Annotated in this window: 34 protein-coding genes, 4 tRNA genes and 3 pseudogenes (2 of these 41 running past the window's edge); 21 read left to right on the forward strand and 20 right to left on the reverse strand. The window is 42.5% G+C overall.

Annotated elements, in window-relative coordinates; translation table 11 throughout:
* From K8B83_RS21200 to K8B83_RS21230, 7 genes are all read left to right on the forward strand, one after another.
* Nucleotides 1-10,850: the 3' portion of a VCBS domain-containing protein gene (locus K8B83_RS21200; protein WP_223418803.1), read on the forward strand. The gene continues 7,318 nt to the left of window position 1, outside the view; 10,850 of the gene's 18,168 nt are visible here — the last part of the coding sequence; its start codon lies off the left edge, out of view; its stop codon occupies nt 10,848-10,850.
* 85 nt (nt 10,851-10,935) lie between these two features.
* Nucleotides 10,936-13,116 carry a type I secretion system permease/ATPase gene (locus K8B83_RS21205; RefSeq protein WP_188735602.1) on the forward strand — a complete coding sequence of 727 codons (2,181 nt, stop codon included), beginning with the start codon at nt 10,936-10,938 and terminating at the stop codon, nt 13,114-13,116.
* On the forward strand, nt 13,109-14,491 hold the full coding sequence (locus K8B83_RS21210) for an HlyD family type I secretion periplasmic adaptor subunit (RefSeq protein ID WP_188735605.1): 1,383 nt from the start codon (nt 13,109-13,111) through the stop codon (nt 14,489-14,491). Before K8B83_RS21205 ends, K8B83_RS21210 begins: the two co-directional genes overlap by 8 nt.
* 21 nt (nt 14,492-14,512) lie before the next feature.
* Nucleotides 14,513-15,922, forward strand: a complete 1,410-nt coding sequence (locus K8B83_RS21215) for a TolC family outer membrane protein (RefSeq protein ID WP_188735607.1) — start codon at nt 14,513-14,515, stop codon at nt 15,920-15,922.
* Nucleotides 15,922-16,527: an OmpA family protein gene (locus K8B83_RS21220; RefSeq protein WP_188735609.1), complete on the forward strand. Its 606-nt coding sequence runs from the start codon at nt 15,922-15,924 to the stop codon at nt 16,525-16,527. Before K8B83_RS21215 ends, K8B83_RS21220 begins: the two co-directional genes overlap by 1 nt.
* 85 nt (nt 16,528-16,612) lie before the next feature.
* Complete coding sequence (locus tag K8B83_RS21225) at nt 16,613-17,263, forward strand: transglutaminase-like cysteine peptidase (protein ID WP_188735610.1); 651 nt, start codon at nt 16,613-16,615, stop codon at nt 17,261-17,263.
* 7 nt (nt 17,264-17,270) lie between these two features.
* Nucleotides 17,271-19,193, forward strand: a complete 1,923-nt coding sequence (locus K8B83_RS21230) for a bifunctional diguanylate cyclase/phosphodiesterase (RefSeq protein WP_188735612.1) — start codon at nt 17,271-17,273, stop codon at nt 19,191-19,193.
* Between the two features lie 202 nt (nt 19,194-19,395).
* On the opposite strand, the gene K8B83_RS21235 is transcribed toward K8B83_RS21230, so the two are convergent.
* From K8B83_RS21235 to K8B83_RS21250, 4 genes are all read right to left on the reverse strand, one after another.
* Nucleotides 19,396-19,472: transfer RNA gene (locus K8B83_RS21235), tRNA-Pro, on the reverse strand.
* 59 nt (nt 19,473-19,531) lie between these two features.
* A tRNA-Pro gene (locus K8B83_RS21240) sits at nt 19,532-19,608 on the reverse strand.
* 21 nt (nt 19,609-19,629) lie between these two features.
* Nucleotides 19,630-19,705, reverse strand: a tRNA-His gene (locus K8B83_RS21245).
* 50 nt (nt 19,706-19,755) lie between these two features.
* Nucleotides 19,756-19,832: transfer RNA gene (locus K8B83_RS21250), tRNA-Arg, on the reverse strand.
* A 242-nt stretch (nt 19,833-20,074) separates the two neighbouring features.
* Here K8B83_RS21250 and K8B83_RS21255 point away from each other — a divergent pair.
* Nucleotides 20,075-22,699: a sensor domain-containing diguanylate cyclase gene (locus K8B83_RS21255; RefSeq protein WP_188735622.1), complete on the forward strand. Its 2,625-nt coding sequence runs from the start codon at nt 20,075-20,077 to the stop codon at nt 22,697-22,699.
* A gap of 15 nt (nt 22,700-22,714) precedes the next feature.
* On the opposite strand, the gene rep is transcribed toward K8B83_RS21255, so the two are convergent.
* Nucleotides 22,715-24,727 (reverse strand): DNA helicase Rep, encoded by a 2,013-nt coding sequence (rep, locus tag K8B83_RS21260; protein ID WP_188735624.1) that lies wholly within the window; start codon nt 24,725-24,727, stop codon nt 22,715-22,717.
* A 140-nt stretch (nt 24,728-24,867) separates the two neighbouring features.
* Between rep and ubiK the strand changes: the two genes are divergently transcribed.
* Nucleotides 24,868-25,116 carry a ubiquinone biosynthesis accessory factor UbiK gene (ubiK, locus tag K8B83_RS21265; RefSeq protein ID WP_188735625.1) on the forward strand — a complete coding sequence of 83 codons (249 nt, stop codon included), beginning with the start codon at nt 24,868-24,870 and terminating at the stop codon, nt 25,114-25,116.
* Nucleotides 25,117-25,197: 81 nt separating this feature from the next.
* On the opposite strand, the gene K8B83_RS21270 is transcribed toward ubiK, so the two are convergent.
* The 6 genes from K8B83_RS21270 to ilvC all read right to left on the reverse strand — a co-directional run bounded on the left by K8B83_RS21270 (nt 25,198) and on the right by ilvC (nt 34,156).
* Entirely contained in the window at nt 25,198-26,334 is a 1,137-nt protein-coding gene (locus K8B83_RS21270) for a pyridoxal-phosphate-dependent aminotransferase family protein (RefSeq protein WP_188735628.1), read from the reverse strand.
* 338 nt (nt 26,335-26,672) lie between these two features.
* Nucleotides 26,673-28,238, reverse strand: coding sequence for a threonine ammonia-lyase, biosynthetic (gene ilvA, locus K8B83_RS21275; RefSeq protein ID WP_188735629.1), 1,566 nt, complete (start codon nt 28,236-28,238; stop codon nt 26,673-26,675).
* Nucleotide 28,239: 1 nt separating this feature from the next.
* Nucleotides 28,240-30,099, reverse strand: a complete 1,860-nt coding sequence (ilvD, locus tag K8B83_RS21280; RefSeq protein ID WP_188735631.1) for a dihydroxy-acid dehydratase — start codon at nt 30,097-30,099, stop codon at nt 28,240-28,242.
* 79 nt (nt 30,100-30,178) lie between these two features.
* Entirely contained in the window at nt 30,179-30,436 is a 258-nt protein-coding gene (gene ilvM / locus K8B83_RS21285) for an acetolactate synthase 2 small subunit (protein ID WP_188735633.1), read from the reverse strand.
* A complete protein-coding gene (gene ilvG / locus K8B83_RS21290) occupies nt 30,433-32,118 on the reverse strand; it encodes an acetolactate synthase 2 catalytic subunit (RefSeq protein WP_223418804.1) in 1,686 nt (561 codons plus the stop codon). Before ilvG ends, ilvM begins: the two co-directional genes overlap by 4 nt.
* 556 nt (nt 32,119-32,674) lie before the next feature.
* Nucleotides 32,675-34,156, reverse strand: coding sequence for a ketol-acid reductoisomerase (ilvC, locus tag K8B83_RS21295; RefSeq protein ID WP_188735637.1), 1,482 nt, complete (start codon nt 34,154-34,156; stop codon nt 32,675-32,677).
* Nucleotides 34,157-34,345: 189 nt separating this feature from the next.
* Here ilvC and ilvY point away from each other — a divergent pair, with 189 nt between their 5' ends.
* Nucleotides 34,346-35,218: an HTH-type transcriptional activator IlvY gene (ilvY, locus tag K8B83_RS21300; RefSeq protein WP_188735638.1), complete on the forward strand. Its 873-nt coding sequence runs from the start codon at nt 34,346-34,348 to the stop codon at nt 35,216-35,218.
* Between the two features lie 21 nt (nt 35,219-35,239).
* Here ilvY and K8B83_RS21305 read toward each other — a convergent pair whose 3' ends face one another.
* Both K8B83_RS21305 and K8B83_RS21310 read right to left on the reverse strand, forming a co-directional pair.
* A complete protein-coding gene (locus tag K8B83_RS21305; protein WP_188735640.1) occupies nt 35,240-36,547 on the reverse strand; it encodes a hemolysin family protein in 1,308 nt (435 codons plus the stop codon).
* Nucleotides 36,548-36,614: 67 nt separating this feature from the next.
* A complete protein-coding gene (locus tag K8B83_RS21310; RefSeq protein ID WP_188736061.1) occupies nt 36,615-37,013 on the reverse strand; it encodes a YkgJ family cysteine cluster protein in 399 nt (132 codons plus the stop codon).
* A gap of 197 nt (nt 37,014-37,210) precedes the next feature.
* Between K8B83_RS21310 and K8B83_RS21315 the strand changes: the two are divergent.
* From K8B83_RS21315 to K8B83_RS21335, 5 genes and pseudogenes are all read left to right on the forward strand, one after another.
* Nucleotides 37,211-38,041 (forward strand): annotated as a pseudogene (locus K8B83_RS21315) (YifB family Mg chelatase-like AAA ATPase); the annotation flags it as partial.
* A 171-nt stretch (nt 38,042-38,212) separates the two neighbouring features.
* Nucleotides 38,213-39,733 carry a site-specific integrase gene (locus tag K8B83_RS21320; protein ID WP_223418806.1) on the forward strand — a complete coding sequence of 507 codons (1,521 nt, stop codon included), beginning with the start codon at nt 38,213-38,215 and terminating at the stop codon, nt 39,731-39,733.
* On the forward strand, nt 39,730-41,649 hold the full coding sequence (locus tag K8B83_RS21325; RefSeq protein ID WP_223418808.1) for a hypothetical protein: 1,920 nt from the start codon (nt 39,730-39,732) through the stop codon (nt 41,647-41,649). Before K8B83_RS21320 ends, K8B83_RS21325 begins: the two co-directional genes overlap by 4 nt.
* On the forward strand, nt 41,646-43,658 hold the full coding sequence (locus tag K8B83_RS21330; RefSeq protein ID WP_223418810.1) for a hypothetical protein: 2,013 nt from the start codon (nt 41,646-41,648) through the stop codon (nt 43,656-43,658). The genes K8B83_RS21325 and K8B83_RS21330 overlap by 4 nt, the downstream gene beginning before the upstream one ends.
* Nucleotides 43,655-44,041: a hypothetical protein gene (locus K8B83_RS21335; protein WP_223418812.1), complete on the forward strand. Its 387-nt coding sequence runs from the start codon at nt 43,655-43,657 to the stop codon at nt 44,039-44,041. The genes K8B83_RS21330 and K8B83_RS21335 overlap by 4 nt, the downstream gene beginning before the upstream one ends.
* A 644-nt stretch (nt 44,042-44,685) precedes the next feature.
* Here the strand turns inward: K8B83_RS21335 and K8B83_RS21340 are convergent.
* From K8B83_RS21340 to K8B83_RS21355, 4 genes and pseudogenes are all read right to left on the reverse strand, one after another.
* Nucleotides 44,686-45,213, reverse strand: a pseudogene (locus K8B83_RS21340) (IS66 family transposase); the annotation flags it as partial.
* A complete protein-coding gene (locus K8B83_RS21345) occupies nt 45,203-45,490 on the reverse strand; it encodes an IS66 family insertion sequence element accessory protein TnpB (protein WP_223418814.1) in 288 nt (95 codons plus the stop codon). The pseudogene K8B83_RS21340 and the gene K8B83_RS21345, both read right to left, overlap by 11 nt.
* Before the next feature lie 490 nt (nt 45,491-45,980).
* On the reverse strand, nt 45,981-47,414 hold the full coding sequence (locus tag K8B83_RS21350) for a DEAD/DEAH box helicase (RefSeq protein WP_223418816.1): 1,434 nt from the start codon (nt 47,412-47,414) through the stop codon (nt 45,981-45,983).
* A complete protein-coding gene (locus K8B83_RS21355) occupies nt 47,411-47,935 on the reverse strand; it encodes a hypothetical protein (RefSeq protein ID WP_223418818.1) in 525 nt (174 codons plus the stop codon). Before K8B83_RS21355 ends, K8B83_RS21350 begins: the two co-directional genes overlap by 4 nt.
* Before the next feature lie 100 nt (nt 47,936-48,035).
* Here K8B83_RS21355 and K8B83_RS21360 point away from each other — a divergent pair, with 100 nt between their 5' ends.
* Nucleotides 48,036-48,272 carry a helix-turn-helix domain-containing protein gene (locus K8B83_RS21360; protein ID WP_223418820.1) on the forward strand — a complete coding sequence of 79 codons (237 nt, stop codon included), beginning with the start codon at nt 48,036-48,038 and terminating at the stop codon, nt 48,270-48,272.
* A gap of 755 nt (nt 48,273-49,027) precedes the next feature.
* On the forward strand, nt 49,028-49,978 hold the full coding sequence (locus tag K8B83_RS21365; protein ID WP_223418822.1) for a hypothetical protein: 951 nt from the start codon (nt 49,028-49,030) through the stop codon (nt 49,976-49,978).
* Here the strand turns inward: K8B83_RS21365 and tnpC are convergent.
* The 3 genes and pseudogenes from tnpC to tnpA form a co-directional block, all read right to left on the reverse strand.
* A pseudogene (gene tnpC / locus K8B83_RS21370) lies at nt 49,893-51,065 on the reverse strand (IS66 family transposase); the annotation flags it as partial. The gene K8B83_RS21365 and the pseudogene tnpC sit on opposite strands and share 86 nt — an antisense overlap.
* 62 nt (nt 51,066-51,127) lie before the next feature.
* Nucleotides 51,128-51,478, reverse strand: a complete 351-nt coding sequence (gene tnpB / locus K8B83_RS21375) for an IS66 family insertion sequence element accessory protein TnpB (protein WP_223418823.1) — start codon at nt 51,476-51,478, stop codon at nt 51,128-51,130.
* Nucleotides 51,475-51,786, reverse strand: a complete 312-nt coding sequence (tnpA, locus tag K8B83_RS21380) for an IS66 family insertion sequence element accessory protein TnpA (protein WP_223418825.1) — start codon at nt 51,784-51,786, stop codon at nt 51,475-51,477. Before tnpA ends, tnpB begins: the two co-directional genes overlap by 4 nt.
* A 595-nt stretch (nt 51,787-52,381) precedes the next feature.
* Between tnpA and istA the strand changes: the two genes are divergently transcribed.
* The 4 genes from istA to K8B83_RS21400 form a co-directional block, all read left to right on the forward strand.
* A complete protein-coding gene (gene istA, locus K8B83_RS21385; protein WP_223418788.1) occupies nt 52,382-53,926 on the forward strand; it encodes an IS21-like element ISShfr5 family transposase in 1,545 nt (514 codons plus the stop codon).
* 28 nt (nt 53,927-53,954) lie between these two features.
* Nucleotides 53,955-54,713 carry an IS21-like element ISShfr5 family helper ATPase IstB gene (istB, locus tag K8B83_RS21390; protein WP_011637026.1) on the forward strand — a complete coding sequence of 253 codons (759 nt, stop codon included), beginning with the start codon at nt 53,955-53,957 and terminating at the stop codon, nt 54,711-54,713.
* Between the two features lie 222 nt (nt 54,714-54,935).
* Complete coding sequence (locus K8B83_RS21395) at nt 54,936-55,928, forward strand: helix-turn-helix domain-containing protein (RefSeq protein ID WP_223418827.1); 993 nt, start codon at nt 54,936-54,938, stop codon at nt 55,926-55,928.
* Nucleotides 55,929-56,061: 133 nt separating this feature from the next.
* Nucleotides 56,062-57,671: the 5' portion of a GMC family oxidoreductase gene (locus K8B83_RS21400; RefSeq protein WP_223418829.1), read on the forward strand. 1 nt of this gene lie beyond the right edge of the window; 1,610 of the gene's 1,611 nt are visible here — the first part of the coding sequence; its start codon is at nt 56,062-56,064; only part of the stop codon is in view: it crosses the right edge, with 2 bases visible at nt 57,670-57,671.

Consider the following 57,671-nt stretch of genomic DNA (forward strand, 5'->3'; position numbering starts at 1 on the left):
GCACTATCACGGTGACATCGCTTGATGGCTCGGCCTCGCACGATGTGGTGATTACCATTGTCGGCGCCAACGATCCGGCTGACATCAGCGTGACCCCAGGTAACCCTGATTCAGACAAAGGCACAGTCACCGAAGACGGCAGCTCAGACACTGATGCCGCAACCGTTGAAACGGTCACGGGCAAGTTAGATGTCACTGATGTCGACAACGGCGAAGCCCTGTTCCAGGTACAAACCAATGTCGCCGATGGCAACTACGGCACCTTCTCGATTGATGAGAGCGGTAACTGGAGCTACACGCTAAACAACAGCCACATCGACGTGCAGTCACTCAAAGAAGGCGAAACCTTAACTCGCACTATCACGGTGACATCGCTTGATGGCTCGGCCTCGCACGATGTGGTGATTACCATCGTCGGCGCCAACGATCCGGCTGACATCAGCGTGACCCCAGGTAACCCTGATTCAGACAAAGGCACAGTCACCGAAGACGGCAGCTCAGACACTGATGCCGCAACCGTTGAAACGGTCACGGGCAAGTTAGATGTCACTGATGTCGACAACGGCGAAGCCCTGTTCCAGGTACAAACCAATGTTGCCGATGGCAACTACGGCACCTTCTCGATTGATGAGAGCGGTAACTGGAACTACACGCTAAACAACAGCCACATCGACGTGCAGTCACTCAAAGAAGGCGAAACCTTAACTCGCACTATCACGGTGACATCGCTTGATGGCTCGGCCTCGCACGATGTGGTGATTACCATTGTCGGCGCCAACGATCCGGCTGACATCAGCGTGACCCCAGGTAACCCTGATTCAGACAAAGGCACAGTCACCGAAGACGGCAGCTCAGACACTGATGCCGCAACCGTTGAAACGGTCACGGGCAAGTTAGATGTCACTGATGTCGACAACGGCGAAGCCCTGTTACAGGTACAAACCAATGTTGCCGATGGCAACTACGGCACCTTCTCGATTGATGAGAGCGGTAACTGGAACTACACGCTAAACAACAGCCACATCGACGTGCAGTCACTCAAAGAAGGCGAAACCTTAACTCGCACTATCACGGTGACATCGCTTGATGGCTCGGCCTCGCACGATGTGGTGATTACCATCGTCGGCGCCAACGATCCGGCTGACATCAGCGTGACCCCAGGTAACCCTGATTCAGACAAAGGCACAGTCACCGAAGACGGCAGCTCAGACACTGATGCCGCAACCGTTGAAACGGTCACGGGCAAGTTAGATGTCACTGATGTCGACAACGGCGAAGCCCTGTTCCAGGTACAAACCAATGTCGCCGATGGCAACTACGGCACCTTCTCGATTGATGAGAGCGGTAACTGGAACTACACGCTAAACAACAGCCACATCGACGTGCAGTCACTCAAAGAAGGCGAAACCTTAACTCGCACTATCACGGTGACATCGCTTGATGGCTCGGCCTCGCACGATGTGGTGATTACCATCGTCGGCGCCAACGATCCGGCTGACATCAGCGTGACCCCAGGTAACCCTGATTCAGACAAAGGCACAGTCACCGAAGACGGCAGCTCAGACACTGATGCCGCAACCGTTGAAACGGTCACGGGCAAGTTAGATGTCACTGATGTCGACAACGGCGAAGCCCTGTTACAGGTACAAACCAATGTTGCCGATGGCAACTACGGCACCTTCTCGATTGATGAGAGCGGTAACTGGAGCTACACGCTAAACAACAGCCACATCGACGTGCAGTCACTCAAAGAAGGCGAAACCTTAACTCGCACTATCACGGTGACATCGCTTGATGGCTCGGCCTCGCACGATGTGGTGATTACCATTGTCGGCGCCAACGATCCGGCTGACATCAGCGTGACCCCAGGTAACCCTGATTCAGACAAAGGCACAGTCACCGAAGACGGCAGCTCAGACACTGATGCCGCAACCGTTGAAACGGTCACGGGCAAGTTAGATGTCACTGATGTCGACAACGGCGAAGCCCTGTTACAGGTACAAACCAATGTTGCCGATGGCAACTACGGCACCTTCTCGATTGATGAGAGCGGTAACTGGAGCTACACGCTAAACAACAGCCACATCGACGTGCAGTCACTCAAAGAAGGCGAAACCTTAACTCGCACTATCACGGTGACATCGCTTGATGGCTCGGCCTCGCACGATGTGGTGATTACCATTGTCGGCGCCAACGATCCGGCTGACATCAGCGTGACCCCAGGTAACCCTGATTCAGACAAAGGCACAGTCACCGAAGACGGCAGCTCAGACACTGATGCCGCAACCGTTGAAACGGTCACGGGCAAGTTAGATGTCACTGATGTCGACAACGGCGAAGCCCTGTTACAGGTACAAACCAATGTTGCCGATGGCAACTACGGCACCTTCTCGATTGATGAGAGCGGTAACTGGAGCTACACGCTAAACAACAGCCACATCGACGTGCAGTCACTCAAAGAAGGCGAAACCTTAACTCGCACTATCACGGTGACATCGCTTGATGGCTCGGCCTCGCACGATGTGGTGATTACCATTGTCGGCGCCAACGATCCGGCTGACATCAGCGTGACCCCAGGTAACCCTGATTCAGACAAAGGCACAGTCACCGAAGACGGCAGCTCAGACACTGATGCCGCAACCGTTGAAACGGTCACGGGCAAGTTAGATGTCACTGATGTCGACAACGGCGAAGCCCTGTTCCAGGTACAAACCAATGTCGCCGATGGCAACTACGGCACCTTCTCGATTGATGAGAGCGGTAACTGGAGCTACACGCTAAACAACAGCCACATCGACGTGCAGTCACTCAAAGAAGGCGAAACCTTAACTCGCACTATCACGGTGACATCGCTTGATGGCTCGGCCTCGCACGATGTGGTGATTACCATTGTCGGCGCCAACGATCCGGCTGACATCAGCGTGACCCCAGGTAACCCTGATTCAGACAAAGGCACAGTCACCGAAGACGGCAGCTCAGACACTGATGCCGCAACCGTTGAAACGGTCACGGGCAAGTTAGATGTCACTGATGTCGACAACGGCGAAGCCCTGTTCCAGGTACAAACCAATGTTGCCGATGGCAACTACGGCACCTTCTCGATTGATGAGAGCGGTAACTGGAGCTACACGCTAAACAACAGCCACATCGACGTGCAGTCACTCAAAGAAGGCGAAACCTTAACTCGCACTATCACGGTGACATCGCTTGATGGCTCGGCCTCGCACGATGTGGTGATTACCATTGTCGGCGCCAACGATGGCCCTGAATTCCGTTCAGGTACAGATACAGTTAATGGCCCAGCTAATAATGATGTTTATGACTTTAACAATGTTACTGAAGGTAGTCCCGCAGGGACTGTTGTAGGACAGGTTGTTGCTGACGATATCGATGGAGATCAATTAACTTATAGTTTTGCAAATGGTACACAAACCTTTGGTGTATTCACAATTAATGCACTTACAGGTGTCATTACCCTGAACCAGACCATAGATGATGTGGATTTAGGAACTTACGCATTAGAAATTTTAGTTTCTGATCCAAATGGCGCTTCAGATTCTGCGTTAGTAAACGTCAAGTTAACAAACGTCGACGATCCCACCAACGCGGTTAATGACACAAAAACTGTGGCAGAAGACACTGTCGCTACCGGTAACGTATTGGCGAACGACACTGACATTGATTCAACCTTGTCGGTATCAACCTTCACGATTGCAGGGTCAAACACCGTGTACACCGCGGGCAGCACCGTTGTGACGCTCACTAACGGCACCTTACAGTTATTGGCGAACGGTAATTACACCTTCACGCCAAATGCCAACTGGAACGGCGATGTACCGGTCATTACCTACACCACCAACACAGGTGCAACGGCGACCTTGACCATTAAGGTCACCCCTGTCGACGATGCGACCAACGCGGTTAATGACACAAAAACAGTGGCAGAAGACACCGTTGCTACCGGTAACGTATTGGCGAACGACACTGACATTGATTCAACCTTGTCGGTATCAACCTTCACGATTGCAGGGTCAAACACCGTGTACACCGCGGGCAGCACCGTTGTGACACTCACTAACGGCACCTTACAGTTATTGGCGAACGGTAATTACACCTTCACGCCAAATGCCAACTGGAACGGCGATGTACCGGTCATTACCTACACCACCAACACAGGTGCAACGGCGACCTTGACCATTAAGGTCACCCCTGTCGACGATGCGACCAACGCGGTTAATGACACAAAAACAGTGGCAGAAGACACCGTTGCTACCGGTAACGTATTGGCGAACGACACTGACATTGATTCAACCTTGTCGGTATCAACCTTCACGATTGCAGGGTCAAACACCGTTTACACCGCGGGCAGCACCGTTGTGACACTCACTAACGGCACCTTACAGTTATTGGCGAACGGTAATTACACCTTCACGCCAAATGCCAACTGGAACGGCGATGTACCGGTCATTACCTACACCACCAACACAGGTGCAACGGCGGCCTTGACCATTAAGGTCACCCCTGTCGACGATGCGACCAACGCGGTTAATGACACAAAAACAGTGGCAGAAGACACCGTCGCTACCGGTAACGTATTGGCGAACGACACTGACATTGATTCAACCTTGTCGGTATCAACCTTCACGATTGCAGGGTCAAACACCGTGTACACCGCGGGCAGCACCGTTGTGACACTCACTAACGGCACCTTACAGTTATTGGCGAACGGTAATTACACCTTCACGCCAAATGCCAACTGGAACGGCGATGTACCGGTCATTACCTACACCACCAACACAGGTGCAACGGCGACCTTGACCATTAAGGTCACCCCTGTCGACGATGCGACCAACGCGGTTAATGACACAAAAACAGTGGCAGAAGACACCGTTGCTACCGGTAACGTATTGGCGAACGACACTGACATTGATTCAACCTTGTCGGTATCAACCTTCACGATTGCAGGGTCAAACACCGTGTACACCGCGGGCAGCACCGTTGTGACACTCACTAACGGCACCTTACAGTTATTGGCGAACGGTAATTACACCTTCACGCCAAATGCCAACTGGAACGGCGATGTACCGGTCATTACCTACACCACCAACACAGGTGCAACGGCGACCTTGACCATTAAGGTCACCCCTGTCGACGATGCGACCAACGCGGTTAATGACACAAAAACAGTGGCAGAAGACACCGTCGCTACCGGTAACGTATTGGCGAACGACACTGACATTGATTCAACCTTGTCGGTATCAACCTTCACGATTGCAGGGTCAAACACCGTTTACACCGCGGGCAGCACCGTTGTGACACTCACTAACGGCACCTTACAGTTATTGGCGAACGGTAATTACACCTTCACGCCAAATGCCAACTGGAACGGCGATGTACCGGTCATTACCTACACCACCAACACAGGTGCAACGGCGACCTTGACCATTAAGGTCACCCCTGTCGACGATGCGACCAACGCGGTTAATGACACAAAAACAGTGGCAGAAGACACCGTCGCTACCGGTAACGTATTGGCGAACGACACTGACATTGATTCAACCTTGTCGGTATCAACCTTCACGATTGCAGGGTCAAACACCGTGTACACCGCGGGCAGCACCGTTGTGACACTCACTAACGGCACCTTACAGTTATTGGCGAACGGTAATTACACCTTCACGCCAAATGCCAACTGGAACGGCGATGTACCGGTCATTACCTACACCACCAACACAGGTGCAACGGCGACCTTGACCATTAAGGTCACCCCTGTCGACGATGCGACCAACGCGGTTAATGACACAAAAACAGTGGCAGAAGACACCGTTGCTACCGGTAACGTATTGGCGAACGACACTGACATTGATTCAACCTTGTCGGTATCAACCTTCACGATTGCAGGGTCAAACACCGTTTACACCGCGGGCAGCACCGTTGTGACACTCACTAACGGCACCTTACAGTTATTGGCGAACGGTAATTACACCTTCACGCCAAATGCCAACTGGAACGGCGATGTACCGGTCATTACCTACACCACCAACACAGGTGCAACGGCGACCTTGACCATTAAGGTCACCCCTGTCGACGATGCGACCAACGCGGTTAATGACACAAAAACAGTGGCAGAAGACACCGTCGCTACCGGTAACGTATTGGCGAACGACACTGACATTGATTCAACCTTGTCGGTATCAACCTTCACGATTGCAGGGTCAAACACCGTGTACACCGCGGGCAGCACCGTTGTGACACTCACTAACGGCACCTTACAGTTATTGGCGAACGGTAATTACACCTTCACGCCAAATGCCAACTGGAACGGCGATGTACCGGTCATTACCTACACCACCAACACAGGTGCAACGGCGACCTTGACCATTAAGGTCACCCCTGTCGACGATGCGACCAACGCGGTTAATGACACAAAAACAGTGGCAGAAGACACCGTCGCTACCGGTAACGTATTGGCGAACGACACTGACATTGATTCAACCTTGTCGGTATCAACCTTCACGATTGCAGGGTCAAACACCGTGTACACCGCGGGCAGCACCGTTGTGACACTCACTAACGGCACCTTACAGTTATTGGCGAACGGTAATTACACCTTCACGCCAAATGCCAACTGGAACGGCGATGTACCGGTCATTACCTACACCACCAACACAGGTGCAACGGCGACCTTGACCATTAAGGTCACCCCTGTCGACGATGCGACCAACGCGGTTAATGACACAAAAACAGTGGCAGAAGACACCGTCGCTACCGGTAACGTATTGGCGAACGACACTGACATTGATTCAACCTTGTCGGTATCAACCTTCACGATTGCAGGGTCAAACACTGTGTACACCGCGGGCAGTACCGTTGTGACACTCACTAACGGCACCTTACAGTTATTGGCGAACGGTAATTACACCTTCACGCCAAATGCCAACTGGAACGGCGATGTACCGGTCATTACCTACACCACCAACACAGGTGCAACGGCGACCTTGACCATTAAGGTCACCCCTGTCGACGATGCGACCAACGCGGTTAATGACACAAAAACAGTGGCAGAAGACACCGTTGCTACCGGTAACGTATTGGCGAACGACACTGACATTGATTCAACCTTGTCGGTATCAACCTTCACGATTGCAGGGTCAAACACCGTTTACACCGCGGGCAGCACCGTTGTGACACTCACTAACGGCACCTTACAGTTATTGGCGAACGGTAATTACACCTTCACGCCAAATGCCAACTGGAACGGCGATGTACCGGTCATTACCTACACCACCAACACAGGTGCAACGGCGACCTTGACCATTAAGGTCACCCCTGTCGACGATGCGACCAACGCGGTTAATGACACAAAAACAGTGGCAGAAGACACCGTCGCTACCGGTAACGTATTGGCGAACGACACTGACATTGATTCAACCTTGTCGGTATCAACCTTCACGATTGCAGGGTCAAACACCGTGTACACCGCGGGCAGTACCGTTGTGACACTCACTAACGGCACCTTACAGTTATTGGCGAACGGTAATTACACCTTCACGCCAAATGCCAACTGGAACGGCGATGTACCGGTCATTACCTACACCACCAACACAGGTGCAACGGCGACCTTGACCATTAAGGTCACCCCTGTCGACGATGCGACCAACGCGGTTAATGACACAAAAACAGTGGCTGAAGACACCGTCGCTACCGGTAACGTATTGGCGAACGACACTGACATTGATTCAACCTTGTCGGTATCAACCTTCACGATTGCAGGGTCAAACACTGTGTACACCGCGGGCAGCACCGTTGTGACGCTCACTAACGGCACCTTACAGTTATTGGCGAACGGTAATTACACCTTCACGCCAAATGCCAACTGGAACGGCGATGTACCGGTCATTACCTACACCACCAACACAGGTGCAACGGCGACCTTGACCATTAAGGTCACTCCCGTGAACGATGCTCCAGTCATCAACGATTACACAGATACCATTAACGACTCTATTGCTGATGGAACGGTTGTATATAACGTTAATGATGCAAATACGGGGATCGACAAAGATATTGATGGTGATGCACTTACATATTCATTTGTACATTCAAATGGGTCTCAAAGCTTAATCAGCGAAGATGGTGCGTTTGTAATTGACGCTCAAACAGGTGTTATTTCTGTTAATGACACGACAAAAATAGATTATGACAATGGCAGCCAAATTCAATTAACCGTTAGCACAACAGATGGTAGTTTGTCAGATACTGCATTAGTTACTTTCAATTTAAACAACGTTGAAGCCAATGACGATATACCTGGCTCATCGTATAGCGTCACCACGGGCTCAAGTACTGGTTGGGTTATTCCTCAGTCAAATGGCGTGAATAAGATGACAATATCAGCTCGTAATGCTGATGGTTCAATGGGTGTGGTTAATATTGAAAGTAGTTCAGGTAAGCTTGGCGTTGCTGGCTCTCCTCGTCCTTCTGACCAAATTATTGGTCAAATCGAGTATGACTCAGCATCTGATACTTCTGAATCAATCGTTATTGATTTCAATGGATTAGTAAATCAAGCAACCTTTAGTGTTTCGAACATGTTCACCAATGAGAATGATGGCGAACAGGGTATTTGGAAGGCTTACTACAATGGTCAGTTAGTTGCGAGTGAAACCTTTAAGACCCTTTCAGGCGATACTGGGACATTCACTATTAATACTGGTGATATCGTCTTTGATCAATTAGTGTTCGAAGCGACTAAAACCATTAGTGAAACAAATGGCGGTGCGCCATTAAGTGACTCTTCAGATTATTTCTTGACGAGTATTACTGCCGCAGGTCCTGCGATAATGGGCACTTACCTGGTCTCTGAAGATGGGGTGTTGACAATCTCTAATGCTAGCAATGGCTTATTAAATAACGACTCTGATGCACAAGGAAATACCTTTAGCCTTACCGAAATAAATGGCAATGCTGTTACTGATGGCCAAGTCGTTATATTACCTAGTGGCGCACAATTAACTATCTATAGTGATGGTACCTATTCGTATGACACTAATGGTTCATTTGAAGCTCTTACTGCAGGTCAGCTAGCAACAGATACCTTTACCTACACGGTCACAGATCAATACGGTGCAACTGATACAGCTACCGTCACGATTAACATCGTTGGCGAATCTGAATCAGGTACTGTTTATGAGAAATACACGGGTAATCCGGGTAACGATGACATTGATGGAACTGTAAATAACGATATCATTGTCAGCGATCAACAAGGCTTACAAATCGTTGCCGGTGAAAATTACAACATCGCATTTATTTTTGATACGTCAGGTAGTATGTCTGGCGTTATCGCAGAGGCTAAAACACAGCTTGAAGCTGTCTTTAACTCATTGGCCAATAGCGCAACAGGTTCTAACAGCGGTACAGTAAATGTATTGCTAACTAACTTTGCATCTGGCTCAAATTACTCTGTATCAGTAGATATGGATGATCCTAACGCAGTCCAAACATTGCTAACAGAACTTGCGAAAATGAGTGCTACTGGTTCAACTAACTACGAAGCAGGTTTAGAGTCGGCTCTCAACTGGTTTACGAGCAGCACAGTGCTAAATAATGTTGGAAATAATATTTCTTACTTTATTACAGATGGTTCGCCAAATGCACAAACTGTAGACACTAATACTTCAACAGTATTAATGACCTATGATGCTTCGACCAGTAGCTATCTAACCTTAAGCAGTTTATTAAGTACTAATAACTATTCTAAAGGCCAATCCATTAGCATAGATGGTCAAGTTGTTGTCGACGCGAACGGTGCTGTGTATTCACCTTACACAGGCACTAAAATAGGTCAATTAAGCTTTAACAGTAATAACAGTGTTAGGAGCTTTACTGATAATGGATCAAACTCATCAAGCCAAGCCCAAGCACTGCACGCATTTAATTTACTTGCAGCCGTGTCTGAGGTTGAAGCAATCAGCTTAGCAAGTGCAAACGGTAGCACTACGGTTAATGAAGCTAACTTGTCACTATATGATACTGATGGAAATGTGCGTGCCTCTATCGACGTATCAACATTATCAAGTGTCATTATGGGTACTGAGACATTGCAATCTCAAGGTGACGATAATACAACGGGTAATCAAGGTGATGACATCATCTTTGGTGATTTAGTCCGCTTTAGTGGCTCTACCGAACAAGGCTATGTTGCATTACAAAGCTATGTTGCTGATAAAACAGGCCAAAATGCGGCAGATATTGATGTACAAGCTGTGCATGATTACATACGTACTCATGTCAATGAATTCAACATCAACAACTTAAATGACGGTGACGACATTTTAAACGGTGGTGTTGGTAATGACATACTCTTTGGCCAAGGCGGAAATGACACTATCTATGGCGGCGAAGGTAATGATGTACTTATCGGCGGTTTAGGTAATGACACACTCATTGGTGGATTAGGCAGTGACACTTTTGTGTGGTCGAACGGCGATGTCGGAACGGACACAATCACAGACTTTGAAGTAAATAATGATACGCTTCATATCAGTGATTTATTACAAGATGAGCAGAATGGTAATTTAGAAGACTACCTACAATTCTCATTCAGTGACGGCAATACCACTATCTCTATCGATGCTAATAAAGATGGTACCGTGGACCAAGTTATTGTTTTAGATGGTGTTGATCTATCGCAACAATACGGTGCAACAGCCGATGGCGTGATTATCAACGGACTATTAAATGATGGAGCCCTGATTGTCGACACACCAACGGCTAATCCTGCACCATCACCAGGAACCACACCACCTGATCTTTATGATCAATATAGTGGAAATATTATTCCTTAATAACAACACTTTGGATGCGTCGCATAGTAATATGTGACGCATCCATTGTTATTTCTAACAATAATAAATTAAGGATTCTAATTAGGTGTCTATAACTGCGTCTAACACAAACGAGCAGTGGACCATTTCGGCCTCACAACGTGTAACCGTTGATCCACTACTTGATTGCTTAGTATTACTGACAGAACACTTTGGCAGCCCTTGTTCTATTGACTCACTGGCAGCGGGTTTACCCTTGTCAGGCTCAGTTATTTCTCCAGAATTAGTACCACAAGCAGCGGCAAGAGCAGGCTTGTCTGCCAAGCTTTCACGTAAAGATTTAAATCAAATCTCAGACATATTATTGCCATGCATTTTATTATTAAAAGATAAAAAAGCATGCATATTAAGAAAAATTGATTTGGATAACGATAAGGTTATCATCCAATTACCTGAAACCAGCGGTGAAGATAAATTAACAATTGAAGAATTAGAGTCACTATATGTTGGCTATCTTTTTCTAGTTAAACAAGATTATCGCGGCGATAAAAGTTTTGATGTCCATTTGCACGACAACAGTACACACTGGTTAATGCAAAGCATTAAAGACGCAGCTCCGATATACCGAGATGCATTAATAGCGTCAGTTTTGGTTAACTTATTTGCGTTAGTGTCGCCACTGTTCATTATGAACGTCTATGACAAAGTTGTGCCCAATTTAGCATTTGAATCGCTCTGGGTATTAGCAATAGGTGCGAGCATAGCGTATCTGTTCGATTTTATTATGCGCCAACTTCGTAGCTACTTAATTGATGTCGCGGGTAAAAAAGTCGACATCATTGTCTCATCGAAACTATTTGCCAAAGCTATCGGGATCCCACTATCAAAACGCTCTCCAAGTGTTGGCGGTATGGCAAGGCAACTTGGCGAGTTCGACAGCATCAGAGAGTTTTTAACCTCCGCAACAATAACCGCCTTAGTCGACTTACCATTTGCTCTGCTATTTGTGCTGATTATTTATATTATCGCAGGTGATTTAGCGCTCATTCCAGTTTTTGGTAGCATCATTATCATCGCTGTAACCCTCTATTTGCAGCCGAAATTAAAGCAAGCAATTGAAGAGAGCAATCGTTTTTCAAGTTTAAAGCATGGCCACCTAATAGAAAGTCTAAGTGCATTAGAATCAATTAAAGCCAATGGTGCTGAAGGTTTAGTGCAAAAAAGCTGGCAGCAGATGATTGGACATACCGCCAATTGGCAACTAAAAAGTAAAAAACTATCCAATCATGTGGCTCATGTTGCTAACTTTATGGTGCAAATCACAGTCGTGTTAGTCGTCATTTTGGGCGTTTATCGGTTAGCAGACAATGAAATTTCAATGGGCGGTATTATTGCAGCAGTCATGTTATCGAGCAGAGCTATATCACCTATGGCACAACTAGCAGGGCTCATTTCTCGAGGTAACTACACAATAAGCTCTCTACGCCAACTTGACGCCATTATGGAACAAGATGATGAGTTTGAAGACAAAGGCCACCTCGTTAGTAAAGAACGCATAGTGGGTAAAATAGAAGCCGACAATATTAGTTTCAGTTTTCCAGGAAGCGAAAAACCAAGCCTTCACCCGTTGTCTCTTCGCATCAAACCTGGTGAACGCATAGCCATTATCGGTCGTAATGGTTCAGGTAAAAGTACCTTAGCTAAGTTATTAATTGGGTTATATAAACCCACACAAGGTAGCTTGCGCTATGATGGGCTAGATTCTGGACAAATACACCCAAGCGATTTACGACGCAACTTTGGCTACTTGCCTCAAGATGTCACCCTGTTTCATGGCTCAATCCGTGACAATATTCTCTTTGGATCTCGCCAAGTAACAGAACATCAATTAATGAGAGCGATTCAGCTATCTGGTGTCAATATGTTCACCAATTTAGAAGCCGAGGGGTTAGATCAGCAAGTTGGCGAAGGTGGTTTATCATTAAGTCGAGGTCAACGTCAAACTGTGGCATTGGCAAGAGCAACACTCAATGACCCGCCTATTTTATTAATGGACGAACCCACTGCAAGTTTAGATGCCAGAGCAGAAAAGCAATTCATTCGTTCAATGCAACTTGTTAGCCGCGATAGGACCTTATTACTTATCACGCACAAAATGCATTTACTCAATTTAGTGGATCGTATTATCGTTTTAGACAAAGGCCACATTATGGCCGACGGGCCTAAAGACGAAGTACTCGCCAAACTTAACTCCGGCGCAATGGCGGGAGAACAGACCAATGAGTAAACATTTAACTGCAGAAGATTTGGAAATGGTCGATGACGTATATGGAGCCATAATGACAGATGCCCCAACCGGTCATCGACTCATTATATGGTCACTCGCCGCCATGATGTTTTGCTTTATTATCTGGTCTTATTTTTCTGAATTAGACCAGGTCACCACAGGGCAAGGTAAAGTGATACCTTCATCTCAACTGCAAATCATTCAAAGTTTAGATGGCGGCATATTACAAGAAATATACGTACAAGAGGGGTTAATGGTCACTAAAGGTCAGCCGCTTGCACGTATAGATGACACTCGATTTAGATCCGATTTTGGCCAGCAAGAACAAGAAGTCTACGGCTTACAAACTAACATTATCCGTATGCGCGCAGAACTCGACAGCATCGTCATTTCTGACATGTCATCAGACTGGCGTGAACAAGTTAAAATCACAAAGCAAGAGCTGACGTTTCCCGGCACAACAATCGAAGCAGAACCAGAGTTAGTCAAAAGGCAACAACAAGAATACTCTCTACGCCTAGACAACTTAAACAACCAATTAGAGATTTTTGTTAGGCAAATCCAACAGCGCCAACAAGAAATAGAAGAGCTAGCCTCTAAAATTAATACGCTAACAACCAGCTATCAACTTGTCAGTCGCGAACTTGAACTAACACGTCCTTTGGCACGTAAAGGCATTGTACCCGAAGTTGAACTACTCAAACTTGAACGTACAGTTAACGACATACAAGGTGAGCTTCAATCATTACGGTTACTCAGACCAAAAGTCAAAGCCACAATGGATGAGGCCATTTTAAAACGCCGTGACGCTGTTTTTGCATTTACAACTGACCTGCGGGCGCAATTAAACGAGTCACAAACTAAATTATCGCGCATGAACCAGGCACAAATAGGGGCTTTTGATAAAGTCAGCAGAGCGGTAATTACGTCTCCGGTTGTTGGCACTATCAAAAAAATCTACTTTAATACTTTAGGTGGAGTTGTTCAGCCAGGTGAACAAATTATTGAGATTGTGCCATCAGAAGATAAACTACTGATAGAAACAAAAATTACACCCAAAGATATTGCGTTCCTACACCCTGGTTTACCCGCTATAGTTAAAGTAACAGCATACGATTTCACTCGTTATGGCGGGTTAAATGGAACGGTAGAACACATTAGTGCTGACACATCTCAAGATGAAGAAGGCAACAGCTTTTACATTATTAAAGTAAGAACTGAACAATCGAGTTTACTAAAAGACGATGGCACAGAGATGCCAATAATCCCTGGAATGCTCACCTCGGTGGATGTTATCACAGGGAAAAAATCAATACTTGAGTACATTTTAAATCCAATTTTAAGAGCGAAAGACACCGCCCTTAGAGAGCGCTAAGAAAAACCAGGAGGGTTTTAAATGAGCACGACTAATAATCTGCACACAAAGATAAGCGCAGTAGCACTTGCTTTGTCAGTGTTGATTGCGCCAGCCGCCTCAAGTCAATCACTTGAGCAGGCTGTTGCACATACACTAGACACCAATCCAGATTTACGGATTGCCTTTAACCGTTTTAAAGCTCGTGAAGAACAGGTTAACCAGGCGACTGCAGGCTTTCTGCCTACGGTGGATGTCTCAGCCGGTTACGGTTGGGAACAAACCGACACCCCTTCAACTCGCCGCAAAGCAGGCCAGGGTGATGTTGATGGCGATGGCGTAATAGACTTAAATCGCGGCGAAGCAGGCTTTAGCATCAAGCAAATGTTATTTGACGGTTTTTATACCAGCAGCGAAGTAGATCGCTATTCGTATGAAGCAACGGCAGATCAATGGGCTTTATTTGCTGCTGCTGAAGACATGGCGCTCGAAGTGACTAAAGTGTACCTAGACTACATCCGTAGCCAGCAAGTCTTAACGCTTTCAGAAAAAAACCTCGAAAGCCACAAAGCTATTTTTGAGCAAATCAAAGAACGCACAGACTCAGGATTAGGCTCAATTGCTGATTTATCGCAAATCACGGGGCGTTTAGCTCGTGCGAACGCAAATGTAGTGTCAGCAAAAAATAACCTAGAAGATGCAAAAGCGGCATTTATTCGAATCGTCGAATCAGAACCAGAAAACCTAGTTCTGCCCGTACCCGATGCAGACATGCTTCCAGAAGATTTAAACAAAGGGCTCATGCTCGCAAAAACCAATCACCCAATCCTCAAGTCAGCTGAAGGTGATATTAACGCAGCTAAAAACGAGCGTAATTCTGCCAAGGCAAATTACTTTCCACAGCTAAGTTTAGAGCTTAACGGCAACTGGAATAATGACGTTGATGGCGAAGACGGTTACAGCGCGCTAAGCAGTCAAAACGTCAATGGCCACAGCAATGACTTAGTGGCCATGGTACGGGTTAAATACAACTTATTTTCAGGCGGCAAGGATTTAGCACGCGACAGAGAAACAGCGTACAAAATTAATGAAGCCAAAGAAATTCAACAACGTGCTTATCGTCAAGTTGTTGAAGGGATGTCTTTAGCCTGGAATGCCTTCGACATGCTAGCACCACAAAAGCAATATATTCGTGAGCACGTGATTGCAGCCAAACAAACACAAGTTGCCTATGTTCAACAGTTCAATTTAGGTCAACGCTCTCTTCTTGATTTACTCGACACTGAAAACGAGTTATTTGAGGCTCGTAAAGATTACCTTCAAACCGAGTATGACGAAATTGCAGCTCGTTATAGAGTGCTAAATGCCTCCGGCAGCCTACTTGACTCATTAAGAGTGACTCGCCCAGATGAATGGCGCGGTGAACGCACTTATGAGGGAGGAGTTCAATAATGAAATATTTAATGATTCTACTCGCTATGTTGGCCGCTACGGGCTGTTCAATGAACGATATTGTCGAACTCGAAAAACCAACAGAACAAAAATTTGACCTAACCGATATGGACAAGGACGGCGTTATCACTGCTCGTGAAAATTGCGCAGGCACCATATTAGGTGCAGAGGTTGATAATTATGGCTGTGGTCAAGTTAACGATATTAATGACAGACAAGATCTCAAAATTTTATTTGAAAATAATTCTGATGTCATTGAGCCACAGTATTACGACCAAATAGAAAAAGTCGCAAAAATAATGAGAAAACACCCAGAGACTAAAGCCATTATTGAAGGTCACACTAGTCTTAGAGGCAGTTACGAACTCAATTTAGCCTTGTCTCAAAAGCGTGCAAAAGCCGTTATTGATGTACTAGAAAAAACATTCGATATTAGCGCTCAGAGAATGTCTGCAGTTGGGTATAGTTTCGATAAGCCCATTGATACTAGCGGTACACCCGAAGCTGAAATGCGTAATAGACGCGTCATCGCAACAGTAACTGGTGAAGATACAATGTCAAAGATGAGATGGACTATCTATACTGTTGACGATATGGATGAATAATCGTTAAACAGGATATGGGTCATTGAGTCGTAAAGACAGGCATGTCAACGCAGCGTATTACAAAAGGGTCTGTCACAGCATTATAGTGACATCGGCCCTTTTAGTTTCATGCTTATTTGCTGCTCCAACTCAAGAGCTAAACCAACAGCAGGTTGTTTCAGCATTAACAAAACGTTACGGCGACAGGGCCGCACTAAGAGCTAATGCCTGGTTTAAGATTCTTAAAGAAGCGCAGCAACTCAGTGATATAGAAAAATTAAAGAAAGTGAATCATTTCTTTAATTTATTTAGGTTTATTGATGATAAAACTCTGTGGGGAGACTCAAACTATTGGGCGTCACCCATGGAATTTATTGGGGTTAACGGCGGTGATTGCGAAGACTTTTCAATTGCAAAATACTTCACCCTACTCCAACTAGGCGTACCGGAAGATAAGTTGCGAATCACCATGGTAAAAGCAACAACCCTAAACCAATATCACATGGTACTTGCCTATTACGAACAACCTAACTCAATACCGTTAGTGCTAGATAATTTAGATAAAGCCATTAAACCTGCCACCCAAAGAAGAGATCTTCTTCCTGTATACAGTTTTAATGGTAAACAGTTATGGTTAAACAAAGAGAAAGGTCGAGGTGTATTAGCTGGCTCATCATCACGCCTTGAAAAATGGACGGACCTTAAACTTAGATTAGGTGTAGACCGCTTACGCCAACCCAAACTCAACATGGAGTAGTAGCAACATGACACTGTTCAGGCAGATCTATGCGTTACTTTTTGCACTTTTTTTACTAACAATTGCAAGTGTGGCCTACGTACAGTTTTCAGAAACCCAAGGTTTTTTAACGAAACAAATGGAGTCTGATCTTAATAATGCCAGTAATTCATTAGGTTTAATGCTAACCCCAGTGCTTGAAGCTGGAGATACAGCTGGCGCCGAAACCTTGGTCAATGTTATTTTTGAAGGGGGCTACTACCAACAAATCAAACTGACCTGGTTAGTGGACGGTAAACAACAGGTTTGGAATAACGCGGTAAAAGTCAATAACGTGCCCCAATGGTTTATCGACCTTGGCCTATTTAAAAGCATCAACAAGCAAACAACAATTACCTCTGGCTGGCTGCAAATTGCCACGTTAGAAATAACTGCCCACCCTGGGTTTGGTTACCAAGAGCTGTGGCGTATTATCAGTGACATAATCATTCTATTTTCAATTTTATTCTTAATCGCCATCGCATTTGCACGCGTCGGCTTAAGCTGGATTTTAAAACCGCTCAATACCCTTTCGGTTCATGCACAAAAAATTGCCGAACGCCAATTTGGCCCAGATATGCAGCCACCGAAAACAAAAGAACTAAAAGAGCTCGTTAACGCATTTAATAGTATGTCTGCACAATTAAAGCAGGTATTCAATTCACTCGATGAAGAAGTATCAGCACTACGCAAAAAAAATCTGGTCGATCAAGTCTCTGGATTACCTAATAGGCAATATATGGTCAGTCGTATTAACGGCTGGCTGAGCGAGCCAAACACTGGTGCACTTTTTTTAGTCAAAATGGATTGGCTAGAAGACATACACAGTAAATTTGGTTTTCAGGTAAGGGATGAAACCATCCGTATCCTGTCAGAAAAATTACAATACCACCAAGACGAAATTGCACACTCAGTCATTGCGAGAATAGCCGCTTATGAGTTTGCATTTTTAGTAGAAGATAGCGAGCACGACCAATTAACTAAGTACTTACAAAGCCTTATTCGTACAATAAACAAAGAAATAACCAAAGCCGGCTGCAAACCTAATGAACAATTTAATATTGGTGTTGCTGAGCGCTTAGGTCAAATGACAGTATCAGATATGATGGCACAAGCAGACAACGCGTTGCAGCAATCAATTAAAGAAGCCAAAGTATTCCACTGGTTTGAAAATAGTCAAAAGCAATTGTTTACACGTGAAGAGTGGCGCACCAACCTAGGGTATGCCATTCAACATAAAAAATTCCAGTTCCGCTGGCAACCAATCCAATTAAGCGCCAAAAACGAAGTATGTCAACGTGAACTATATTGCCAATTACAAATAGCAGACACAACACTTCATGCTGGCCAATTCATGCCTTATATTGAGCTGCTGTCACTAGGCACCCTATTGGATAGATGCCTCATCGAAACCGTCAATGAGCACAGATTACTTGAGCGCAACTACGAAAGAGTCGCAATAAATTTAACCAATCAAAGTATTAGCGATAATGATTTTCATATGTGGCTTAAGCAATTTTTAAGGGCAAACAAATACCCTGAGCGGATTTGCTTCGAAATCCCAGAAGCCAGTGTATACAGTGATTTAGAGTCGTGTGAGAACTTATGTAAGGTTATTCGCGATTGCGGAGCACACTTTGGTATAGATCACTTTGGACGTCAATTTGGTTCAATGGCTTACTTACAAAGCCTAAGACCACACTACGTCAAACTAGACCAATCGTTTGCTTACATTGATGAAAATCAACATAATAGTGAGCTATGCCGAGCCCTAATTAACGTTGCCAAAGGCTTAGATATTCAAGTTATCGTGACTGGCATTCAAGACGATCAACAGCTCAGTCGCTTTACCGAGCTTAGAGTCGATGCCTACCAAGGCTTTATCTCGCCGCCGGTCAATGTAAAGCTATAACGACTTAGCGACATACCCAATAAAAACCACTCTACGGAGTGGTTTTTTATTGGGGAACAATACTCTTATTGATGACTGATAAACATAGCAGAGTCATCAGACATACATATAAAGAAGCGTAACTCATATCAAAAATGAAAACAAAAAGTACCAAATAATGAAAACAAAAAAGCCACTCATTTGAGTGGCTTTTTTGTTAGATTGGTCGGTGATAGAGGATTCGAACCTCTGACCCTCTGCTCCCAAAGCAGATGCGCTACCGGGCTGCGCTAATCACCGAAATATACTTTAAACTGTGCAGTAAACCAATTAATCAAGTTAACCTGTTCACTTAAATGTGGTCGGTGATAGAGGATTCGAACCTCTGACCCTCTCGTCCCAAACGAGATGCGCTACCGGGCTGCGCTAATCACCGAAAATAAAAATTTTGATTGAATGGGGTGACTGATGGGGCTCGAACCCACGACAACCGGAATCACAATCCGGGACTCTACCAACTGAGCTACAATCACCACTGACTTTCAATCTACTAACCAATACAACATAACCACTGCTTACGGAATGGTGCGCCCAGAAGGATTCGAACCTTCGGCCTTACCCTCCGGAGGGGTACGCTCTATCCAGCTGAGCTATGGGCGCTCGCCTTGGTTAGCGACGCATATAGTAGGGATAAATTACCCTCACGTCTAGCACTGATTTACTTTTTTTAACTGACTGATTAACTTTTGACTCATTTTAGAAAGTAAAATGTGCAATCAGGATAGTTATTAACTTTATACTTACAATAAATTCGCTTGGATCACATTTATATTTATGGTAATTATAATGATTGTTCAAAAATATTTGTGCACATTATTAATAGGATAACGCCAGCTCGGGATATGGATACCAATTTAAGTCACCCAACAACATCTCCACGAGTAGAGCACCTACAAAAAAGGATTGCTCGGTTAAAGCGTTTGGCTAAAAAATATAAACGTTCCGAGATCATTCAAAATGCGCTGTTGGGCATATCTAATATTGCCACCCAGGTAACCTCATTAGATGATTTTTATCAACGAGTACATTTACACCTGCAACAACTTATACCCGCTGAAAATTTCTTTATTGCATCACGCAATCTTAAAACGGGATTAACCAGCTTACCTTTTTTTGCAGACCAACAAGATTCTCACCCAACAGAGTTATACCCAGATCAAGAAATTTCATCTTTATTAAATAGTGGTTTAACCGGATACGTTCTGAGAAAAGGTGAACCGTTATTATGTGACGATAAAAAATTTAATGAGCTCATCGCCAGTGGCGACATTAAAAGTTTAGGCTCACCCAGCCATCAATGGCTTGGAGTGCCAATTAAAAACCAAGATGTAGTCAGTGGTGTATTAGTGGTTCAAAGCTATAACGAAGCCAACACCTATGGCGAGCTTGAACTCGAGTTAATGGGCTTTATTTGTCACCATATTTCTGGGGTTATGGAGCGACTTGAGCATCATGAGCAACTAGAACAAGCTATCACAGAGCGCACAAAAGAACTTAGCCAAGCTTATGATAAAGTTAAAATTGAAGTTCAAGAACGTGTTAAAGCCGAAAAACTACAAAAAGCGTTATTCGAAATTGCCGATTTATCTGCTTCAAATGTATTACAACAAGATTTCTACAAGCGCATTCACGCAATTCTCAGTCAGTTAATTCCAGCGCAAAATTGTTTTATTTCATTAATAGACGACCACAACATGTTGTCTTTCCCATTTTATGTATCTCAAATGGCGGCAGAATATCCAGCATCGCGACCAATGCAAGATGGCTTAACCGAATATATATTACGCCATAAGCTACCACGGTTATTATCAGCAAATGACATTGCCCAAATGGTGGTTAATGGTGATATATATTCAAAATCACCAGAGTTAAACAAAACTCAACGTATGTATCAATGGATAGGTATTCCGCTGCTGATTAATGGCGACATTGCCGGGGCATTAACTATTTACAGCCTTAATGATGAGCACATTTATCAACTAAAAGATTTAGAGCTGCTCACTTTTGTATCGCAGCATATTGCCAACGCGATTGAACGTAAACAAGCGGTTGAGACACTCAAAAACAGCCACGAATTATTAGAAGACAAAGTCATTGAACGGACTCGTGCGCTCGCTGAACTGAACAACAGCTTGCAACAAGAAATACAACAACGTCGAAAAATTGAAGATCAACTGGTTCATGACGCACAACACGATGGCCTAACCGGATTGCCTAATCGTAGCTACTTAATGGAACGATTATCACAAGCATTAAAGCATCTTCGCCGCCATGGATTAGACCAATTTGCTTTATTATTTATCGATTTAGATCGCTTTAAACTCATAAACGACTCATTTGGTCATTTAGAAGGAGACCGTTTCTTAATAGAAACTGCTCAGCGGCTAAAATCATGTGTGCGCGACAATGACACACTGGCTAGAATGGGCGGCGATGAATTTGTTATTTTGCTTGACTCTATAAGTTCCACTCAAGATGCTGTCGACGTCAGCGAGCGCATATTACAAGCCATATCTAAACCCTACCAACTCGCTAAACAAGAGTTTATTTCAGGTGCCAGCATCGGTATTGCTTTTAGTGGCCGCAATAAGCTAGTGACGAGTGAGTCAATACTGCGTGACGCAGACGCAGCGATGTATCAGGCAAAAGCTAACGGCAAAGGTTGCTATGTTATTTTTGATGATCACCTCAGTGCTCAATCAAAACAACAACATGAACTTGAAGTCGACTTTAAACAGGCCCTTGAACAACAACAATTTGATATTGATTATGTAGAAGTAGTTGATTTTACTACAGGCGAAATCATTGCAATTGAACCCAACATTGAATGGCGACATCCGTTACACGGTAAAATAGAACACGCTAAAATGAAGCGCTTAGCGGAGCAATATCAACTTACTCTCAATTTAGATGGGTATATATTTTCTCACCTAAGCCAGAAATATCATTTACTTAAACAGCAATATCACCAAGATGTTATTTTGCACTTATCCATTAGCAGCCAACACATTAAAAATAAGTTTGTGCTACGCAATTTAAAAAACTCGATCAAAGCCAGCAATATTGAACCTAATAAGTTAATGTTGTTTTTTAATGAAAAAGCCCTGGTACAAGACACTGAAAACCACATCAATGGTTTCGATATTATCACCCAGTTAGGCGTTCACATCGGCATTGATGGTTATGGAAAGGGGTACAGCTCATTAAGTTGTCTCAGCTTTTTACCCATCACGGCACTAAAACTCGATACTGATATCAGTAAACACTTACTCAATGATAAACAGCTGCAACTGGTTAAAGCCTATCAACTGACGGCACAAACCCTTAATTTTGAAATATACGCCACAACAGTAGACACCCAACAACAGGTAAGACAATTTATCGATCTCGGATACACTCTTGGCCAGGGGCGTGCTATCAGCAAGTTATTTAACGAAAAAAAAAAGCCAACTAAATCCTGCGCCTAAATAATAATATTAGGCCTACTTTTTAAACATATCACGCAAGTTAGCAATATGACTTCTACCCGTTTCAACACGTTGCTGCTCAGTTTGTATCGGTTTTCGGTTTTCCCAAATTAAATCATCTTGGGGTAACTCAAGTAAAAAACGGCTTGGCTCGCAGCGCATAGTTTCACCAAATTGGCGACGTTCACGGCAAATCACAAACCACAACTCACGCTGTGCGCGGGTAATGCCAACATAAGCTAAACGCCTCTCTTCATCGACATTATCTTCATCAATACTCGATTGATGCGGCAAAATACGTTCTTCTACGCCAACCATAAACACAAACGGAAACTCCAGCCCTTTAGAAGCATGCAAGGTCATTAACTGTACCTGATCGCCGCCCTCATCTTCGCTATTGCGCTCCATCATGTCACGCAGGGTTAAACGCGTCACCACTTCAGGCAATGTCATGGCTTCGTCAAGTTCATCGCCTTCAAGCATTTCAGTCACCCAGCGATACAGCTCAGAGATATTCTTCATGCGCATTTCAGCGGCTTTTGCACTGGTACTGGTTTCGTATAAATAGTCTTCGTAATTAATTTTACGAATAAGCTGCTTAATGGCTTCTACTGGCTCCCCTCGCGTGGCAAGCTCGCCCGTATCGACAATAAACTGCCCAAATTGATAAAGCGAATTCACCGCAGCAGGTGCTAAATGATGATTCAGCTCGACATCAAAAATAGCCTCAAACAATGAAATATGCTTTTGATTGGCAAAATTGCCTAATCGCTCCAAAGTGGCAGGGCCAATACCACGTTTAGGTAAATTAACCACACGTAAAAATGCGTTATCGTCATCTGGATTCACCACCAAACGCAGATAAGCCATAATGTCTTTGATTTCTGCGCGCGCAAAAAATGATGTTCCACCACTTAACTTATAGGGTATACGGTTCGTCATTAGGGCGCGTTCTAATAAGCGCGACTGATGATTCCCCCGATACAAAATGGCGTAGTCGCCAAATTGAGTCCGGCCAACAAACTTGTGACGAATAATTTCAGCCACCACCCTTTCAGCCTCTTGCTCTTCGTTAGCAGCAATTAATACTCTAAGCGGCTCACCATAAGCGAGTTCACTAAATAATGCCTTGTCGTAAACATGAGGGTTGTTAGCAATTAAAATGTTTGCCGCGCGCAAAATACGTTGGCTAGAACGGTAATTCTGCTCAAGCTTAATCAGTTTTAATTTAGGAAAGTCTTTACCTAATAACACTAAGTTTTGTGGCTTAGCACCACGCCAGGAATAAATTGACTGATCGTCATCACCCACCACGGTAAATCTGGCACGCTCTCCAACTATCAATTTCACTAATTCATACTGGCTGGTGTTGGTATCTTGATATTCGTCCACCAGCAAATATTGAATGCGTGTTTGCCAACGGGTGCGCACTTCTTCGTTCATTCGCAGCAATAAGGTTGGGATTAAAATCAGGTCATCAAAATCAAGCGCGTTGTAGGCTTTCATGTGCTGCGCATAACGCTGGTACAACATGGCAAACAATTGCCCCTGCTCATCTTTTGCCAAGCTGCGCGCCTGCTGCGGTATAACCAGGCCACCTTTCCAATTTGAAATCGCCGAGGCCAGCGCTTTAATAAGGTCTTTGTCTTCGTCTAACTCATCTTGAGTCAGCTCTTTTAATAACGCAAAGGTGTCTTGGTCATCAAATAATGAAAAACCTGCTTTAAGGCCAAGCACTTTATGCTCACGCTTAATAATTTCTAACCCTAGAGTATGGAAAGTCGAAATCCACAACCCTCGCGCTTCTTTACGCCCCATAGACTGCGCCACACGCTCTTTCATTTCACGCGCAGCTTTATTGGTAAAGGTTACTGCGGCAATGTTACGCGCTTTATAGCCACATTTTTCGACCAGGTAAGCAATTTTATTAATGATTACACGTGTTTTACCGCTGCCTGCGCCCGCAAGCACTAAGCAGGGACCCGAGACATAATGTACGGCTTCATTTTGCCCTGGATTGAGTTTCATTAATATCGACACCTTACTAAATCTAAACGAAGGCGGATCATAGCAGAATCGCTAATACACAGTTAAGAAAATCACACTTTGGTTTTGGAAAAACGTTCACCTCGGTTACAATTACCTTAATATATCAGTAGGGGATCATAATGATTAATCCAAAGAAAATAGAAGAGCTCGCAAAACAACTCAGCGACAATTTACCAAGCGGTGTAAAGCAATTTGCAGGTGAGTTTGAAGAGCGTAGCCGGCAGGTATTACAAAACCAACTGATGAAACTTGACGTGGTATCGCGCGAAGAATTTGAAGTACAGCAACATGTGTTGCTTAAAACCCGTGAAAAGCTCGAAGCATTACAAGCGCAAGTTAACGAAATTGAAAAAAAGCTCGCTGAATAATCATGTCCAACAAACCATTATTCAACAAAAATGACGCTCAGTAGCGTCATTTTTTATGAACATAACCCAGAAACAACAAGCTTAACTGAGAGACTCTTGTAAAGCCCGTAAGCACAAGGCCACATTTTCACGGCGAGCACCAAAACCCATTAAGCCAATACGCCATGCTTTACCCGCTAATGCTCCTAAGCCTGCACCTATCTCAAGGTTGTACTCTTCTAACAGATGTTTACGCACAGCGGCATCATCAACACCTTCTGGAATATACACAGCGTTTAATTGTGGCAATCTCGACGCTTCATCTACTACAAATTTAAGCCCTAACTGGGTTAAACCATCACGCAATAACAGGTGCATCTTACGGTGTCTTGCCCAGGCGTGTTCTAAACCTTCATTAGCCAGTAAACGCAATGACTCGTGCAGTGCATAAAGCGCATTGACAGGTGCGGTGTGGTGGTAACTGCGTTTAGCACCGCTGTTATTACCCCAATACCCCATCACCAGTGTTTGGTCCAAAAACCAGCTTTGCACAGGCGTAGTGCGCGCTTTTAGCTTAGCAACAGCTTTAGGCGAGAAAGACACTGGCGATAACCCTGGCACGCATGAAAGGCATTTTTGGCTGCCAGAATAAATCGCATCAATGCCCCACTCATCTACCAGTAGCTCAACACCACCAAGAGATGTAACCGCATCAACAATACTGATACAGTCGTGTAATTGCGCTAACGTGCATAAGGTTTTGGCATCAGATAAGGCACCAGTAGAGGTTTCTGCATGCACAAAGGCTAAAAACTTGGCATCGGGGTTTGCCACAAGCGCGGCTTCAACTTTATCAGGGCACACGGGTTCGCCCCACTCATTGTCGACAACAACGGCAACACCACCAACACGCTCAACATTTTGGCGCATGCGCTCACCAAATACACCGTTGCGGCACACGATAACCTTTTCGCCTGGCTCAACCAAATTAACAAAACAGGTTTCCATACCGGCACTACCAGGAGCCGATACCGCTAAGGTCATTTCGTTTTTAGTTTGAAAGGCATACTGGATCAGGCTTTTTAGCTCATCCATCATGCCGACAAATAGCGGGTCTAAATGACCAATGGTAGGACGCGACTGCGCTGCAAGTACTTCTGGATATACATCAGATGGGCCAGGACCCATTAAGGTACGGCGCGGCGGCATAAAGGCTGGAATAGTTGGCACGGGTAACATCAATGTCTCCTTAAAATGAGGTCGTATACGCCTGCATATAACTACAAGCGCATGGAAAAATTTACCCTACATATAAGCAATCCATCACAATGACATAACCCAATAACGGCATTACACTTTGATGGTATTGGTATTAACCTACGAATATATTTTCGTTTTAGGCGCACTGACAATATCACACTGAGATGTTAAATCATCTCAATGTGATAATAATTTATTCACCATCAGCCCAGTGCATAGCTGATTTCATTCAACTTTTAACCACTAAACAGTTACCTTTAGCAGTGTTGAATGCTTAATGTATTTAGCTCTTTGCTCTATTTAGCTCTTAGCACTATTTAACTCTTAGCACTATTTAAGAATAACTTATAAGCTGGGCTATGAGTTTCTTCTTGATAAACAAAGTCTAAGTCCGTTAAAAACTGCGCAAAAGCGCCATCATCACTTGCCGGCACTTCAAAGCCTGCCAAAACACGGCCAAATGCAGCGCCATGATTTCGATAATGGAACAAACTTATGTTCCACTTACTTTGTAAGGTGGTTAAAAACTTCAGCAAAGCGCCAGGATGCTCAGGAAACTCAAAGCTAAATAGGCGCTCTTCTAACGGCTCAAGTGGATGACCGCCAACCATATAGCGAACATGCAGTTTAGCGGTTTCATCTTGAGAAAGATCTTGAACCTCAAAACCCTCTAACTCAAGCTTGGCGACAATTTCAGCCAGTTCTGTTTGGCCGCCCGTTAAACGAATACCGGCAAATACTACCGCCATATCTCGACTACTAAAACGATAGTTAAACTCAGTCATTGGGCGTTTTTCAAGTAGCTCACAAAAACGTAAAAAGCTGCCTGGTTTTTCAGGTACTTTAACCGCCAACACGGCTTCTTTTTGCTCACCAAGCTCACAACGCTCAGACACATAGCGAAGGCTATGAAAGTTAACATTAGCCCCACTTAATATGGCAGCGGCTTTTTTAGGCGCATCGCTACTGTCGCCCTGTAGTGCCATATATTTTTTTAAACCCGCAATTGATAACGCCCCAGCAGGCTCAGCAATGGCTCGAGTGTCTTCAAAAATATCTTTAACTGCAGCGCAAATTTCATCAGAGGTCACTGTGACCACATGATCTACGTATTCACGTGCCAGCCTAAAAGGTTCTGTGCCGATACGCTTCACCGCGACACCGTCGGCAAACAAACCGACTTGCGCTAATGTAACGGGCTCATCCGCTTCTAATGCCGCTTTTAAGCAGGCGGCATCTTCTGGCTCAACACCAATAATTTTAACTTGGGGCATAACAGCTTTGTAATACGCAGCAATCCCGGCAATTAACCCGCCACCGCCCACGGGCACAAAGACTACTTCGATGTCACGTTGCTGCTGCACCATCTCTTGGGCAATGGTGCCTTGGCCAGCAATCACGGCCTCGTCATCAAACGGCGCGATATACACACGCCCTTCAGTTGCCGATAGGTTTTTAGCATAATCATTTGCTTGATCAAAGGCTTGCCCATGCAACACCACATTACCACCAAGGCGACGCACAGCATCAACTTTAATGTCTGGTGTGGTACTTGGCATAACAATCACGGCATCAATGCCGCGGCTGGCCGCTGACATGGCTACGCCCTGAGCATGGTTACCCGCCGAGGCACACACCACGCCTTTATCGCATTCATCTTGAGTTAGCGCAGCAATCCGGTTGTAAGCACCGCGCAACTTAAATGAATGCACAGGCTGCATATCTTCACGCTTTAAGTACACCTGACAACCAAACCGAGCGGATAATTTATTCATGCTCGACAATGGCGTCACCTTCGCAACATCGTAAACCGACGACAGCAAAATTTTCTGCAAATAATAATGCGCTAAATCTAATTGAGTTTGAGACGCCAATGCCAACATACTACCCCTCCAGTTTAGTGCGATCGCGTACCGCACCTTTATCTGCACTGGTTGCTAATAGCGCATACGCTTTTAACGCTAACGATACATAACGCTCACGTGATACAGGCTTCCAACCTAATGGACCTTTGGCGTCCATTGCATCACGGCGACGTGCTAATTCGTCATCGCTCACATTCAATTGAATACTGCGTTTTGGAATATCGATCGCAATTTGATCGCCGTTTTCAATCAGTGCGATAGTACCGCCCGATGCGGCCTCTGGTGAAATATGACCAATAGATAAGCCCGATGTACCACCAGAAAAACGTCCGTCGGTAATTAGCGCACACTGAGTGCCTAAACCACGAGATTTAAGGTAAGTGGTTGGGTACAGCATTTCTTGCATACCAGGGCCGCCTTTAGGGCCTTCGTAACGGATCACCACCACATCACCTGCAACAACTTCGCCACCTAGGATTCCGCTTACAGCATCATCCTGGCTTTCATACACGCGGGCACTGCCCACAAAGGTTAAATTTGACTCATCCACACCAGCGGTTTTCACTATACAGCCATCAGTTGCCACGTTACCCGCAAGTACAGCTAGGCCACCTTCTTGACTAAACGCAAATTCACGTGCGCGGATACAGCCATTTTCGCGGTCATCATCCACACTGTCCCAGCGGCAATCTTGGCTAAAGGCTTTAGTGGTCGGAATACCAGCCGGGCCTGCGCTGAAAAACTTAATCACGGCAGGATCATTGGTTTGTTTTAGGTCGTATTTAGCTAATACAGATTTTAGGTCACCGCCGTCATCTGCTGCTACGTGTGGTACATCATTGTGCAATAACCCTGCTCTGTCTAACTCTCCCAAAATACCCATCACGCCACCAGCACGGTGCACATCTTCCATGTGGTATTTAGGGGTTGATGGTGCAACCTTACATAAATGCGGAACCAGACGTGACATACGATCGATATCAGCCATATCAAAGGCTAATTCAGCTTCTTGAGCCGCTGCCAATAAATGCAATACGGTATTAGATGAACCGCCCATGGCGATGTCTAATGCAGTTGCGTTTTCAAATGCTTTAAAAGACGCAATATTACGCGGCAATGCATTTTCATCATCATGCTTATAGTAACGCTCAGCCAGCTTCATTATTCGGCGGCCTGCTTCTAAAAATAATTCACGGCGATCGGCGTGAGTCGCCAACATCGACCCATTACCCGGTAATGACAAGCCTAAGGCTTCTGTTAAACAGTTCATTGAGTTTGCAGTAAACATACCTGAGCACGAACCACAGGTTGGACAAGCGCTGCGTTCAATTTGCTTACTGTCTGCATCGCTAACATTGGTATCCGCGCCAGCGACCATAGCATCGACTAAATCAAGCTTGATTAACTTGTCAGACAACTTAGTTTTGCCGGCTTCCATTGGGCCGCCAGACACAAAAATAACCGGAATGTTTAACCGCAGCGCAGCCATTAACATGCCGGGGGTGATTTTGTCGCAGTTTGAGATACACACTAACGCATCAGCACAATGCGCATTAACCATGTATTCAACACTGTCGGCAATCAACTCACGTGAAGGCAAGCTGTACAACATACCGCCATGTCCCATGGCGATGCCGTCGTCCACAGCTATGGTGTTAAATTCTTTAGCAATACCGCCCACTTCTTCAATCGCACTGGCAACAAGCGAGCCCATGTCTTTTAAATGCACATGCCCTGGTACAAACTGTGTAAATGAGTTGGCAATCGCAATAATTGGCTTACCAAAATCGGTTTCTTTAACTCCAGTGGCACGCCATAGTGCGCGGGCACCTGCCATGTTGCGGCCTTCGGTACTGGTTGCTGAACGTAATTTTGGCATTGCAAATATCCTTGTGTAATGTGGAGCAAGTTACCCGTGTTATCACAAGTAACGCATTAAAATGGGTAATAATGTATGTTTAGCTGTTTGCTGCGTGCCCAAGTGACACCGCTGGTATCACCTTGCATTGGGTGACATCAATTAATTTAGTGAGCTGATTACTTAACAGTTCTATTGCACGTTCAGCCTCAACCCATAATTCTACAGCCATACTAGCATCGTCATTGATGCGCATCTGCATTTGAGTGACTTTAAATCCACGGTGGCGAGTAACACGCAAAACACGCTCTAGCACTTCTGGACGTTGTTGAACGGTTATTTCAAGATTATGCATCATGTTTGCTTCTCCATTTGATCCATCATGTCACTGTTACTGGCTCCGGGTGGAACTAATGGCCATACATTAAAGGCATCATCAATCGCGACGTGCAACATGTAAGGACCACTGCTGTTAAGCATTTCATCGAGTGCTTGCTCGACTTGATCAGCATGGTTAATCGTCCGGCCAGGAATATCAAAAGCCGACGCCATTAACACAAAGTTAGGGTTGTCAGACAAGTCAGTCTCGCTGTAGCGCTCTTCAAAAAACAGCTGCTGCCACTGCTTAACCATGCCCAATTTTTGATTGTCTATCAGTAAAATTTTAACCGGCAGCTTACGACGTTTAATGGTCGTCAACTCTTGAACGTTCATCATAAACGAACCATCACCAGAGACCGTGACCACCGTAGCATCTGGGCGCGCCACCTGAGCACCAATGGCTGCTGGCAAGCCAAAGCCCATAGTGCCAAGGCCAGCGCTAGACAAATGATCTTCAGGACGACGAAACCACATATGCTGAGCAACCCACATTTGGTGTTGCCCCACATCGCACGCCACCACGCTGTCTTCAGGTAATTTATTGGCTAAACGGCGCAACATAGCTGGCGCGTAAATTAAATCACCTGGGTGTTGATAGTTCCATTGATGTTGACGCGAAAGCGTTTCTACCTCAGCTTGCCACTGACTAAACGCCAGCTTACCTTTTACAGCTTGAGTTAACGCAGGCAAGACTTGTCGAAGCTCTGCGGCAATAGCCACTTCGGCTTGGCGCAATTTACCTAACTCAGCCGCATCAATATCTAGGTGCAATACTTTGGCATTACTGGCAAAGCTGGCTAATCGCCCTGTGACTCGGTCATCAAAACGAGCACCAACAACGATTAATAAATCACACTCTTGTACAGCGAGATTTGCCCCTTTACCACCGTGCATACCTAACATGCCTAAGTATCCTTTGGTGCCGTGGGCAATACTGCCTAAGCCTTTAAGCGTTGCAACCGACGGAATACCTGTGGCATCTATAAATTCACGTAAATGTGCAACCGCACCTGCCATGCCCACACCGCCACCAACATACAACATTGGCTTACTAGCTTGTGAAAGTAATTCGATAGCCGAATCAAGCTCGCATTGGGTCGCCACTAGCTCATCAGCAACACTTTGTAGAGGTGTTTTGTACTCAAGCTCGGCAATTTGAATGTCTTTTGGGATATCAACCAATACTGGACCTGGGCGGCCTTCGGCAGCAATTTCAAATGCTTGATATAGCGTAGGGATTAAATCATTGATGTCGGTAACCATAAAACTATGTTTGGTACATGACAAAGACATACCAAGCACATCGATTTCCTGAAAAGCATCAGTGCCAATAACGGCAGTAGAGACCTGGCCAGTAATGGCCACTAACGGTACAGAATCGAGCAAGGCATCGGCTAACGAAGTGATTAAATTGGTCGCCCCAGGGCCTGAGGTTGCAAAACAAACACCGGTTTTACCACTGGCTCTTGCATAACCAACCGCGGCAAATGCCGCACCTTGTTCATGACGGCTAAGTAAATGCTCAACAGGGCTACCATAGAGCGCATCGTAAATAGGCATAATTGCCCCGCCAGGATAACCAAACACTGTGGTAACACCATGTGCTGCTAGTACTTTGATTACTGCATCCGCGCCGCGCATTTTCTGTCCTGCTTCCATAATTTTTATCTCTACTTCGTCAATGTTTTGCTTGCTCTACGTCATGTTTGGATATTTTTATTTAGCCTTAAACTAAAAAACCCCCGATCCTTTCGGAGCGGGGGTTTTGCAATCTTTGTGACTCTTAGGTCAGTCTAGTTGTCAAACGCCACCCCCGCTGTGACTTAATAATCACTACGGTAATAATCACGAGAATGAGCATGGCTGCACGGTTTAACATGTTTTAGACAGTATCCTAAGTTTCAAATATTTTTTCGTTCGCTTATGTTCAATAAACGTTACGGTATGACTAACAAGTACCATAAAAGATTTACTGAGCACAACTAAAAAATTGTCTATGTAAAAAAAATTCAGCTTCCCTGCCGAGACAATGCAAACAACAACAAAAACTTAACGCATGAGTTCAATCTAAAATTACTTTAAAACTCACTCTATCAATTTGTTTTTTCAGCGCCCCATTTAACACTCATTGGGGCGTTTCGATTGATGCCTGTCCGACAACGATACTGTATTTACAGCCAACAACTGAACAGGAACAACATCAGTTTTTTAACGCTTAGCCCGCTTCAACAATACGCTTCATGTCAGTCATGTAGCCGCGAAGCTCAGCACCAATAAACTCAACATCAGTGTGACGAATTTGCTCATTCACTTCGATTAAACGTTGGTTATCAACACCATTTGAAGACTCAGCAAGTCCAGCACCTAAATACTCAGGCGACATGGCATTCACATAGTCACGTAGCATGGGTACTGCTGCGTGGTTAAATAAATAACAACCGTACTCAGCAGTGTCAGAAATAACCACGTTCATTTCGTATAAACGTTTACGGGCAATCGTGTTAGCAATTAATGGCGTTTCATGTAACGACTCGTAATAAGCCGACTCTTCAACAATACCAGCTGCAACCATAGTATCGAAGGCTAGTTCAACACCGGCTTTGATCATCGCAACCAAGAAGATGCCTTTGTCAAAATACGTTTGCTCATCGATGTGCTCAGATGATGTTGGCGCATTTTCAAATGCCGTTTCGTTGGTTTCTGCTCTCCAACGTAGCAAGTTTGCGTCATCATTAGCCCAGTCTTCCATCATGGTGCGAGAGAACTCACCGCTGATAATGTCATCCATGTGCTTTTCAAATAGCGGTTTAAGGATTTCTTTTAGCTCTTCAGCCATATCAAACGCTTTGATTTTTGCAGGGTTTGATAAACGGTCCATCATGTTGGTAATACCGCCATGTTTAAGCGCTTCAGTAACGGTTTCCCAACCTTGCTGAATAAGCTTAGCGGCATAACCTGGCTCAACGCCATCGGCAACCATTTTCTCGTAACCTAAAATCGCACCTGTTTGTAACATGCCACATAAAATGGTTTGCTCGCCCATTAAGTCTGACTTAACTTCAGCAACAAACGACGACATTAATACACCAGCACGATCACCACCGGTTGCACTTGCATACGCTTTAGCAATCGCTAAACCATCGCCTCTTGGGTCGTTTTCTGGGTGAACAGCAATCAGTGTTGGCACACCAAAACCACGCTTATATTCTTCGCGCACTTCTGTTGCTGGACACTTAGGTGCAACCATAATGACAGTAATGTCTGAACGCACTTGCATGCCTTCTTCAACAATGTTGAAACCATGAGAATAGGCTAACGTAGAACCTTGTTTCATCAATGGCATAACGGCATTAACAACATTAGTGTGTTGCTTATCTGGCGTCAGGTTAAGCACTAAATCAGCATCAGGCACAAGTTCTTCAAATGTACCGACTTTAAAGCCGTTGTCGGTTGCTTTTTGCCAAGATGCGCGCTTTTCAGTGATAGCTTCAGGACGTAGGGCAAAAGAAATATTTAAGCCAGAGTCGCGCATGTTCAAACCTTGGTTAAGGCCTTGTGCGCCACAACCTAAAATAATAATGTTCCAATCTTTGATATATTGGCAACCGTCGCTGAACTCAGAACGTTCCATAAAGCGGCATTGTGCTAATTGAGCTAATTGTTGACGTAAATTCAGAGAGTTAAAATAGTTAGCCATCTGATACCACCTTTAAAATTTATCTATTTGGGACGCAAACTACGTTTGATATTCATTCAAACTTTGCGATTGAGTTGACTATAGCCTATCCATAGCATTGCTTAAAATGATATATTCGGCATGTGATGTTGCAAAAAATGCAACGTCGCTATTTTGATGAATTATCTTCACTTTACGGAAATACCGATTATGGACATACGCTCTCTAAAATTGTATTTGCACCTGTGTGATAGCCTGCACTTTGCTAAAACGGCAGAGCAATCGCATGTCAGTCCATCCACATTAAGTCGAGCATTACAACGCTTAGAAGATGAAGTCGGCAGTAAGTTATTTGAACGCGATAATCGCAGCGTTACCATGACCCATGCAGGATTAGAATTTAAACGCTTTGCCGAACAAACCCTGGCAGACTGGAGCCAACTGCGTAGCCGTATCGACCCTAGCCAACAGTATTTACGCGGTATTTTAAATCTATATTGCTCAGTCACCGCAGCATACAGCCATCTACCAGCTCTATTAGATCGATTTCGTCGCGACCATCCACATGTAGACATTAAACTCACAACCGGAGATCCTGCAAATGCAGTCAGCCTGATCCAAAAAAATCGCGCAGACATAGCCATCATTGCGTTACCCGAAGTGTTTCCCGATACCCTACATTTCACTCCTATAGATAAAGTGCCTATTTCGGTGATAGCACCAACCATGCAATGCCAGGTACAGCAATGGGTTAATCAGGCCAATATTGAATGGGCAAAATTACCTTACATAGTGCCTGATCACGGCCCAGGGCGAAAACGTATCGACCAATGGTTTAAGCAAATGGGAATTAAACCCAATATTTATGCACAGGTGTCGGGGCAAGAAGCCATTGTATCTATGGTGGCATTGGGGTGCGGAGTGGGCATCAGCCCTGAAGCAGTGATCCATAACAGCCCTGTACGAGATAGGATCCAAACATTAGCATCACCTGTAGACATTCCTGCATTTGAGCTGGGATGTTGCTGTAAAGAAAAACGCACCAATGATCCTATCATTAGTGCGTTTTTAGAGATTATTTGATGAACATACTTTCTTCAAGGCTTATGGCATAGGTGGAGCATCATTTTCTAAACGCGTCACCAACAATTGGTCGACTTTGTACGAGTCGATGTCGACCACCTCAAATTTATAACCCGCATAATTGACAAAGTCAGTGCGCTTCGGAATTTTGCGCAACATATACATCATAAAACCGGCAATCGTTTCGTAATTTTGGTTATGTGGAAACTCTTCAATCTGAAACGCTCGCATCACATCGGTAATAGGAGTCACCCCATCAACCAGCCAAGAATTGCCATCACGGGCAACAATTTGCTCTTCACTTTCATGTAATGACCAGGCGCCCATTACTGCACTTTGCAAATCGTTAGTGGTCACAATCCCCACCACTAATGCGTATTCATTCATAACCACAGCAAAGTCGGCACGATTATTTTTAAAATACTCCATCGACTCAGACAGGGTTAAGGTGTCAGGAATAATTAAGCAGTTGTGCACTAATGTACTGCCTTTAAGGGTAATTTTTTCTCCATTGATTACCCGAATAAGCAACTCTTTTGCATCAACAAAACCTTTGATCATATCTAACTGACCATCACACACTAAAAACTTATTGTGCGGGTTTTTAGCTATTTTTTGCTTAATGTCTTCTTCGGTGTCTTGCAGCAGAAAATACACCAAGCTTTCACGTGCTGTCATGGCCGAAGTGACAGACACCGACTGCATTTCAAACACGTTTTCCATCATTTGTTGCTCACCTTTATCCATTACACCGGCTTCTGTTCCGGCGGTCATCATGGCGTAAATATCATCGTGAGTAACTTGATCGTTGCGCGCTGTAGGCACCTGCAACAGTTTAAAAATCGCATTGGCCAGACCGTTAAAAATCCACACAAAAGGTTTTAAAACCGTAATACAAAACGCAATCGGCATCACAAAGGTAACAGCCACTTGCTCAGGGATCACCATCGCAATACGCTTTGGCATAAGATCGGCAAATAAAATAAATAACGATGTCACAGTCACAAACGAGCACATAAAGCTCAGTTGCAAGCCCCACTCATCACCTAATAACGGTAATAACAATTGCTCAAAATACGGGCGAAATGCCGACTCACCCACAATACCGCCCATAATGGCAACCGCATTTAAACCAATTTGCACCACAGTAAAAAAGCTCCCTGGATGCGCTTGTAATTTTAGGACTTTTTGCGCTCGGATATCACCTTCATCCGCCATGGTTTGCAGGCGTATTTTACGTGAGGCGGCTAAGGCAATTTCAGACATAGAAAAAAAGCAACTTATGCCTATCAGGCACAATATAATTAAGAAACTATCAGTAATAGTCATATATTCTCTTTATCCTAGGCACAAGGCACTTAGGCATAATGGGGTAGCGGTTATCGCGTTTAACACGTTAATTTTGTTTTACAACAAAAGGACAAAAATTCGGTTTGGGGCCAATTCGAGGATGATTTCGACAGGTCTCAGGGCGTTGATGGTAAATAGTGCAACGTCGGCTATGTCTATCAAGATAAAGACAATCATCATTGGCCATTCGGGCTAAGGTAAAAATAGCGGTTTTATGAGAAAAGTGCGCCACTATTTTAGCTTTTTGTAATCTTTTGGCGATAGCCTTAAGATCACCTTCTGCTTCAAATGGGTCAACCAACCCCATCCTAATCAAATCGTTAACGGTCACCTCGACCGGTAACGTGCAGCAGGTTGCTCGACAAGTATCGCAAAGATTTTTTCGATATGCTGTCCAAGTTGATAAATCATCAATATTAAAATGATTCCCCTTAGAAAACTTCACGCCGCTTTCTCCACATAAAAATAGCGCGCGTATTCTACTCAAAACACGGCAATATAACCAAGGTTTAGTTAACACAATTGAACAAATTTTGATTCATTATACCGAGCGATCCACCATAAAATCAGCAAAAAACCTCAACGCTGCTAGACTGTATTCATCCCTTCATTTGTATATTATTCAAACAAAAGGATTTGTTAATGGCAATAGCCTGTGTTTTTACTCGAGCAAGTTGTGGTGTTGAGGCACCTAAAGTCACCGTAGAAGTTCATTTAAGCAATGGTTTACCTGCTTTTAATTTAGTGGGGTTACCCGAAGCTTCAGTAAAAGAAGCCAAAGAGCGAGTCAGAAGCGCATTAATCAATGCGGGTTTTGAATTTCCCCAACGACGCATTACCGTCAACTTAGCGCCAGCTGATCTCCCAAAACAAGGAGGGCGCTATGACCTGCCGATTGCTGTCGGGATTTTAGCGGCATCCAATCAAATACCGAACAAAGCGCTTAACCAATGTGAATTTGTCGGAGAGTTAGCGCTCTCAGGCCAAGTCAGACCGTGTACCGGGCTATTACCAGCCATAATTGCTGCTCGTAACGACCAACATCATTTTTTTATGCCTATCGACAATCGCCACGAAGCAGAATTAGTAGGGTACAACCACAGCTATTTTGTCGCGCATTTACAAAATCTCGCCGCATTTTTACATGGACAAGCGCAACTGCCTTTGCTCGACACCCAGCCCGAATGGATAGACGAATCGCCAGTTACTGACAATTTATTATGCATGAGTGATGTAATTGGCCAATATCAAGCAAAGCAAGGGCTAGAAATCGCTGCAGCAGGAAATCACAACCTACTTTTTCTTGGGCCACCTGGCACAGGGAAAAGCATGTTAGCTAACCGAATTATCCCGCTGCTGCCGGCATTGACGTACGATGAAGCCATTGAGGTTGCAGCTATTCATTCTGTTGCCGGTTTGCATATTAAACCGCAAAATTTTCTTAATCGCCCTTTTCGCTCACCACACCATACATATAAGTTAATATGAATATGGAGCATTCGATAAGATAAAAAATAATGGACAAGTATTTCCTTTAAAACTTTTTGATGCACAACCTCCGCATGTACAAAAAATAGACAAAAACGATTTCAGCTGTTACATTATTGTGAAATTTAAATTGGGGAACTATTTACGTGAGAATCCATGGATTTAAATAAATTGTATGAATTACATTTAGCAGGAGAAAAGCCGAGATTGGTAGTCATACCAACTTTTAGGTTCTATCGTCCTGTACTCACAACAAGACTTATTGAAAGTTGTGATGTAATTAAGAAACTGTCATATAAGAAAAAACAAGGCAGTTTAAACACCGAAGTTTTCGCTTGCCAAAAAAAACAAAACCATACTAAATTTAATCATCTACCTATTATTCTCTTGCATGACTCAAGCCCTTGGGAAGAAGCTAATTGTTATCTTATGAGCTTAATAGAGAATACTCACAAGTTTGAGGCTTTACCTTCATACCAGCAACTCTATAGGAAAGCTCTATCTATCAAGGGTTTTTCAGAGTTCATCGTTGCAGAGAAGATTAATTTCAAAGAATGTAAATCGAGAGCAAAAAGCCCTTTACGTAGATATAGATTCATGCTGAATGAAAAGATGAAAATAAGAGAAATTTCAGCAAATACTATAAAGGTAACAATGTTGAATCTAGTTTCATTTTATCGCTATTTAATCAAAACAGAAAAAATTAAATTTCAATACCCTCCTTGGGATGAGAAGGAGAGGTATATTCAATATAGGGGACAGTCTGGTAACTATATAAATCATAGAGTAATTAGTTCTGATGTATCTCAAGTTCATGGTATTAAACACGCAAATATAAAAAATGCAGCTTTTGAAGGAAAAATTATCGACGGCGGAACTCTTCGCCCCTTAAGTATAGATGAGCAAAAAACTCTAATTTTTACACTTAAAGAAGTCGGTTCAATTGAAATGACACTTGTGCACCTTCACGGTCTTATAACTGGGGCACGAAAACAAACAATCCTAACTTATCGAAGACATCAATTTCTCAAGGAGCCCGAAGTTAATAGTAACGGTATGGTCTGCCTTTACGCTGGGCCACATCCTGGGAAAGGTATCCTTGCCGATTGCAAAGATACTAGGAATGTTAATAAGTTAGAAAAGATTTGGATTCCATTATTACTATACAAAAAAACACAAATCTATCTTAATTCGGAAAGAGCTACCCGTCGTTTAGAGAAAGCTCAGAGCAAACGACCAATGCACGATATAAACGATCAATATTTATTTCTATCTCAACATGGTAACCCTTTATATATAGGAAAAAACGACCCTTATATAGGCACATTCAAGCAAAGGCCAAATGGACAGGCATTAGAAACCTTTATTCATGACAGGCTAATTCCAGCCTTACGAAGAAATGGCTTTGTTAACCATTATAAATTTCACGATACTCGAGCCACGGCAGGAATGAACCTTGTTAGATTCGGTTTTAAACTTTTTGAAAAAGAAAGTGGTGAATTAACAAAAAACCAAAATATTGAACTGATATTTCAATACGTTAAGAAACGATTAAATCATGCAAGTTTACATACAACCGAACAATATTTACATTTTGATGAAAAAGTAAACTTAGCAGAGGGTTTTCAAAACTCTTATGAACAACATCTAAAGTTACTCATGGAAGGTCTAGTTTGAATATAAAAAGCCCTTCTGACTGGGAGAAGTTAAATGTAAAATTAATTAATTTAGAAGAACTTCTTAAATATTATGAAGATGACGAGTCTCTTTCTCAAATAGAAAGTTTGGATGAAATTGTTTTACAATGCCATAGTAAAATTACATTTGCCGAAATAAGCTATGATAAATTAATCAAAAAACATACTGACAACACTACTATATTAGTTAAAAAAAATAGTAGAACATCTAATTATCAAGAATTTGTAAAAACAGTCTTAATAATTATTTCAATTAAATATCAATCAGGAATAAACTCTCAAACTCTATACTATTTATGTAGAGAGATGTTTCATTACATTATCTGGTTAAATAAAGATTCAACTCCTAAAAACCCTACCTCAGCAAAAGAATCTTTAGTTCGTTATATAAACTATCTCCAACACAATATTAACATCTATGATAAATTGAGAAAAATTGGACTATCTACTATTTCTGCTCGCAATAAGCAAAATGCAGCAATTGATTTTTCAACTTTACTTTTTAACAATAAAGTTGACACTTCATTTTATACTTCAGGAGTAAAACTAATAAGTGAAAATTCACTTCAAGCAGAAAGCAACCAACCTTTAAGTGATGATGAACTAGCAAAACAATTTACTTTTTACACACAAGTTTTTCGACGTTTAACAGATATTATAATTGAACATCAAATTTTACCTCAAAAGCTAAAAACTGTTAACGAAACAATCTTCATTTCTCCTACAACTAAACATATATTTAACCCTCAAAAAAATAAAAGTTCTTACATAAATACCTTTAACTATCAAACATGTGCCACCTACTCAGCCGAAGAGCTCATGGAGTTGTACAACATAAGTAAGCTAAAAGCTCAAAGAACTCTATACAAAAGAAATATTACTCATGCTAATGCCAACACTCCTTTTTCAACTAATAGAAGAATACTAATTGGATATGCACTTAAAGCTTACTTTATGCACTTTTTAATTATAACGGGAATGAATGATACTACTGCAGCGAACTTAAAGTTTGAAGGGGATTACGAAATTAAAAAAGTTTCAATAAACTTTAAAACTATAAAATGGAGAGCTGGAGGAAAGGAAGTAAAATTTAAATTACAAACAGAATTTATTCCTGATTTTATTAAGTACCTACAACTGAGAAAATACCTAATTGATAACTATCCTAACGGTAAAGCAAGTCTAACCAACTTATTAATCGGAACAGTGTACAAAGAGATAAACACCTTTCCTCTTTTTGGCGGTGCTTCATACAAATGTCGACAATCTTTTATTAAGGCTTTTGGAAAAGCCTATGGAATTGGCTCCTCTGGAGAGTTACGTGTAACAAAAGGAATCTGGATTAGAAAAAAACATGGGCATTTAGCTTCTGCATGGGTTTTACAGCATAGCCTTGAAAGAAATCTTCGAAATTACTCTGGCAGAGATGAAGAAACGAGTCTGAATGAAATGACCAATTTTTATACTAATTTGTCACGAGTTTTACGAGAAAAAGAAATAAAAATTAATACCGAAGTTGGTGGTTGCCTTGAACCTTATAAACCTGAAGCAATAACGAAGTCTCCAGTCAAATTAGATTGCTCAACAAATGAGGGGTGCTTGCATTGCAAAAACTATCGGATTCACGGAGATGAGCAAGATATACATAAACTACTTTCTTTGAAATATGTCATTCTAGAAAGCAAAGATAACGCAGCAAACATTCAGCATTTCGAGAAGGTTTATGGAAGCACAATTAAGATAATTGACTCTTTAATTAGTGACATTAAAAAGCAAAAAAATGATAATTATCAGATCATTAATACCATTTCCGAACGAGTATTTAAACATGGCTTACTTACCAATTATTGGCAGCGTAAACTAGAAATTTATATTCAGCTTGGTGTAATAAAATGAAAAAAGAACCTAAAACAAATGAGAAATTTATCGTTAATTCTTTCAGATCTGATATGTATACGTACCACTCAGGAAAACCTAAGCCTCCAGAAAAAAACTTTGTCATTTCACGTGACTTAAATGGAGAAACAGTTAATGTTTATGGTGATTATCTATATGATCTCTCACTATATTCCAGACGAGAGAAGTCCAATAAAATTAACTTTAACTTAATTCCTTCCATAATCAGAGATGAAGCAAAATGGTTATGGTTTCTGGTATATTTTCACGGTAAAGGACGAAATAAAAATTCTCTTTCCGTTTCAACATTACTCAGGGTCTTTGATTCCTTTATCCGCCCCTTATCCTCACATGCAATAGCAAACGAATTAACACTCACAGAAATACTAAGTAATGAAAAAAATCTCACTATCTATATTCATAATCATCAAAAAGAACACTATCAGAAAGGAGCCCAAACCTTTCTTAGCCTTTATCTAAGATTAGGTAAAGGTATAACTGGATTTAATGTTGCATACACTAATACATTATCTAACTTCGTTAGTAAGTCAGTCAGCGCCTTAAGGTATCAAAGAAAACAAGTTGCTGTTATACCTCCAAGAATATACAAGATAAAGCATCAACAATTATGGCAAATAGTTGAAGACGTTGAACCTCACTTAGTTGGGTTAGAGAAACTCATTTGTAAGCTAATTGACGAAACAACAATAAGAGTATTTAAAAAGGAGAATGCTGGTCGTAGTACTACTTCTTTACAAGCCCGAGAAGTAGATTTAAAAGTATGGATTTCAGAATTTAATTTAGAAAATTACGCAGAAAAACAGCAGTGGGGAAATTGTCGAAGAACAATCCCGAGCCGTTTGACTGATATACAGAGAGCCTGCAAAGAGCTCATTCATTTCTATACTGGAATGAGAAGTAATGAAGTACTACAACTGAACTACCATTGCTTAAACTTGGACAAATCCCAAAACCGCCCTAGAGCAAGAATTATAGGGAATACGAGTAAATATACAGGTAGCAATAAACATGTAAAATGGGTTACTAGCTCGGAAATTGAAAGAGTTATTAAAATATTGCAGGCTATTTCTCGCCCCATAGGTAAAAAGCTAGGGCTGAGTTTTAAACATGATGCAACTTACCCTTGCCCCCTATTCCTTAGTCCAATTTACTTAACTAGATTTAAAGCAACAACTAAAAATCACCCTCGAGGTAAACGCCCAGATATATTTAACTTAAATATTCAAAATAACCCTTGTTACAATCGAGATATCTTTATCATCACCGAGGAAGATCTTACTTTCCTTGAAAGAATAGACCCAGAAAGAAATTGGAGAGATATAAATGATAACTTTTGTGTTTCTCAGGAATGGCACTTTACTTCTCACCAATATAGACGCTCATTGGCCGTATACGCAGCTCAAAGTGGATTAGTATCAATGGGCTCTCTTCAGCAACAGCTAAAGCATTTACTCAAAGAGGTTACCTTTTACTATGCTAATGGTGCAGAAAACTCTTCAGGACTATTTAGCCTTGGTGATAAACATATTGCAAAAGTATACGCACTTAATAAGCCTCTTGCCGATTTTACTGCTCAAGCAATCAATATTTTATTCGACAAAGAACCACTACTTGGGCCTCTCGGGTTATCTCTTGATAAAAAAGGAGAAAAAGGACATACAAAAGAAGAACAAAACTCTATTTTATTAGAGAATAGAGCGCAAACAATGAAGAAATTTAAAACAGGACAACTAGCATATAAAGAGACTGCATTAGGTGGTTGTGCATCAACCCACCCTTGTGACTCCTTTCTAACACGCAGTTTCATATCCTGCCTCACCTGTGAACAAGCAGCTATCAAACCTTCAAAATTGAAAGAGGGGATTAGTATTTTACAAAGGGAGGCGGCGGAATTAAATCCAAACTCTATAGAATACTATTCAGAAAAAGCTGATTTAGATGCATTACTTAAATTTGCCCAAAAAAATAATGTGAGGTTAACCAAATGAGCGCATTAGATAACTATTATTCAGCACTAGAAAGGCTAATAAACAATAAACCAAATGTTTTGAAAAATGGAGAATACAAAATCACTCAAAACTCGGTATGTTTAGAAGCTGGTGTAGGAATAGGAGCAATTAAACCGTCAAGAGGAAAGCATTATCAAACGCTAATTAACGAAATAAAAAAATCTGCAAAAAAATATTCCCCTCCAATGAGCAGAATTCAAAAACTGGAGCAACAACTTAAGAATAAAAAAGAAAAATTAATCATGAGTGAGGCTCTTTATCATCAGGTGCTAAACAGAGAATTAATGTTAATTCAAAGAGTAAAAGAACTTGAATCTCGCCTTTCAGAATTAATTCCAGAAGTAGTAAAACCTATCAGGTAATTTGAACCACGAAAAAAGTTACTTTATATTAAGGTAGAATATCTTTGACATCGCACTCTAGCGCTTCAGACAGTTTGTATATCTTTTCGAATGTAGTGGTTTAGCAAAATTGGCCACTACTTTGTCGTCAATTGATGTGTTTGGCATAGAATACGTTATCAGAAAGTTCAGCTGTACTTGTTCATCGTAACTCGGAATTGTCCAGAAATGAGTTTTGCTGCTGTGATGAGTGGTGTAAAAGGTAGCAAGGTTTGATTGGATATAGAAATTGAAGCCATACTTAAAACCATTCACCTTGATTTTGTAACTTTATCAAGTTTAAGCTAGACAACTAAAGCTCATTTAAAGGGTTTGTAACGTAAGTTATATGTTGCTTTTTATCCTCTAAAGAACGTAAAAATACAGATTCTGATTCAGATTCGTTAAAATGGTGATTTAGTCCAGCGGTATTGTCCAAGTGTATTATCAGCTGCTTAATGACCTCTTTATTCTTTCAGGTACTCGCATTACCGTTGTTTTTTCATATTTAGTTTTTCTACCCGCTCCTTGACGATACCCACCGTGGTTTTTTACTTCTGGCATGTTTATCACCTCATAGGTTTAAGTGTAAGTTGACTTTATTGTAAACGTCTGGGCAACTACACCTACCTTTTAAAATTCCAGGGTAACAGGCTGTCTATATCCGGTACTGGTTGGCACAGTTCATTAAGGCAAGCCATGATGTAATCAAATGGCACTAAGCCATTAACCTTTGCGGTTTCTACAATGCTGTAAAGCGTGGCACTGGCATGAGCCCCGTTGGCCGTGTGGCTAAATAACCAATTTTTGCGGCCAATCACAAACGGTTTTACCGCTCGCTCTGCACGATTATTATCAATACTCAATCTGCCATCATCAACATAACGAATAAGTTTGTGCCATTGATTAGCCAGGTAATTAGCTGCCTCTATCAGTTTGGTATTACCCACTAAATTCGGTTGGTTTTGCTCAAGCCAATTTTTTAGCTTGTCCAGTATAGGCACACTAACTGCTTGTCTTGTTCTGTATTTATCATCCGCACTTTTATCTTTAACGCGTGACTCAACGCCGTACAGTTTTTGGATAAGGCTCAATACCACATCCGCTTTGCCGGTTTTATTTTTACCTTGCAGCTTTTTGGCTTCAATAAATTTGGGTGAGTTGGCCGGTGCGGGTATCAAACTGCAGTGTATTTTGATGAGTGTACTCGCAGACGTCAGTGGTGGTTTGTTTTAGTTGAATAAAGCGTGATGATGTAGCGCGCTTTGGTAAGGTTGTTTTTTGCTGGTTCTCAGCCTGTAAAGCACGTTGTTTATAATAAGTGGTAATCGAGACATTATGATGTTGGCAGAATTCAACATTAGTGCCTTTGAAATTGCTACGCTGCTGAAGTAACCCTAGCCACTGTGTCGCAGTTCTATATGTTTTCATCACCTGCTCCAAATTTATCATTGAGCAAGTATTTTCAGATAGTCAGATTAATGATGCGAGGTGTGGTTCGCTAGACGGTTACACTTTATTTGATAAAGTTACAGAATCAAAATAAGAGCACCGTCATTGTTAATCTAGTCTATATCGAAACTCAATATTACTCACCATGTTGTTAGCCTTTCGTTGTTGGTACGTTTGTCCAAAAGTTTGTTCGTAGCCTAGTTTTTTAGAGGCAAAAGAGAAACTCTGTCAAAAATTGTAAATTGACACACTCTGCTATTAAAATGGTGACACCATTAATTATGGTTTCCTTATCAAAAGGCTGTTGAAAATAGATACTCCCTTTTCTGTACAGCCACCTAAAAATTTCAAAAATTATGGGTTCATTTGATTTAGCTGTTCAAGCCATTAATAATCTGACTAACTCAGGTGTATTACTGCCGACTTGCTCAATCTAGTCACAAATCTAAATAAACAATGACGGCTAATATCAACGTAATTCACTTAATCCCAATGCTATTGACTCTTGTCTAAATCGTCCGAAAACATTAACAACTTTGTCATATGAAGTTGCTAAAAAGTGTTCTTCAATGGTTTCACTCTTTCCGTTAAAGGTTGGATAATCAGTAAAGCTATCATCCTCAGGGAGTTTCAGTTCTAAACTAGGCCTAGTTTTCCCTCCCTTACCAAATGAAACCTCTGCCGCAGTTACATCATTAGAATGACTTTCATCACTTTCCTTCATATCTTCAAACTGAACCACATCAGCTTCAAAAGGCACATCTTGCTTAACACGATATGCAAATTCTAAAAGCTTTGGTTCTGCTGGCATGTACAAAATGGCTTCTTGATTCTTGGAGGTTGTCATTCTCAGTATTCGGCCCAAAATCTGCCTAAAATGCATTTCTGTTTTGATATTGGTTAGATGACAACAAACTTGTAAACGAGGGATATTCGTTCCTTCACTTATCATTCCAACTGAAATAATCCACTTAGTACTTGCTTGTCTAAATTGTTGAATGATAGAACTTGGTTCATTTTCTCGGTAAGTAACTACAACGGCTTCTTCATTAAAGTTAGCTTTCATTAACCTTGATATCAGTTGTGCATGCTCAATGGACGAGGCAACGATTAATGCTGCCGCGTCAGAGTTCTTTGTCCTTATTGCAGCTAGTTTTTTTTGGGCAGATGAAATGATGTAGTTAATGACCTTTTCGTTTTCAATAACCTCTTGATAGGAAACAATTGACTGAGATAGCAAAGCCCCAAAACTGGTATACGTTTTAGTATCATCGTGATCAATCACTGAAATATTATTATTATCAACGGCAATGATTTGTGGGACGCGGCAAACATCGTCTGTAATGGCCTCAGAAAGGCCATAAACGTAATCACATGATATTTTGTTGTCAGGATTTGTATATTTTGACAGAACGATAGGAGCAGCATCTGAGCGCCAAGGAGTTCCTGATAATGCTAATGTATACTTCGCTTTACCTTGAATGTTTAATATTATTTGCTCTCCCCACGCATTTGCATTTTCAATATTAGAGCCTGCACAGTGGTGGATTTCATCAAATATGACAAACACTCGATATCTAGTGAGTAGTTCCCAAAAGCTTCCATCAAGATGCAGTAAGCTTTGATAAGTCATAGAGTGCCCTTTAGCACCGAGCAAACCATCAAATCTGTGATTAATCCTTGATTGCAAGCTATGGCAGAAATCTTGGGACACAATCGAAGAAGGTGAAAAACAAATAACTAAATCAATCAGATTGCTATTTAATAAGTGATTGGCTAATTCTGAAGCCATCAAGGTTTTACCTGCTCCAGGAGTTGCTAAGGTTAAAAAGTGATTATTGCCGCTTAAGTACTGCTTTGATGCTTTATTGATACAACTTTTTTGCCATTGTCTCAGTTTCATATTTTCTCAAATGGTTTTTCTTGCTTAAGTAAACCTTCAATGGCCCTAATCTTCCCTAGTATCTTAGTGTTATTATCTCTGGCTAGATTGTATTGGGGCTGTATCGTGTCGACTAACTCAGGGAACTCTGAATAAAGCTCTTTGTATGCCTCAGATTCTCCAATATTCAATAACAATTCAGCTTTATAGTGATTCAACTTCCCAAGCAGTTGCTCTTGCTTGTTATCCCGCTTATTGATTAAAGCTGTTGATTCAGGTTTGGTCTTTAGTGCTATCGCTTCAATGTCAAAATCCACTGTTTTTTTAAAGCGAGTTAACCCTTTGGGTTTCGATATCACTTTTGTTAGCCAGCCCCTCCTAACCAGCTTTAAAAGTTCGGCATATATTTTTTTTCGAATAATGGAAGGATCTAAAGCGTCATCACCTTTTAATGCCAAATAGTCTGAACGGACATCATTCGTGCTGAAGTTGTCAAAATGCTTTTTCAGAATAATTTGAGCAACAAAAGGGTCCAATTTCAAAGTAAATCCTAATCAATTAAAAATTAATAATGGGTATTATAGGGCGTGGTGCTTGAGCGCTCAACATGAAAATCTAATCATTTACCTAAGGGAACATCGGGTGAGTGATTTAGTTAAGCAGTTTGGTGGCATGTTGCGCGAAAAACGTAAGGAGGCGGGCTACTCTCAAGAAGCATTTGCTGCGTATGTCGGTATCGAAAGAGGCAATTACGGCAAGATGGAGCGAGGCTTAGTTAATATAAAATTAGCAACATTATACAAATTAGCCAATGCATTAAATTGCGAGTTCGAAGAGATAATGCCGCCAAGAGAAAAGCATAAAATCAATTTAGATTAACCTAATAAGTTCTAGTATTACATTCGTGATCTTTTATATGAAAACCCTGAGCTTTTTAAGGGAGGGTTACACCCCTAATAAGTAATCAAAAATTTAGCGAATGGATCAAGATTTAAATTGGCAACTGGCAAAAGTTGCAGCATTTTACTCAAACCACATCACCTTGGTGGTTACTAGTTTTGATTTATCTAATGACTGCTAATTTTGTGAGTTCATATTAAAGTTTGATATTTTGGTACTTTTTGCAGGCAGAAACGGAGGAGAAGTAACACATTTCTGCCCCATTAATGTTTCGACATCGTTTGCTGGAAGATTCTAGGACATGATTGTTGACCACATTATAGTAATGCAACAAAGTGACTGGCGATTCAGTGGTGGTAAAGTAACTTAACTTTGAGTGTATTTAGGCTGATAGGGGAGATGATTCCTTGGGCGTTTGTTGGCTCCGTAGCCCTTATTTTTGTGCTTATTCGGTACGTAAGTATCCAACTGGTTCTATCAACCACAGCAGACAACGATGAGGAGGTGTCTATGGTAAAAACATTAAAAGCTCGTGCTCGTATTCTTTTAAGTTCAGTGTTCGAAACAACCTGGGCTATTGGAGTCGGCTACGCTGCTGGTCGCCTATCGACCTAAGTACATTAATTTAACAATCCGCAGCAGTCGCTCCCGTTGGTTGCAGGGACCGCCAAAACGCCGCGCTTATTTGTCGGCAACTGTGTGGGGCGTTATAAATCAAATGAGTTCGGAGAGTTATGAGTATCTCAACGTTAGAAATAAGTAAAACTGGAATGTATCACGGAGAGTTTACAGATCGTAAAAAAGAATTCTCAGAAGCATGTCAATGGTTATCAGAAGAGATAGGTTTTCCATATAAAAGTACTCGAATGGGCGACTACGAGCGGCAGCTAAAAACATTTGTAAACCCCGGAGCAAAAGCACCTACGGTACGAGACTTAATTGATGATTTCTATCATTTTATGCAAGCAGCGACCGAAGCGTGCCAGATCATCCGTTTGTGGAATACTTTTAAGGATGGTAAACACGAAGGCTTAAAAGTTCGTATTAAGCATGTCATGTCTGGTAAAAGCATACGTGCCGAAGCAATCAAAAAGAACAAAAAAGGACAAAATGATGACCCTGCACGAGATTTCGCATTTGAGCTAAACATTGCCTCTAGGTTTCTCAAAGGCGGCTATGAAGTCGACCTAACGGATGACTGCGATGTGGTTGTTACTATTGGTAAAGACAGATTATATGTAGAGTGCAAACGTATAAAATCTTTGAAAAAATTAGCATTTCGTATGAAAGAAGCATCAAATCAGATAGATACACGTATTGGTGCAAATCGTAAAAATAAGTATGGCTTGATAGCACTGGATGTGACTGATGTACTCTTGCCTGAGGGGACTGTTACAGCAACAAGCGATGTGCGTCTGTTTGACATGAAAATACAAAAAGAAATTACAGATTTCGCTAGAGAGCAGCAAGATGTATCAAACAAAAATGCAGGTCGTAATGTAGCAGGTATTCTATTTGAATTTAGTTCAAGCGCATTCTTTTTTCATGAGGAAAAGGAACCTGCTTTGGGTTTTGGACGCGCTGCATGTATGTATAGGTATCTAGCCAAGCCTTATACTCTTCGAGTAAGGGGCTTGCATGTTCTAGTCGATATGCTTGCTTTTCGGCTGGCGATTTGTCTTTAATCAAGGCCTCAATGCGGTAGAGTTTTTTGATGTGGCTAATCGCCCAAGTCGCTTTACCTGCTTTAGGCTTGCCTTTGCCTTGTGCAATGTCCGCCTCTTTGAATTTTCGGCGCGCATGCGCCCAACAACCTGCCAAGCTTGCTTGAGTTGATTCATAACCTTGATAGCCATCTACCTGCAAATAACCTGAGTGACCTTGCAAAAAATCAACGGCGCATTGGCTTGCGCGACTTTCATGGAAGTCGTACAGAACAATATTGGGGGTGTCTGTGTGATTACTGTCTGGTGAGTCTGTGCCCGTACAATATAACCACATATAGCATTTGGCTTTGTCCGACTCGATTACTTTGAGTGTCGTTTCATCTGCTTGGATTACTTTCTGCTGCAAGAGGTGTTGATGCAGCGTGTCATAAAGTGGTTTGAGTAAGCCTGCACATTTTATTAGCCAGTTCGACATCGTTTGTCGGCTCAGTGGAATACCGTATTCTTTAAACAGACTTTCTTGTCGGTAAAGCGGTAAGCCGTATTGATATTTACTCGTGATGATCTGACTTAACAAGCTCGCGGTTGCAAAACTCTTCGGGATTGGCGATACAGGGACTGGTGCTTGCTTGATTCCAACTTTTGTCGAACTTTTTTCGCAGTGACGACAGCTATATTTGGGTCGAACATGTTCAATAACTTTGATCTGTGCTGGGATAAACTCAAGCTGCTCACTCTTATCTTCACCCATGCGGTGTAAGTCGTTGCCGCAGTCATCACAGCTTTTATCTTCATCGGCTAGATCGTGAGTGATGACTTCGCGTGGCAGCTCTTTCGGTAAAGGCTTGCGAACAGGTTTCTTGCGTTCGTAAGTGATGGATTCTTTTTCAGCTTCAACAGGTTCCGTTTCAAGCTGATCTAAAAGTTGTTCAAGCTCATTAAATAACTCACCCTGACCAGGGTAGCCTTCGGTACTTTTACCAAACTGTTTATGCTGAGCTAAGCGGAACTTTTCTTCGAGGTAGGCGATCGTTGCACTTTGCTGTGCAATGATTTTTTTGAGTGATTCAAGGTCGTTAGGAAGCGAGTCTAAGTCTGTTTTCATGTCCGCTATTCTAACAAATAGCACGCTAACTTGCTGTTTTTGTTTAAGCTATTTTCTATATTTTATAGCGCTATAGTTTGATATTTGACCTCCTGGTGACCAATCACATCATAGCCGTCGAGCAGCCAGGCTAGTTGCTGTTCAGTCAGTTCCATACAATCTTCGTTCGCTCTGCTCGGCCACTTAAACTTGTCTTTCTCCAATCGTTTGTACCATAAAGCAAAGCCTGTTTTATCCCAATATAATATCTTCAGTTTGTCTTTAGCTTTGTTGCAGAAGATGAATAAAGCACCACTCATGACTGGTAGATCCATCTCTGATTCAATGATCACAGACAAACCATTAATCGATTTCCTGAAATCAACAAACTGCCGGTGAAGATAAATACGAGGAGGCGACACAAACACCTTCATGATAAGCCCTTTATCAGCCTGATTAAAAAGTCAGATGATATCGAGTCTGGGAAAGATAGCTCTCCGGCTTGCGTCATTAGTGTGATAGTTTGTGCACAGCGTGCGGTAATCTGAGTAACTTCTTCAGAAACCTTCCGAACAACCTTCGCTTCAACAAAGCTATTTTCCTTCGTACTTCGCTGTTTATTGAGATAAAACGAAGAGGGGCTGATTTTATGTATGGAGCAGAAGTCTGCCACCGTTAAGCCACTCTCTTGCTGATAGGCCAGCAGGTCTGGCCAGTTATGCTTAGCTCTCTTTTTAGTCATGCCCTAGTTCCTTTTGAATTTTGGAACTAGGGTAATTAAATGGTGACAGGCTTGTTAGGTGTGCTTGGCTGGACGCTTACAATCAGGATACCGCTGAATATTGTTCAAAAACGAATCTTCTCTAGCCACGATATATAGCTAGTTAGAGAAGTAAAATATACATTGTTTAGAACACCTAATATTTTTGCTTTTCGTGAGAAATATAGTTTAGCAAAATGAAGGTAGGCTTTTATAACAAAACATTGAATCTTATGGTTATTAATAATTAGTACCTCCAATTCAACTAGTTTTTAGGGTTGTGTTTGGTCTCGAAATTGAGTTATCGGAAAGAAACTAGTCTGTTTAAATAATACAATTGAACGAAGCATGTGCGACGAGTGCATATTCTCATGCATCGCGATCACCTAATACCATCTAAGCCGATCACCTAATACCATTCATCGCGATCACTCAATACCATCGATGCCGATCACTTTTCGGTCAAAATAGTATTGAGTGATCGGCTTGAATAGTACCGTTCGTTTTTTGTACTTTTTTGTCTGCCAGTAGGTGTTTTTAACCGTTATTCTTTTCATTTTTGATGATGAGAATGACCATGCCAACGGCACCTATTTCAATGCGTAAACTCAAAGAAATTTTAAGACTAAAATACGGCTGTAAACTCAGTCATCGTCAGATAGCAAAAAGCTTATCTGTTTCACCCTCAATCGTGTCTAAATATGCCTGTAAATCAGCAGAGCTAGACATTACTTGCTGGCCGCTTGATGAGAAGTGGGATGATAACGCTCTACAACAAGCGTTTTTCAAAACAAAGCCTCGTTTAAAAGGCTTTACCATTCCTGACTGGTCGTTAGTTCAACAAGAGCTTCGGCCTAAAACCATGACGTTGTTGCTGCTTTGGGAAGAATACAAAGAGCGGCACGCGGAAGGTTTTTACAGTTACACTCACTTCTGCCGTCAGTACAAGGCATGGCTTAAATGCCAAAAACCCTCGATGCGACAAAACCATAAAGCTGGTGAAAAACTGTTTGTGGATTACTGTGGCCCAACCATGAGTATTGTTGATAGAAGTACAGGCGAATGCCGTACTGCACAAGTGTTCGTCGCGGTCATGGGGGCATCAAATTATACCTATGCCGAAGCGACTTACAGCCAGAAACTTGAAGATTGGGTGATGAGTCATGCCCGTTGTTTTGAGTTTCTTGGTGGTGTTCCTGAGCAGATCATTCCTGACAACCTTAAAAGTGCCGTCACCAAACCCTGCCGATATGAGCCTGACTTAAACCCAACCTACCAACAACTAGCGACGCATTACGATACCGTCATTGTGCCTGCAAGACCCTATAAACCAAAGGATAAAGCCAAGGCTGAAGTGGGTGTACAAATTGTTGAACGTTGGATCATGGCACGTCTTCGTAATGAAACCTTCTTTAGCTTGCGTCAATTAAATCTAAAGATTCAAGAATTACTCATCGATTTAAATCAGCGACAAATGAAAAAACATCCTGGCTCACGATTAAGTCAATTTGAAGCCATTGATAAACCAGCGTTAAAACCATTGCCCATGCTGCCTTACAGCTACACCTTAGTGAAACAAGTGAGCGTACATATTGATTATCATATTGAGATTGAAAAGCACTATTACTCAGTGCCACATACCTTGATCAAGCAAAAACTTGAAGCACATGCCTCAGGAAAATTGGTGACACTCTACCATCAAGGCATACGAGTCGCTGTTCACCCCAGATCATACCGAGAAGGTGCGCATACAACACTTGAGCTACATATGCCTATCGCTCACCAAAAACAACAGCAATGGACACCGCAGCGATTTGAGCGCTGGGCAAGTCAGTTTGGTAAATCAACCGAGCAGTTTGTTATGCAATTGATGCAAGCTAAAAAGCATCCAGAGCAAAGCTACCGTGCTTGTATGGGGTTATTAAGCCTAGGTAAGAAGTTTACAGACCAACGTCTTGAAGCCGCCTGTCATCGCGCATTAGCCACAGGTGTTACTCGCGTAAAACAAGTGAAAACCATCTTAGAAAAAGGCTTGGATAAGCAACCCTTGCCACAAGCTCAGGGTGATTCGCTACAAGATATTGATCATAAAAATATCCGCGGCAATAACTATTACCATTAATAAAAACTAACCAATCAAAGGAAATCTTATGAAAAATATCAATCAACAAGTCAATAACCAGTTAAGTAACTTAAAGCTAAGCGGCATACGTGATGCGCTATTACAGCAACTTGAACAACCTAATCTATACGTAGAACAAAGCTTCGAAGAGCGGCTAAGTTTATTGCTTGAGCATGAAATAACGCAGCGTGACCAGCGTAAAATTGACCGCCTAACTCGACAAGCAAAGTTCAGAGTTGGCGGCACGCTTGCTCAACTCAACTATGGCGCAGCACGACAACTCGATAAAACTCAGATCCGTTCATTAGCACAAGGTGAATGGCTTCGCCTTCACCAAAATATTTTGATTACGGGAGCAACGGGGTGTGGAAAAACTTACCTCGCTTGCGCTCTTGGTCAAAACCACTGCCAACAAGGGAGTAGCGTTTATTATTTTAGGCTCAAGGAGCTATTAGAAAAGATGTTCTTAGCGCAAGCCGATGGTAGTTATCGAAAACTGATCAATAAGCTTAGCTCTGCTAATTTACTGATCTTAGATGATTGGGGATTAGAGCCATTAACGGCTCAACAACGTAGTGATTTATTGGAATTAATTGATGCAAGATATGATACAAAATCGACATTAATTGCCAGTCAATTACCGATCGAAAATTGGTATGAAATGATAGGAGAATCGACACATGCTGATGCGATTCTAGATCGACTTGTTCACGGAGCAATAAAGTTGGAATTAAAAGGCGAATCGATGCGAAAAAAACTAAATACCTTGACTGAAGCCGATCACTGAAGCTAGATTTTACGGAGGTCTACTGGCGAACAAAAAAGTGATCGGCTTGAATGGTATTGACCGATCGGCATCATGGTATTACGCAACGAGTAGTCATAAGGATAATCGGATCACACTTATGGGCTCTCGGAGTAAATAATCTACTCTTCCTATATTTAGCAATACATACAGGCCTATTATTGTATTATAAACAATTTTTTATAAAAAAAAGTAGCGGGCCTAATGTCATTTGAACTTTTAATCTCTACAACCTACTGGAATCATTTTTTACGCTATGCTGAAGAGCAGGGGGTGAATCTTGAGCAGTTTTGGGAAGGCGCCGGATTTGATAAAACACAACAGTATATTCCTTTATCACAATTAAAGGTGTTGGTTGGGCTGATGTTTGATCAAGGTATTCCACCCTGGGTGGGGCTGGAAGTGGCGGATAGTATTTTGGTGTCTAGTCACGGTCATTTGGGTTTTGGTCTCTCTCACGCAAAAGATTTAGAGCAGTGCCTTGATTTTGTTATTCAATATTATCAGACCCGCGCTCAGATCCTTGATCTACATGTAGAGAGGCAATCTGATTATGTTTATTTATCTGTCACCCCTTGTGGTGATTGGGCTCCCATCGAAATAGTATTATATGAAACGATTATAAGGCTGTTATTAAATATTATACGGTTTGCAGTGGGTGGTTTGGTGGATGAATGTTTAATTGAAATACCGTATGACGCGCCTGATTGGGTCTCTCTTTATGAGAAGGTATTAACCAAAAATTTAAAATTTAGATCGAGTGCAGCCAGAATTCGGATACCTCTAGAATGGTTATCTATTAAGTGTTTATCGGGAGATGCGAATACTCTAAGTATGGCAAAAGAGCAATGTGAAGTAGAGCTGGTGCGGTTAACGCTACATCGCTCAACCCAAGATAAAATTGAGAATTTAGTTGAGTCGGCCAAATATTATGACCTATCAATCGAAGCTGCTGCAAGCCAGCTTAATGTGTCAAAAAGCACATTGATACGGAGGTTACGCCAAGAAAATACTTCCTTTAAGCAAATCATTGAGGAGTTAAAAAAGCGATATGCAATTCGTTTATTAACTCAAACAGATCAAAAAATAGACGTTATTTCGATCCAACTTGGATATGAAGACGTGTCTAATTTTAGCCGTACCTTCAAACGTTGGTTCGGCTGTTCCCCCGGTGCTTACCGAGAACAGCATCAATAGTTACCTTCTTGCTTTAAAAGAAATGAGACACTAAATGACAAGTGCATGACACTAAAGGCCATGTTAGTCATCTATAGATAACGATACTGTCAACCTACTTAAACGAATGTAAAAAATAAGTAGAGGAGGTGACATGTCTGTCGCATCATTTGATTATATTATTGTAGGGGCTGGTTCTGCTGGAAGCGTTTTAGCGAATAGGCTGACTGAAAATAGCACTCACCAAGTACTGGTGTTAGAAGCGGGTCCTGAAGATAAAAGCCCCTTTATCAAAATTCCTGGTGCGTTTGCTTACTTCATGTACAGCAAAAAATATAACTGGCGGTATGAGTCTGAGCCAGTTCAGGATATTCGTCATGGCCAGCCTTTATTTTGCCCAAGAGGAAAAACGTTAGGCGGAAGTAGTGCGATTAATGCGATGGTTTATATTCGCGGTCATTCGTCGGATTATGACCACTGGGAGTCCCTTGGGAATAAAGGTTGGGGTTCTAAAAATATGCTTGAATTATTTAAGCAGTCTGAAGCCAATGAGCGTGGTGCAAATCAATACCATGGTGCGAATGGACTTTTATATGTTTCTAATACCCATAATACCTACCCGTTAAATAATTGTTTTATTGAGGGCGCGAAGCAGGCTGGTTACCCACTAACGGATGACTTTAATGGGGCTCAATTTGAAGGTGCTGGTTTTTATCAGTTTACGATAAAAGACGGAGAGCGTTGTGGTGTGACAAAAGCGTATCTTAACCCTGCTAGAGTGAGGTCTAACCTCACGGTTGAGTGTGAAGCATTTGTTGATCGAGTTGTCTTTGAAAATAATGTGGCGGTGGCGGTTGAATATACTCAAAATGGTGAAAAAATAACGGTAAGAGCCAAGAAAGAAATAATTCTATGCGGAGGTACTTATAATTCACCTCAAGTTTTAATGCTTTCTGGTATCGGTGCGAAACAGGAATTAGGTCATTATGGCATTCCAGTGATAAAAGACCTGCAAGGTGTTGGGAAAAACCTTCAAGAGCATGTCGATGCCTGTGTTCTGGTTGAAAGTAAAAAGAAAGATGGTTTTTCAACAGCGCCTTCCTCATTGCTTAAAATGTTGCCTGACACATTTAAATATATTACGTCAAAAAAAGGTAACCTCGCTAATTCTATTACACAAGCGGGGGCTTTCTTAAAGTCTAACCCCGATGTAGTAGTGCCAGACATTCAGATGCACTTTGTTCCCTTATTATTTGATGACTGCGGACGTGACCTTAAGCTACTTTCTGGGCATGGGTACTCTTTGCATGTTTGTGTGTTACGGCCAAAGAGCCGAGGTTCTGTAGCACTTAAGTCAGCGAATCCACGTGATGCGATAAAAATCAATTTCAATTTTTTCTCAGAAAAAGAAGATGCCAAAGTTTTGGTTGATGGTATTCGAGCGGTAAGAAAAATCCTAAATACATCAGCATTCTCTGAACATCGTGGGAAAGAAATTCACCCTGGTAAAGACGTAACTTCAGACGAGGAAATACTCCAGAAGTGCAAAGACCGGCTTGGTTTGGTGTATCACCCTGTTGGTACCTGCAAGATGGGCAGCGATGAATGTTCAGTTGTTGATGATCAACTTCGCGTACATGGTGTTAAGAATCTTCGAGTCGTCGATGCCTCAATTATGCCAACGCTTGTGAGTGGTAATACGAATGCACCAACCATTGCGATAGCAGAAAAAGCCGCCGTGATGATTATGAGTTCCTCAAAATA

The sequence above is a fragment of the Shewanella inventionis genome (genome assembly GCF_019931735.1).
Lineage (GTDB): Bacteria > Pseudomonadota > Gammaproteobacteria > Enterobacterales > Shewanellaceae > Shewanella > Shewanella inventionis.

Bases quoted from the DNA above. Each gene is read 5' to 3' on its own strand.
- ilvC (WP_188735637.1), bottom strand. From the start codon at position 34,156: ATGGCTAACTATTTTAACTCTCTGAATTTACGTCAACAATTAGCTCAA.
- ilvM (WP_188735633.1), bottom strand. From the start codon at position 30,436: ATGATGCATAATCTTGAAATAACCGTTCAACAACGTCCAGAAGTGCTA.
- K8B83_RS21210 (WP_188735605.1), top strand. From the start codon at position 13,109: ATGAGTAAACATTTAACTGCAGAAGATTTGGAAATGGTCGATGACGTA.
- ilvY (WP_188735638.1), top strand. From the start codon at position 34,346: ATGGACATACGCTCTCTAAAATTGTATTTGCACCTGTGTGATAGCCTG.
- istA (WP_223418788.1), top strand. From the start codon at position 52,382: ATGCCAACGGCACCTATTTCAATGCGTAAACTCAAAGAAATTTTAAGA.
- K8B83_RS21215 (WP_188735607.1), top strand. From the start codon at position 14,513: ATGAGCACGACTAATAATCTGCACACAAAGATAAGCGCAGTAGCACTT.
- K8B83_RS21230 (WP_188735612.1), top strand. From the start codon at position 17,271: ATGACACTGTTCAGGCAGATCTATGCGTTACTTTTTGCACTTTTTTTA.
- K8B83_RS21345 (WP_223418814.1), bottom strand. From the start codon at position 45,490: ATGAAAACATATAGAACTGCGACACAGTGGCTAGGGTTACTTCAGCAG.
- K8B83_RS21270 (WP_188735628.1), bottom strand. From the start codon at position 26,334: ATGTTACCCGTGCCAACTATTCCAGCCTTTATGCCGCCGCGCCGTACC.
- ubiK (WP_188735625.1), top strand. From the start codon at position 24,868: ATGATTAATCCAAAGAAAATAGAAGAGCTCGCAAAACAACTCAGCGAC.
- K8B83_RS21220 (WP_188735609.1), top strand. From the start codon at position 15,922: ATGAAATATTTAATGATTCTACTCGCTATGTTGGCCGCTACGGGCTGT.
- tnpA (WP_223418825.1), bottom strand. From the start codon at position 51,786: ATGACTAAAAAGAGAGCTAAGCATAACTGGCCAGACCTGCTGGCCTAT.
- rep (WP_188735624.1), bottom strand. From the start codon at position 24,727: ATGAAACTCAATCCAGGGCAAAATGAAGCCGTACATTATGTCTCGGGT.
- K8B83_RS21335 (WP_223418812.1), top strand. From the start codon at position 43,655: ATGAGCGCATTAGATAACTATTATTCAGCACTAGAAAGGCTAATAAAC.
- K8B83_RS21255 (WP_188735622.1), top strand. From the start codon at position 20,075: ATGGATACCAATTTAAGTCACCCAACAACATCTCCACGAGTAGAGCAC.
- K8B83_RS21395 (WP_223418827.1), top strand. From the start codon at position 54,936: ATGTCATTTGAACTTTTAATCTCTACAACCTACTGGAATCATTTTTTA.
- K8B83_RS21350 (WP_223418816.1), bottom strand. From the start codon at position 47,414: ATGAAACTGAGACAATGGCAAAAAAGTTGTATCAATAAAGCATCAAAG.
- ilvA (WP_188735629.1), bottom strand. From the start codon at position 28,238: ATGTTGGCATTGGCGTCTCAAACTCAATTAGATTTAGCGCATTATTAT.
- K8B83_RS21320 (WP_223418806.1), top strand. From the start codon at position 38,213: ATGGATTTAAATAAATTGTATGAATTACATTTAGCAGGAGAAAAGCCG.
- istB (WP_011637026.1), top strand. From the start codon at position 53,955: ATGAAAAATATCAATCAACAAGTCAATAACCAGTTAAGTAACTTAAAG.
- K8B83_RS21330 (WP_223418810.1), top strand. From the start codon at position 41,646: ATGAAAAAAGAACCTAAAACAAATGAGAAATTTATCGTTAATTCTTTC.
- tnpB (WP_223418823.1), bottom strand. From the start codon at position 51,478: ATGAAGGTGTTTGTGTCGCCTCCTCGTATTTATCTTCACCGGCAGTTT.
- ilvG (WP_223418804.1), bottom strand. From the start codon at position 32,118: ATGGAAGCAGGACAGAAAATGCGCGGCGCGGATGCAGTAATCAAAGTA.
- K8B83_RS21365 (WP_223418822.1), top strand. From the start codon at position 49,028: ATGAGTATCTCAACGTTAGAAATAAGTAAAACTGGAATGTATCACGGA.
- ilvD (WP_188735631.1), bottom strand. From the start codon at position 30,099: ATGCCAAAATTACGTTCAGCAACCAGTACCGAAGGCCGCAACATGGCA.
- K8B83_RS21305 (WP_188735640.1), bottom strand. From the start codon at position 36,547: ATGACTATTACTGATAGTTTCTTAATTATATTGTGCCTGATAGGCATA.